Origin of the sequence: Paenibacillus sp. B01, assembly GCF_009649995.1 — a bacterium.
Lineage (GTDB): Bacteria > Bacillota > Bacilli > Paenibacillales > Paenibacillaceae > Paenibacillus_O > Paenibacillus_O pasadenensis.
This window is the reverse complement of record NZ_CP045802.1, coordinates 4,440,387-4,498,057: the sequence shown is the minus strand read 5'-3', so window position 1 is coordinate 4,498,057 and position 57,671 is coordinate 4,440,387. Positions and strand designations below refer to the sequence as shown.

The following is a 57,671-nucleotide window of genomic DNA, read 5'->3' as shown; positions in this document are numbered from 1 at the left end:
CGGATGCCGGCGTCTACCTCGTCGCCTCGCGGGACGGACGGCAGATCTTCGTCACCGGCCATTCCGAATATGATCCGGAGACGCTCAAGTACGAGTACGACCGCGACATCGCCAAAGGCATGGCCATCGCGCTGCCGGCCAACTACTACCCGGGCGACGATCCGTCCCGGCAGCCGTTGTCGACCTGGAGAGCCCATGCCAACCTGCTCTACAGCAACTGGCTCAACTATTACGTGTACCAGCAGACGCCGTTCGAGCTTGGCGCGCATATCTGATTCGCAAAGGAGACCTTGAAGCCCATGAAGATTGAAAGCCGCCTTGCCCAGATCGGATCCATCCAAGAGCCCGTCACCGGTGCCGTCAGCTTCCCGGTATACCAGGCGACGGCGTTCCGCCATCCCCGCCTCGGCGAAAGCACGGGCTTCGACTACGCCCGCACGAAAAGCCCGACCCGCGCCGTCCTCGAGGAAGCGGCGGCGGAGCTCGAATCGGGCGACGCCGCCTTCGCCTGCAGCTCCGGCATGGCCGCGCTGCAGACGATTTTCGCGCTGTTCAGCCAAGGCGACCATCTGATCGTCTCGCTCGATCTGTACGGGGGCACGTACCGGCTGCTCGAGCGCATCATGTCCCGTTTCGGCGTCACGACCTCCTACGTCGACACGAACGACATCGAGGCGATGGACAAGCTGCTGCAGCCGAATACAAAGGCGGTCCTCATCGAGACGCCGACGAATCCGCTCATGATGATTACGGACGTCGAGGCCGTCTGTACATGGGCCAAGGCCAAGGGCATCCTGACGATCGTGGACAACACGCTGCTGACGCCGTTTTTCCAGCGCCCGCTCGAGCTCGGCGCCGACATCGTCATCCATAGCGCGACCAAATATCTCGGCGGCCACAACGACGTGCTCGCCGGCCTCATCGTCACCAAGGGCAAGGAGCTGTCCGCCGAGATGGCGGTGCTGCACAACTCGATCGGCGCCGTCCTCGGTCCGCAGGACAGCTGGCTGCTCATGCGCGGGATGAAGACGCTCGCGCTGCGCATGGAGCGCCATCAGTACAATGCGACCCGCCTGGCCGAGTACCTCCAGGGGCATGACGCGATCGCGGAGGTGTTCTACCCGGCGCTCCCCGAGCATCCGGGCCATGACGTGCAGAACCGCCAGTCGTCCGGCAACACGGGCATTTTCTCCTTCAAAGTGAAGGACGCGCGCTACGTCGAGCCGATTCTGCGGCATATCCGGCTGATCGCCTTCGCCGAAAGCCTCGGCGGCGTCGAGTCGCTCATGACGTATCCGGCCGTGCAGACGCATGCCGACATTCCCGAGGAGATCCGCCGCGCCGTCGGCGTCGACGACCGGCTGCTGCGCTTCTCCGTCGGCATCGAGCATGCCGACGACCTGATCGCCGATCTCGGCCAGGCGCTGGAGGCGGCGCGCCGGGAGATCGCCGGCGAGGTGACGGCATGAGCGGCCGCGTACCGGGGCAGGACGACGCGCGCGGACCTCACAAGGCGCCCTCCGAGCGCCGCTTCGCCACGAAGCTGCTGCATTTCGGCGGAGAGATCGACGCGGTCACCGGCGCCTCCAGCGTGCCGATCAACCAGGCGTCGACGTTCCACCATCATGACATCTACGCCCCGCCGGCGTTCGACTACAGCCGCTCCGGCAACCCGACGCGCGCGGCGGTCGAGAGCGCGATCGCGCTGCTCGAGGGCGGCACGCGCGGCTTCGCCTTCGCCTCCGGCATGGCGGCGATCTCGAGCGCGCTGCTGCTGCTGTCGGCGGGCGACCACATCATCGTCACCGAGGACGTCTACGGCGGCACGTACCGGCTGCTGACGACGATCCTGACGCGCATGAACATCGAGACGACGTTCGTCGACATGACCGACCTGGGTGCGGTCCGGGCGGCGCTGAAGCCGAACACGGCCGCCGTCTTCATGGAGACGCCGTCCAATCCGACGCTCAAGATCACCGATGTCGCCGCCGTCGCCGCCTGGGCCAAGCAGCATGGCCTGCTGACGATGGTCGACAACACGTTCATGACGCCCTATCATCAGCGTCCGCTCGAGCTCGGCGTCGACATCGTGCTGCATAGCGCGACCAAGTTCCTCGGCGGCCACAGCGACGTGCTGGCGGGGCTGGCGGTGACGAAGGACGAGGCTCTCGGCAAAAGGCTGTACGCGCTGCAGAACGGCCTCGGCTCCGTGCTCGCCCCGCAGGAAGGCTGGCTGCTCATGCGCGGCATGAAGACGCTGCAGGCGCGCATGGACCAGAGCGAGCGCAGCGCGAGACGGCTCGCCGAGTGGCTCGCCGCGCGCCGCGACATCGTCCGCGTCTACTATCCGGGCTTGCCGGAGCATCCCGGCCGCGACGTGCATGAGCGCCAGTCGCTCGGCTACGGGGCCGTCGTCTCGTTCGACGTCGGCAGCGGCGAGCGGGCCAAGCGCGTGCTGAGCCGCGTCCAGCTGCCGCTCGTCGCGGTCAGCCTTGGCGCCGTCGAGAGCATCCTCTCCTACCCGGCGATGATGTCGCATGCCGCGATGCCGCCGGAGGTCCGCGCCGAGCGCGGCATCGGCGACGGACTGCTGCGCTATTCCGTCGGGCTGGAGCATATCGACGACCTGCTGGAGGATCTGGAGCAGGCGCTTGACGAGAACTGACGGTTTTCAGATGTGACTTTTTTCCTAGCAGTCCCGTCGGCTCGTCCGGCCGGGCTGCTTTTTGCATCGTGGACACAAGCCGAGCTCGGATGCAACACCGCGCGCGGCTTGAATGGAGCGGCTGCGGCGGGCGGAAGCTCCGCTTGCTCCTCCGTGCTCGCTCTACGTCACGGGATTGCAACGTGACGAGGGATGCCGTTCATGTTACGATAGGCTGTGAAAATAGGAACGTAGTGAATCATGACAGCGGCGGCGCCGCCGGGCGATCGGGCCCGGTCGCCGCCTCGCGATAGAAGGAGGCCGCAAGGATGCAACAAGTGGACCGCGTGCTGGACAAGGCGCTGCAGGGCGAGCGGATCAGCCTCGAGGACTGCATCGTCCTTCTGGAGTCGGACGAGATTGAAAAAATGGGACGGGCCGCGGACGAGATCATGAGGCGGCGCCATCCCGAGCCGATCGTCACCTTCAACATCGGCCGGAACATCAACTACACCAACGTATGCGACGTGTACTGCCGCTTCTGCGCGTTCTACCGTCCGCCGGGCTCCAAGGAAGGCTATGTGCTGCCGGACGAGACGATCCTGCAGAAGATCCAGGAGACGGTGGATGTCGGCGGCGACGAGATCCTGATGCAGGGCGGGGTCAACCCGGACCTGCCGTTCGAGTATTACCTCAATATCCTGCGCAAGATCAAGGACCGGTTCCCGGGCATCACGATGCACAGCTTCTCCCCGGCGGAGATCCAAAAGATGAAGGTGCTCTCCGGCCTGTCGCTCGACGAGACGCTGCGCGAGCTGCATGAGGCGGGTCTCGACTCGCTGCCGGGCGGCGGCGGCGAGATCCTCGACGACCGGACGCGCCGCAAGATCAGCCGGCTCAAGGGCTCCTGGACGGACTGGATGGACACGATGAAGGCCGCCTGGCGCAACGGCATGAACACGACCGCCACGATGGTGTACGGCTTCGGCGAGTCGATGGAGGAGCGGGCGCTGCATATGCTGCGCGTGCGCGAGGCGCAGGACGAGTGCAAGGAGCTCGGCTATCCTTCGCCCGGCTTCCTGGCGTTCATCACCTGGCCGTTCCAGCCGGACAACACGAACCTCAAGCGCGAGAAGTCCAAGCCGGAGGAATACCTCAAGATGGTCGCGATCAACCGGATCATGCTGGACAACATCCCGAACATGCAGGCGAGCTGGGTGACGATGGGGCCGGAGATCGGCAAGCAGTCGCTGTCTTACGGCGTCAACGACTTCGGCAGCACGATGCTGGAGGAGAATGTCGTCTCCGCCGCCGGCACGACGCATAAGGTCAACATCGAGCTGATCCTGCAGTATATCCGCGAGGCCGGCAAGATTCCCGCGCAGCGCAACACGCGGTATGACATTCTTCGCGTCTTCCACGAGGGCGAGCATGCCGAGCGCGATTTTGTGATGCAGAACTGAAGCTGGACGTAGTGGAGGAGCCTTTTCCCGATTCCGGGAAAGGGCTTTTTTGTCGTTGGACAAGAAGCCCGCTGCGCGAACCGAGCCACTCCCGGTGGACAAGCAGTCCGCTGCGCGATCCGAGCCACTCCCGGTGGACAAGCAGTCCGCTGCGCGAGCCGGGCCACTCCGTTGGACAAGAAGTCCGCTGCGCGACCCGAGCCACTCCCGGTGGACAAGAAGGCCGCTGCGCGACCCGAGCCACTCCCGGTGGACAAGAAGTCGGCTGCGAGAGCCGGGCCTTTCTCGGCAGGCAGCCGACAGCATACTAAGGACAAGAAGCCCGCTGCGCGATCCGAGCCACTCCGGTGGACAAGAAGCCCGCTGCGCGATCCGAGCCACTCCGGTGGACAAGAAGTCCGCTGCGCGAACCGAGCCTTTCTCCGATTCCACTGGAAGCCGGATGCCCGGATTGCCTGACCTCCCATGCGGAGGCCATCCGTCTTCCAAGAGGACCGCTGCCGCTTCTCCGAAAGGCATCGGCTCGCTTCGCTTGCCTTGTCCCAGCCCGCTGCTCCCCCTTTTTATTTGGGGGAGGGGTCGTCTCCCGCTTACCTGGGAGACGGCGGCGCTTATCGCAGCCGGCACGATTCGGCTGCCGCAGATCAGCCAGCAAGCCGCATGCGGCTTGCCGCCTCTCCCCCCTCGACTCGGGCGTATAAACCAAATCGCTGGCGCGAACCAAGGCGCTTGCGTGCCCCCCTCGTAGAGCCGGCACGCCAACTATCCTTTTGGAGATGCGCGGAAAAACCGAGTAACTCGGTCAAGTAGAGGGGCAAACGGAGGGAGTTACGCGGAAAAACCGAGTAACTCGGGCAAGCAGGGGCCAAACGGTCGGAGTTGCGCGGAAAAACCGAGTAACTCGGGCAAGCAGGGACCAAACGGTCGGAGATGCGCGGAAAAACCGAGTAACTCGTGCATTGGGAGGGCCAAACAGTCGGAGTTACGCGGAAGAACCGAGTAACTCGGGCAAGCGGAGGCCGACCCGGTGAGAGTTGCATGGAAAAACCGAATAACTCGGGCAAGTAGAGGGGCAGCAGAGGCGTTTCGAGAAAACACGGAACGAGTCCAAAGAAGCTGCAATGCAATTGGAACAAGGCAATGCAAACCGAATACCAAGCGCGAAGCATGAGTTTGAACTAGGCAGAGCTTGCGAGCAGCTGTAACCCGATTAATTCAGGTTGGAGGCCGAAAGACGAGCTTGCGAGCAGCTGTAACCCGATTAATTCGGGTTGGAGGCTGAAAGACGAGCTTGCGAGCAGCTGTAACCCGATTAATTCGGGTTGGAGGCTGAAAGACGAGCTTGCGAGCAGCTGTAACCCGATTAATTCGGGTTGGAGCCTAAGAGACGGGCTTGTGAGCCGCTGTAACCCGATTAATTCGGGTTGGAGCACGAAAGACGGCATTAGCACTTAACCGATCGGATCGTGATGGGGCTAGCGGTAATGAGCGAGGGCACCGAGCCTATCGTTGAAACCAAAGAGCGAAGCGGACGGGGGCTCGTGGAGAAGCGGCAGCGGTTCCCTTGGAGGCCGGATTCCTTCCGTTTCGGAAGAATAGAATCAAAGGAATCTGGGCTCCAGGGAGATCGGAACGAGTTCCCGCTCCGCGAAGCGGATGCAGGTTTCACTTGCTCCGCGAAGCGGGTCCAGGTTTCACTTGCTCCGCAAAGCGGGTCCAGGTTTCAGCCGCTCCGCATCGCCGATGCCGGTTCAACACGTCAGCCACCCGCTCCGCATCGCGGATGCCGGCTTCACCCGCCCCGCGAAGCGGACAAAAAAACAGCCCCTTCCCGCAGGAAAGGGCTGTCATAATACTCACTGCCACGCGAAGCGGGACTTCGACCCGGGGTCGGGCTCCGCTGCGGCGGTGACGATGCGATTTTTGCCCGTGGACTTGGCGGCGTAAAGCGCCTGATCCGTGCGCACGAAAAATCGCTCCTTGCCCTCGCCGAGGTAATCGGCGAAGCCGATGCTCACCGTGATCTTGCGCGAGCCGAGCTCCTCGTACGAGGCCGCCTCGATGTTATGGCGGATCGTCTCGAGGAGCTGCAGCGACTTGTCGGCGCTTTTGTCCGTGAAGATGAGCGCCAGCTCCTCGCCGCCGTAACGGGCGACGAAGTCGTTCATGCCGGCCTGGGAGCGGACGAGATCGGCGACCTGCTTGAGCACGGAGTCGCCGGCGCGATGGCCGAACTGGTCGTTGACGGACTTGAAGTTGTCGATATCGATGAGGGCAAGCTGCAGCGGCATCGAGGTCGTATCGTGATGCTCGATCAGCTTGTCCAGGTATTCGTGGAACGTAATATGGTTGTACAGCTCGGTCAGCGCATCGGTCTTGGCCAGCTTGTCCATCAGGATGTTCTTGACGAGCAGCTCCTGGTTGGACTTGGCGGCGTGGATGTAGTAGCTGCGCATCTCCTTGCCTCGGGAGATGACGCCCCAGGCGATGAGGCAGAACGCTCCCAGCATCGCGGTCAGCGACAGGATGCCGACGACGGAGATGTCCAGGCTCCGGTTGAAGAAGTACAGGCTGTACAGCGTCGTCAGCGACATGACGACGGCGGCGATGAGCTTGCGCGAAGAGAAGTAGAAGATCGAGACGAGCACGGGCAGGAACAGCGCCGGAATGATGTAGCCGATCTCGATATTGATGTCGACGATGATGAAGGTCAGCAGCGAGGAAGCCGCCAGCAGCGCATAGTCGCGCAGCCGCTCCTCGAGAAAGCGCAGGCAGAGCTCCGTCAGCACGAGCACGCTCAGATGGAGTGACGTCGGCAGCAGCATGTAGCGCCGCAGAAAAACATCCGGAGCAAGCGGAGTGATGAAGATCAGAAACAGGCCTTCCAATATGACCATCAAGACGAGCAGGCACCAGAAGCCGTTCATCAGCATCCGGTTCCAACGCGCCCGGGTGAAGTCGAGCAATTGATCATCCAAGGTTAGGTTCACTCCAGCTAGAAAGCTAATGATGCACGCACGTTAACCAATATACCATGAATATGGATTCAATCCAATCCTCCTCTAAATAGATATTTCATGATTAACCACCATTTTCCTACATCTATAGGGCTTGGAGCCGACGCCTTCCGAGCCGCATATCCGACCGCGCTCAGCCATATACTAGCGGAAGGAAGGGAGGCGGATGGCGATGGAACTGCTTGTCGTGGAGCTCATCGATAAAGGAGAGGACGGCGGAGCCGCGCTGCTGGACCGTCTGAACGCGCTCGCCGCCTCGGTCGCGAGCCAAAACGGAGCCGCCTCGGAGGAGCCTCTCTGGAGCTGGCGGCTGTCGGAGGAGGGCTGCCGGCTGAGCTGCATGGCGAATCTGCCCCGCTTCCGGCTCGGCGAGCATGGAGCGCTGCTGTACGACGGCGCGGCCAGCGTCCTGTCCGACTATATCGTCGATCGGCATGAGGGCGATCTGATCCGCCACATCATCCGCAAGAACTACCGCTATTCGCGGGAGGAGGAGCTTGCGGTCGAGCGCTGCTGCGGCCTCGTGCTGTCCGGCGAGCAGTGGAGCCCCGGAGAGGACGGTCCTTCGCCGACAGCCGGACGCAGCCAGCGGAGCGGCCGGATCGCCGCCGAGCTGAGGGCCTACATCGAGGAGAACTCGAGCCTGCATCTGCAGGGCTACGTGACGTTCCGCCTGCACGGCTATTGGCAGGAGCTGCGGGAGGCGGCGGAGTACGCGGTCGAAGAATACGTGATGGATAAGCAGTATCAAGAATTCATCTCGCTGCTCAAGTATTATGTAGCCTCGCAGCCGAGCCGCCGCGGCCTCGTGCATGTGCTGCATGAGCCCGAGCGCGGCATCCGGCTGCTCGACGAGCGCTGCGAGCCGCTCGACATGCGGTCGGAGGAAAAGGCGCTGTCCGAGCTCGTGGACGCGGAGCTGAACATGGAGGACATGGTGCTCAGCAGCCTGATCGCCGCCTCGCCGGCTTCGATCCGGATCCATACGTCTGATCCGGAGCATCAGGTCGTGCGCACGATCCGGTCGATCTTCGACAGCCGGATCGGCATCTGCGAGGGCTGTCCCGACTGCGCCGGACAGCGCAGGGAAGGATTGGGCGGCGGGGAGCCTTGACGGGCTCGCCTGATCGTCGCTATAATGGCATCACAAAGCCGTGACGAAGACACGCGGCATCCGACAGCCCTTTTTCAGAGACGGGAGCCTTGGCTGCAAGCCCCCGATGCGAGCGCGGATGGCGTACCCCTTCGAAGCTGCAGGATGGAACCCGGTCCCCCGGCAGTATATCCTGACGACTCGTCCCCGTTACCGGACATCAGGAGAACGCTCCTTTTTCGGCCGGCGCGGCCGAGGGACGTTGAATGAGGGTGGAACCACGGGTCTGAACCGACAGCACTCGTCCCTTTGCGGGACGCAGTGCTTTTTTGCGTCCTGACACACTTCTATTTCACGGAGGCGAATGGACATGGCAGTAGAAATCAAGCTCCCCGACGGAGCGGCGCGCTCGTACGAGGCGGGAGCGACCATCGAGGACGTAGCCGGCTCGATCAGCTCCGGCCTGCGCAAAAACGCGGTCGCCGGCAAGCTGGACGGCAAAGTCGTCGACCTGAACACGCCCGTGACCGAAGGCGCGGTCGTCGAGATCGTCACGCTCGACTCGGCCGACGGCCTCGAGGTGTACCGGCACAGCACGGCCCATCTGATGGCGCAGGCGATCAAGCGCATCTACGGCGACAAGACGGTGAAGCTCGGCATCGGGCCGGTCATCGAGGACGGCTTCTATTATGACATCGACATGGAACAGTCGCTCACGCCGGAGGATCTGGAGAAGATCGAGAAGGAAATGGAGCGCATCATCAAGGAGGACGTGCCGATCCGCCGCCGCGAGGTAAGCCGCGAGGAAGCGGTCCGCCTCTTCGCCGAGTTGGAGGACCCGCTCAAGCTGGAGCTGATCCGCGACCTGCCGGAGTCGGCCGTCATCTCGATCTACGACCAGGGCGAGTTCTTCGACCTGTGCCGCGGACCGCATCTGCCGAGCACGGGCCGCATCAAGGCGTTCAAGCTGCTCAGCGTGGCGGGCGCCTACTGGCGCGGCGACTCCAAGAACAAGATGCTGCAGCGCATCTACGGCACGGCATTCCCGAAAAAGGCTCAGCTCGACGAGCATCTGCATCTGCTCGAGGAAGCGAAAAAGCGCGACCACCGCAAGCTCGGCCGCGAGCTGAAAATGTTCACCTTCTCCAAGGAAGTCGGCCAGGGCCTGCCGATCTGGCTGCCGAACGGCGCGCGCGTGCGCCGCACGCTCGAGCGCTACATCGTCGACCTGGAGGAGCGTCTCGGCTACCAGCATGTGTACACGCCGGTGCTCGCCAACGTCGAGCTGTACAAGACGAGCGGACACTGGGAGCACTACAGCGAGGACATGTTCCCGAAAATGGTCATGGACAACGAGGAGCTCGTCCTGCGCCCGATGAACTGCCCGCACCATATGATGGTGTTCAAGAGCGACATGCGCAGCTACCGCGATCTGCCGATCCGAGTCGCCGAGCTCGGCACGATGCACCGCTACGAGATGTCCGGAGCGCTTACCGGCCTCCATCGCGTGCGGGCGATGACGCTCAACGACGCGCATATCTTCTGCCGTCCCGATCAGATCAAGGAGGAGTTCGCGCGCGTCGTGAACCTGATCCAGCAGGTGTACGAGGACTTCGGCATCAAGGAGTACCGCTTCCGCTTGTCGTACCGCGATCCGAAGGATACGGAGAAATACTTCCAGAACGACGAGATGTGGGAGATGAGCCAGCGCATGCTGCGCGAGGTCGCCCTGGAACTCGGACTGCCGTTCTTCGAGGCGGAGGGCGAGGCGGCGTTCTACGGGCCTAAGCTCGACGTGCAGATCAAGACGGCGCTCGGCAAGGAAGAGACGCTCTCCACCGCCCAGCTCGACTTCCTGCTGCCGGAGCGGTTCGAACTGGAGTACGTCGGCGAGGACGGCAAGAAGCATCGTCCGGTCGTCATCCACCGCGGCATCATCAGCACGATGGAGCGCATGACGGCGTTCCTGCTCGAGAACTTCGCCGGCGCGCTGCCGCTCTGGCTGAGCCCGCAGCAGGCGCGCGTCATCCCGGTGTCCCAGGCGTACGAGAGCTATGCCCGCAGCGTCGAGGAGCAGCTGCTCGCCGCCGGCGTGCGCGCCGAGAGCGACCTGCGCAACGAGAAGCTCGGCTACAAGATCCGCGAGGCGCAGCTGGAGAAAATTCCGTACATGCTCATCGTCGGCGAGAACGAAGCCGGAGCCGGCACCGTCTCCGTGCGCAAGCGCGGCGAGGGCGACCTCGGCGCCCGTCCGGTCGCCGAGCTGGCGGCTCAGCTGGCGGAGGAGATCCGCAGCAAAGCCGTGCAATAGGATCACGTCTACAGGTATCATCGACACCTTATGGATCGTGATCAACGACCCCAAATCAGCGCTCTCCAGCAAGTGGAGGGCGCTTTTTTTGGCCCAAATCTGAATAAGCCCCGGCGGCGGCGGGTAACCTCCGTCTAAAGGGGAGATTGCCACCATGCCGAAAGGCTATCGAAAGCAACCATCTGCGAATCCGCGGTTCGCCTGGACGTTCGTCCATCCGCTGCTGCTCGTGCTCGTCGCCGCGCTTTGCCTGGCCGCCGGACGAATCGTCGTCGTAGCGGACGAAGCGAAGCAAGCCGCTGAGCCGGCAGCCGCTGCCGGGGCGAAGCGCGAGGAGCCGCGCGAGACGAGCCGAATCCGGCTCGCGGCAGCTCCAGCCAAGCCGCTGCGCGAGACCGCCGGACTCGTCGCTCTGAACGCGCGAGCCGCCGTCCGTGACGGCGCGCAGGTCCAGCCCGCCATCGCCCGGCTGCAGCGCGTGATCCGGGCGCGCGAATCCGCGGCGGCGAGGCCGGCGATTCCGCAGCGGCGCCATGCGGCGGACAAGCTTGCCTCCGCCGCTCCGGCGAGCCGCGCGGTTCCGGCCGCCCTCAAGTCGATCTCGGTGCTCGCGACCGGCTATACGGCCGGCATCGAGTCGACAGGCAAAAAGCCGGGGCATCCGCTCTACGGCATCACCCGCTCCGGCGTCAAGGTCCGGCGCGGCGAGGTGTCGACGATCGCCGCCGACACGAAGGTGATGCCGATCGGCACGATCGTTTATGTGCCCGGCTACGGGTACGGCGTCGTCGCCGATACCGGCTCCAAGATCAAGGGACGGCGCATCGACCTTTATTTCGATACGACGAAGCAGGTATACAAGGAATGGGGAAAGAAGCAGGTCACCGTGCAGGTGCTGAAATACGGCAGCGGGAAGCTCGACCAGTCGACGCTGAACCGGTTGAACCAAGCGATGAAGGCCGGCAAGGGACTGCTGCTCGACGAACAAAAAAGCTGAAGCCTCCCTCGGGAGGCTTCAGCTTTTTTGCGCTTCTTATCGGAATGCTAGACGTCCAGCCCGCTGGCCGACTTGTATTTCTTGATCATGAGCTGGGTCTGCACATTGACGACGCCTGGGAGCACATAGAGCTTGTCGTAGAGAAACATCTCCAGCTCCTCCTCGTCCCGCAGCAGGGCGTGGACATGGAGCGTGCTGGAGCCGGTCATCTGGTAAATGCTGATGACCTGCACCTCCTCGGACAGCTGGAGGCCGACGGCGTCGACGTGGCGTGGCTCGACCTGCACTTCGAAAAAGGCCGAAACCGTCCGTCCGAGCTTGGCGACATTGACGCGGACGGTGAAATGCTCCAGCACGCCGCTCTCAAGCAAGGACTCGACGCGCTTTTGGATGGCGACGCGCGACAGGCTCAGTGTCTCCCCGATCTTGGCGTAAGGCATCCGTCCGTTCTCTAGAAGCAGCTGTACGATCCGTTGATCGATCTCGTCCAGGTGGGGGAGCTTCATGGCCGTTGAACTCCTTTCTAGAATCCACTTTAATGTTAATAAACATAACATATGGATAGGAAAATGAATAGAGGTTTTTGATTGCGAACAGCAACGCCGCCTCGTCCATTTAACGCTTTATGCAAGTAAAATGAGGAGGCTGGAGAGTGCGGCGGGAAAAAATGGATTCACTGGAGCGCTTGCGCCGCATGAGCTATGTGAGATGAATGTGAGGAAAGCGGCTTCGGGCGGCTTTCCCTTCCAGCTGCCGAAAGCAGGAGCCGCAACCTGTCCTCGGTCTGCAGACTGAGGCGGGCATCGACCGCCAGCCTCTGGAGGGATGCATTTCCATGCGCTATACTTCAACTATCACGAACGGTACTACATCCAAGGAGCGTGTCATAGATGAACCATGCCAAACTGAACCAGGTGCTGACGGGCCTCGCCATCGTCGGAATCGGGGCGCTGTTCCTGTTCCACACGGCCGGACTGTTCGGCTTCGAGCCGCTCGGCATCGGCGAGTTCATTTCCCGCTACTGGCCGATCGCGCCGCTTTATGTCGGCGTGTCGATGCTGCTCGGCGGAGGATGGCTGCCGGGAATCGCGGTGACGCTATTCGCGCTCGTCATGCTCAGCCGCAATACGGGCATCTACGATCTTGAATTCAGCGACGCGATGCGCTACCTGATTCCGGTGGGCATCATCGCTTATGGCCTCCAGCTGCTGCTGGGCCGCTCGGGCAAAAGCCATCGCAAGGAGCTCAAGGAGGATGAATGGACCTCCTACAATTCCTATCCGGACGACGTGCCGGAGCCGCCTCCGCTGCATCCCGATCCGCTCGGCAAGGATCTGGATCGGGAAGGCCGGCCGGAGGCCGGCTCCGCTCCTCCGCCGCCTTATGGCGACGAGGGCGGACGGCGCGGAGACGGCGGCGCGGGCCAAGGCGGCGGTGGCGGCGGTGGCGGCGGAATATTCGGAGGCGGCGGTGGCGGAGGATCTCAGGGGAAGGACGACTGGCGGGAGGAGCTGCGCCGCGCCAAGCGGGAGCTGAAGCAGGACCTCAAGGAGATGAAGGATGACATTCGGGACGGGGCCAAGCATCACCGGCATGCCCACCGCGCCCATCGCCGGGACCGTCACGACGGGGGCGGCGGGCGCACCGAATGGTGGAACACCGACGCGAACGTCCAGACTCGTTCCAACTTCATCGGGGACATCCATCTCGGCCATGATTATTGGGATCTCGTCCCGCTCAACATCTCGCATTTCATCGGCGACACGGTGATCGACTTGACGCGCGCGAACATCGCGCCCGGAGAGACGCGGATTACGGTCAGCTCGTTCATCGGCGACGTCAAGGTGTTCCTGCCGACGGACTGTGACATCGGCATCCAGGTCGTCTCGAGCGCGTTCATCGGCGACTCCAAGGTGCTGGGACGCAAGGAAGGCGGCATGTTCCGCCACATGGACACGCAATCGTCCGGCTACCGCGACAACGAGCGCCGGATCAAGCTGGTATGCAGCACATTCATCGGCGATGTGCGAGTGACGAAGGTCGGGTGAGAGATCAGTCATGATGGTCAAGCTGCTGAGAAGCGGGAAGATGGAGCTCGTGATGTTTTTTATCGTCAGCTCCGTGCTTCCGTGGAGCATCCTTTATGCAATCAAGCATGCGGTCATGCCGGAAGCCTCTACGGCGCAGCTGTGGGCGATCGGCACAATCGTGTTCACGCTGACAAGCGTAGGCTTCGGGTACGGAGTGGGCCGCAGGCAGCAGTCGCGCATCGACGCTCTGCACCTGGCGCTCAAGCAGGCGGCGCAGGGCAATCTCGCCGTTCGCCTGCCGGAGCGCGAAGGCTACTCGCTGGGCGCCGCCTACGCGGAGTTCAACGAGCTGGCGAGCAAGCTGGAGCGGCGGCTGCAGGTGATGCAGCGGCAGAACGAGATGCATGTGCTGCAGCAGGCGGCTTCTAATGAAGAAGCGGTGCTCGAGGAGCGCAAGCGGCTGGCGCGCGACCTGCATGACACGGTGAGCCAGCAGCTGTTCGCCATCCATATGTCGGCCTCCTCGCTGCCCAAGCTGCTCGCGGCGAGTCCGGAGCGCGCGGGCGAGGTGATGGAGCAGCTCATCACGATGAGCTCCCATGCGCAGAAGCAGATGCGCGGCCTGATCGCCCAGCTGCGCCCGCTGGAGCTGGAGGGGCGCTCGCTCGAGGATGCCCTGGAGCGATGGTTCCCGGACTATTGCCGGCAGAACGGCCTGCAGGGCGAGCTGGACTGGCGCGTGCAGGGCAGCATATCCGAGGCCAAGGAGCATCAGCTGTTCCTGATCGTGCAGGAGGCGATGGCCAACGTCGTCAAGCATGCGCAGGCGACGAGCGTCACGCTCAGCCTGTCGGACAACAGGACGGGGCTGACGATGCTGCTGCAGGACGACGGCCATGGGTTCCGCGCGGATCAGGTCCGGCCGGGATCGTACGGGCTGTCGACGATGCAGGAGCGGGCGCTGCAGCTCGGCGGAGACGCCGCCATCGTCAGCAAGCCGGGAGGAGGCACCCGCATTCGGGTGTCGCTCCCTAATTATGGAGCAGAGGAGCGGGCGGAAGGATGACGGAGACGCAAACATGCCGGATCATGATCGTAGACGACCACGATATGGTGAGGATGGGACTGAAGACGTATTTGATGCTGGAGCCGAAGTTCGAGGTCGTAGCGGAGGCGGGCAGCGGCGAGGAAGCGCTGCGGCTGCTGGAGAAAGGCTTGCCGGACGGTCCGCCGGACCTCGTGCTGATGGATCTGATGATGCCCGGCATGGACGGCGTCGAGACGACGCGCCGCGTCATCGAGGCGTTCCCGGAGATGCGCATCGTGCTGCTGACGAGCTTCCTCGAGGACGAGAAGGTCGTCGCCGCGGTGGAAGCCGGGGCGGTCAGCTACGTGCTCAAGACGGTCAGCTCCGAGGAGCTCGTCTATGCGCTGAACGGAGCGCTGCGCGGCATGCCGGTCATGACCTCCGACGTATCCCAGGCGCTTACGCGCGGCTTGCGCCAGCGCTCCGCGCAGGGCGTCGACGAAGGGCTGACCGAGCGCGAGAAGGAAGTGCTGCTGCTCATCGCCGAAGGACGGGCCAACAAAGAAATCGCCGAGGAGCTTCATATCAGCATCAAAACGGTTAAGACCCATGTAAGCAACCTGCTTATGAAATGCGAGATGGAGGACCGGACCCAGCTGGCCGTCTATGCGCACCGCAAGGGCTGGGCCAAAAGCTGACCGGCCGGGCGCGGCACGAGCGCCTGCGCGCCTCTGGCGCCGATCCGCTCCGATGAACATCGGGCGCTGCTTGCATGGCGCCTCTTCTCTCGCACATAAGCCGGCTCCCGTCAGGGAATGCTGATCCTACTTGAGCCGACAAGGAGAGGTGTCCATGATCGCGATTCAATCCCCGCTGGAGGGGACCGAGCATGATTTCGTTCAGATCAAGCGCGTGCTGGAAAAGCAGGGCTTCGTGCTGGGAGGCAACTGGGACTACGGCAGCGGCTCCTTCGATCTGAACCTCGACGAGCAGAACAAGGTGTGGCTGCGCCTCGGCTTCGACGTGCTGCGCGGCAACATCGACGACCAGACGGAGGACAACGACGCCTCCATCAAGCTGACGACGCCGTATGTGCTTCGCCATCTGTACCGGGAAGGCAACGATCCCGAGGCGAAGGCGCGCACGGTCGGCGCGCTGTTCGACCAGTTTCAGGCGCCGGTCGATCCGGACGCCGAGGTGGACGGCAAGTGGGTCGATCAGGCCGGCGAGCAGCTCCGCCGCGCGGAAGATCAGCTGCTGACGGCGCGCTGACGTGGATATCCGGCTCGCGGACAGCGAGAAGGAACGGGAAGTTCAAGAGCCCACGCCCCGAAATTGGGGCGCATGGGCTTTTTTATGTTGTCTTAAACGCTTTTTCAGTTTCTTTTAAGGAAGGTTGTGCATGATAGGAACATACCAGTCAGGCGCCGCTAGGCGCATCTCATAGAGGACTAAGAGGAGGAACATGGACATGGACGATCGCAAGCGCTATGACGAGTTTTGGAACGGCAAGGACTCCGAGCCGGGGCAGGAGCGGGAAGAGCGGCAGGAGCGCGAGGAGCGCTCGGATCGAGCTCAAGGCTCTTCCTCCTACTATTATTCGTACGGGCCGTTCAAGCAGGGCCAGCCGGACGGCGCGCAGCGAGAAAGCTCCCGTCTGCCGGAGGAGCGGGCTCAGGCCGATAGCGAAGAAGCCGCTCCCCGCAACGTCGTCGTCACGCCGCCGCGCCAGCTCCGGCCGTTCGTGCCCGCCTCCTCGGCCGGCAAGGGCGAATGGCAGGGCGGCGGCGGCGGAGGCGGCAAGAAGCGCGGCAGCGGGCTGCGCACGGCGACCGTCTCGTTCCTGGCCGGCGTCATCGCCGTCGGCGGCCTGATGTGGAAAGCCGACACGGACAATTGGTTCACCGGCGATTCCGCTCCGGCGGTCGCCCTCTCCGGCCAGAACTCCACGAACGTGCCGGCGAGCGGCAAAGCTTCCACGGCCGCCGATACGACCCGCCCGATGAACATCGCCCAGATTTCCGAGCAGGCGTCGCCGGCAGTCGTGCTCATCACGACGTTCGCGAGCGGACGCAGCAGCAGCTCCGGCAGCAGCCTGTACGACGATCCGTTCTTCCGTCAGTTCTTCGGCGACCAGTTCGGAGGCGGCCAAGGCGGCCAGGGCAACGGCGGTCAAGGCGGAAGCGGCGGCGAGCTCCAGGAAACGGGCCTCGGCTCCGGCTTCTTCTTCGAAAAGGACGGCTACATCCTCACCAACCAGCACGTCATCGACGGCGCTCAGGAGATCAAGGTCAAGGTGCAGGGCGAAAGCAAGGAGCTGACCGCCAAGCTGCTCGGCTCGGCCAAGGATCTCGACCTGGCCGTGCTGAAGGTCGAGCCGGTGGACGGCAAGGAATTCCCGACGCTGCCGCTCGGCGACTCCGAATCCGCGGCGATCGGCGACTGGCTCGTCGCCATCGGCAACCCGAACGGCTTTGACCATACGGTGACGGTCGGCGTGCTCAGCGCCCGCGAGCGCACGATCCAGGTCGCGGCGGACAGCACGGGCAGCACGGCGCGCACGTATCAGCATCTGCTGCAGACGGACGCCTCCATCAACCCCGGCAACTCCGGCGGACCGCTGCTCAACACGAGCGGCGAGGTCATCGGCATCAATACGGCCATCAGCGCGGACTCGCAGGGCATCGGCTTCGCGATCCCGACGTCGACGATCAAGGAAGTGCTCGAGCAGCTGAAAAGCAGCCAGAACGTCACGATGCCGACGCCGTTCATCGGCGCGACGCTCGCGGACATCAGCGAGCAGATGCAGCAGAACCTCGGCCTGCCGAGCACGGACGGCTCGATCGTGCGCGAGACGCTGTTCAACTCGCCTGCGTACAAGGCCGGACTGCAGCAGTATGACGTCATCACCGGCCTGGACGGCAAAGCCTATGCCAAGAAGGAAGAGCTGATCGCGGAAATTCAGAAGAAAAAAGTCGGCGACAAGGTCGTCCTGGACGTCATCCGCAAGGGCGACAAGATGCAGGTGACCGTGGAGATCGGCGACAAGAGCAAGTTCGACGTGCAGTAATCCCCGGGAGCCGGCGATTTATGGCGGCAGGCCGGAGCCGCTCCAGACGCGCAGGCGCTTTGAACAGGCGCCTGCGCTTTTGCATGCGGCACGAATACGGTACGATAGAGGCAGCATGGACGGAAGGGGAGCGGAACATGAGACCGCATATCGTCATCGTCGACGACGACGAGAAAATCATATCGATGCTGCGCCGCAGCCTGGCTTTCGAGGGCTATGAGGTGACGACGGCGAGCAACGGACTGGAAGGGCTCAAGGTGCTGCTCGGCATCGAGCCGCAGCTGCTCATCCTCGACGTGATGATGCCGCAGGTGGACGGCTGGGAGGTATGCCGCCGCGTGCGCGAGGGAGGCAGCTCCGTGCCGATCCTCATGCTCACGGCCAAGGACGACATCGGCGACCGGGTCAAAGGGCTCGATCTCGGCGCGGACGACTACCTCGTCAAGCCGTTCGCGCTGGAGGAGCTGCTGGCGCGGGTGCGCGCCCTGCTGCGGCGCAAGCCGGACAAGCTCGAGGAGCCGTCGAACCGGCTCGTCTTCGAGGACCTCGTGCTCGATCTCGATTCGCGCGAGGCGATCCGCGGCGGGCGGCGCATCGAGCTGACGGCCAAGGAGTTCGACCTGCTGCAGTATTTCATGAGCAACCCGAAGCGGGTGCTGACGCGCGACTCCATCATGGACAAGATCTGGGGCTACGACTACAGCGGCGAATCCAACGTGCTCGAGGTGTACATCGCCATGCTGCGCCAGAAGACCGAGGACGCGGGCAAGGAAGCCCGCCTCATCCAGACGGTGCGCGGCACCGGCTACGTGCTGCGCGGGGGAGGGGGCTGAAGATGCCGATCCGCCTCAAGCTGACGCTTTGGTACAGCGGCATCCTGGCGTTCGTGCTGCTCATCCTGAGCGGCTCGGTGTATGCTTTCCTCTACCACAACACGTATAACGAGATGAAGGGCAAGCTGCAGAATCAAGGCCAGAATCTGGGGCAGCAGATCGTGCAGAACAGCGTGTTCGATCCCGGCCGGCTGCAGTTGAACCGGTCTTCCTATCTGCAGGACGAGTACTTCATCCAGATCAACAATTACCGGAGCAGCGAGCTGCAGCAGTCGGCAGGCCTGGCGCAGCGGAACCTGGTCTTCCCTTACGAAAAAGACGCTTCCCAGGTTACTAAGGCGCGCTTCGTCAAGACGGTCGTCTCCGGCAATCCGTTCTACATCTACGAGGTGCCGATCCAGGCGACGAGCACCCAGCAGACGGTCGGCCTGCTGCAGGTCGGGCTGTTCGTCGGCGCGCAGGAGAACCTGCTCCAGCAGCTGCGCACGATTCTCGTGTTCTCGTCGATCATGGGGCTGCTGCTGGCGTTCTCGGTCGGGCTCATCATGGCGCGGCAGGCGCTGCGGCCGATCGAGATCGTCATTCAGGCGGCGGAGCAGATCGACAAAGGCTCCGACCTGCGCATGCGCATCGCCTGGGACGGGCCGAACGACGAGCTCGGGCGGCTGACCGATACGCTGAACGGCATGCTCGGCCGGATGGAGCGCGCCTACAACGAGCTCGACGAGGCGTACGACGCGCAGCGCCGGTTCGTCTCCGACGCCTCGCATGAGCTGCGCACGCCGCTGACGACGATCCGGGGCAACATCGACCTGCTCGAAAAGATGTGGACGCCCGCCCTCGAAGCCGAGGCCGGCCGCTCCGAGCCGATCTCGGAGCAGGAGGCGCTGCGCCAGGAGCTGTCGCGCGAGTCGATGCGCGACATCGGCGACGAGGCTCGGCGCATGAGCCGCCTCGTCAACGACCTGCTCGCGCTCGCCCGCGCCGACGCCGGCTTCGTCATGGAGAAGCAGCCGGTCGAGCTGCTGCCGCTGCTCGAAGACGTCGTGCGGCGCGCCGCGCTGCTGCCGCGCACGGCGCAGTGGCGTCCGGGCGACCTGTCGGCGCTGGAGGGCGTAGGCGTGGTCGGCAACGCGGATTACTTGCGCCAGCTCATGTTCATTTTCATCGAGAACGCGTTCAAGTACACGCCGGAGGGCTTCGTGCGGCTGGAGGCGACGCTGAGCGGCGGCCAGGCGGGCATCCTGATCCGCGATACCGGCCTCGGCATGAGCCCGGAGCAGATCCCGCACATCTTCGAGCGGTTCTACCGCGCGGACGAGTCGCGGGGCGTGACGAGCGGCACCGGCCTCGGCCTGTCGATCGCCAAGTGGATCATCGACGAGCACGGAGGCTCGGTCGAGGTGCATACAAGTCCCGGCGCGGGCACGACGTTCACCGTCTGGCTGCCCGTCGCCTTTTCCGTCCCGGCTAGATAGAGTATACTGGAGACAGCTAGCGCCGCGGGCTCGGGGGATGCCGGATCGGAATTCCGCGAGCGGCGGCAGGGAAGGCAGGTCATCCAAGTGGAAGTTGTCAAAATATCGCCCAGGGGCTACTGCTACGGGGTCGTCGACGCGATGGTGCTGGCGCTGCAGACCGCGCGCAATCTCGACCTCCCGCGCCCTATCTATATTCTCGGCATGATCGTGCACAACGCGCATGTCACGGACGCCTTCAAGGAAGAAGGCATCATCACGCTCGACGGCGAGAATCGCCTGGAAATCCTGGAGCAGGTCGAGTCGGGCACTGTCATCTTCACCGCGCACGGCGTCTCTCCGGAGGTGCGCCGACGCGCCAAGGAGAAGGGGCTGACCGTCGTCGACGCCACCTGTCCGGACGTCACCAAGACGCATGACCTCATCCGCGAGAAGACGGCGGAGGACTACCAGATCATCTATATCGGCAAAAAGAACCATCCCGAGCCGGAAGGCGCCGTCGGCGTCGCGCCGGACCGCGTGCATCTGATCGAGCGCGAGGAGGACATCGAGCGGCTGGACGTGACGGGCGACCGCATCCTCATCACGAACCAGACGACGATGTCGCAGTGGGACATCCGCCATCTCATCTCCCGCCTGCTCGAGAAGTTTCCGCATGCGGAGATCCATAATGAGATCTGCCTCGCGACGCAGGTGCGCCAGGAAGCGGTCGCCGACCAGGCGGGCGCGGCGGAGCTGACGATCGTCGTCGGCGATCCGCGCTCCAACAACTCCAACCGGCTCGCGCAGGTGTCGGAGGAGATTTCCGGCGTGCCGGCGTACCGGATCGCCGACCTGTCCGAGCTCAAGCTGGAGTGGCTGCAGGGCAAGCAGCGCGTCTCGGTCACGTCCGGCGCCTCGACGCCGACGCCGCTGACGCGCGAGGTCATCCAGTTCCTGGAGCAGTACGACGAGCAGGACCCGGCCACCTGGGAGCTGAAGCGGACGGTCGACATGGCCAAGCTGCTGCCCAAGGTCAAGGTCAAGTCGACCCCATGACCGCCCGGAGAGCAGCGGAAAGGCCGCGGCGGGCGGGACTTCGCGGCTGGCTGGCCGGCATCCGCCGCTGGGCGCGCTTCAAGCTGCTGCAGCTGCTGCGCGCCCCGGGCGGGCCGACCTTCGTCGCGACGGGCTTCGCCGTCGGCTTTTTCTGCGAGATGTTCACGCTGCCGACGTACGGTCTCGCGTTTTTCCTGATCTTCCCGCTCATCTATGTGCTGCGGGGGAGTTTGGCGGGCGCGCTCGTCGGCTTCGTGCTGGGCAAGGTCGTTTACCTGCCGCTCGCTTACCTGCACTCCGTCGTCGGAGGGTGGGTGCTGCCGACGCGGCTCAGCTTCCATCTGCCGCTCATCGGCGAGAAGATCAACCGCATGCTGCTGCTCAACCTCAAGCTGATCGTCGGCGGCATGGTCGACGGGCTGTGGATCGGCGCGGTGCTGTTCATCGCGATGCGCTCCTTGCTGCTTTATCTGGCGGCGCAGCGCAAGGAACGGCGCCGGCTTCGTCGGCGCCCCGGTGCTGCAGCCGGGCCGGACATCGCGCGGGGCTGAGCGGAGCGCTGTCCGCTTGGCGGCCCGCCGATGGCCGCCGCCGGCGCAGGCAGCGTCGCATTTGCAATTCGACTAAGCCGTCCGCGAGCTTCGTGCTCGCGGACGGCTTTGCGCGTCACGCCGGCCTTCGGAGTAGCGCGGAAAAACCGAGTAACTCGGGTAGGGGGAGGCCGAACCGGTGGGAGTAGCGCGGAAAAACCGAGTAACTCGGGCAGGCGGGGGCCGAACCGGTGGGAGCTGCGCGGAAAAACCGAGTAACTCGGGTAGGGGGAGGCCGAACCGGTGGGAGTAGCGCGGAAAAACCGAGTAACTCGGGCAGGCGGGGGCCGAACCGGTGGGAGCTGCGCGGAAAAACCGAGTAACTCGGGCAAGCGGGTGGCGAACCGGCGGGAGCTGCGCGGAAAAACCGAGTAACTCGGGCAAGCGGGTGGCGAATCGGAGGGAGTTACGCGGAAAAACCTAGTAACTCGGGCAGGCGGGTGGCGAACCGGTGGGAGAAGCGCGGAAAAACCGAGTAACTCGGACAGGCGGGTGGCGAACCGGAGGGAGTTACGCGGAAAAACCGAGTAACTCGGACAGGAGGAGGGCGATGCGCACCAAGTACCTTTCGCCAAGCATGAGTTGGAACTAAGTGGAGCGAAGTAAACGGGGCTCGTGTAGCGACAGCGATTCCTCTGAAGCTGGATTCCTTCCGCTACAGAGGGGCTTACGAATAGCTGTAACCCGATTTAATCGGGTTGGAGCTTGAAGGACGGGCTTGTGGGCCGCTGTAACCCGATTTAATCGGGTTGGAGCTTGAAGGACGGGCTTGAGAGCCGCTGTAACCCGATTTAATCGGGTTGGAGCTTGAAGGACGGGCTTGTGGGCCGCTGTAACCCGATTTAATCGGGTTGGAGCTTGAAGGACGGGCTTGAGAGCCGCTGTAACCCGATTTAATCGGGTTGGAGCTTGAAAGGCGAGCTTGTAAGCCGCTGTAACCCTAAGTTTTCGGCATTCAGCTCGATATAGGATTTTTTCTAGGGTTTCGGAGAAATGCGCTCAAAGAAATCTGGGGTGCATGGAGAGCATAATGAGTTTCCACTCCGCGGTTGGAGGCAGATTCGGCATTATTCTCTAAACGATCGTATCGGTGAGGTCACAAGAGTTAGTGCTGATGAGCGAGGGCACCGAGCCTATCGTCGAAACCAAAGAGCGAAGCGGACGGGGGCTCGTGGAGAAGCGTCAGCGGTTCCCTTGGAGGCCGGATTCCTTCCGTTTCGGAACAGGGAATCAAAGGAATCTGGGCTCCAGGGAGATCGGAACGAGTCTCCGCTCCGCGAAGCGGGTGCAGGTTTCGAATGCGCTAGCTCGCAGCGAAGCGGGTGCAGGTTTCGAATGGCCAGCTCCGCGCAAAGCGGCCCATTCAGATCCCGAATCCTGGTCGTCCGCCCCAGTGGTTCGTTTTGAGCGCGGCCTCGTTCATTTTTCGTTCATCTTGATCCCGTAAGATGGTGGAATCAGCCCGGATTGGACGAGGAGAGTGGGAAACGATGAACGGACAAGAGAAGGCGGCGCGGCTGCGCCGCGGCATCGCCGTGGACGGCTGGCTGCTGGCGGCGGTCGCCGCCGCGGTCTTCCTGAACGGATACGGCATCTGGCAGGAGGTCTACGCCAACACGTACTACACGACGGCGGTCGGAAGCATGCTGCAGAGCTGGCACAACTTCTTCTACGGCTCGCTGGACTCGGCCGGGTCGGTGACGGTCGACAAGCCGCCGCTGACCTTCTGGATCCAGTCGGCGTTCGCCTGGGTATTCGGCCTGCAAGGCTGGTCGGTCATCCTGCCGCAGGCGCTGGCGAGCGTCGCGACCGTACCGTTGCTGTACGCGTGCGTGAAGCCGACGTTCGGCGCAGTGGCGGCGCGTGCGGCCGCCTGGGCGATGGCGCTGACGCCGGTCGCGGTCGCGGTGTCGCGCACGAACAACATCGACGGGATGCTCGTGTTCACGCTCGCGCTCGCGGCCTGGTTCCTGCTGCGCGGCGTCCGCGAAGGACGCGCGGGCAACCTGCTGGCCGCCTTCGCGCTGATCGGGGCGGGCTTCAACATGAAGATGCTGCAGGCGTACATGGTGCTGCCGGCGTTTTACCTGCTCTATGTGCTGGGCGTGCGGATGAAGGCAAAGGCGAAGTACGGCCTGCTGGCCGGCTGCACGGCTCTGATGCTGCTGATCTCGGTCTCGTGGGCGGTCGTCGTCGACGCGGTGCCGGCGGACAAGCGGCCGTACGTCGGCAGCAGCGAGACGAACTCCGTGCTGGAGCTGGCGTTCGGCTACAACGGCATCTCCCGCCTGACCGGCGACCGCGGCGGCGCGGGCGGCCAGGCGGGACAGGGAGGCTTCCCCGGCGCGATCTCGCCGGACGGCACGATGCAGGACGCAACCGGGCAGGGCGGGTCAAGCGTCTTCGGCCAAGGCGCGGCGGATGGCGGTGGGGCTGGCGGGAATGCGGCCGGCAGGCCGGGCGCGGCTGGCGGCGCAGGCACAGACTCCGGAGCAGAGCGGCCGGAGGGCGGAGGCGCAGGAAGATTCGCTGCCGGAGGCTTCGGTTCTGCCGAAGGCAGGACGTTCGGCGATGGCGGAGGCCGGATGGGCGGCGGAGGCGGCATGTTCAACACGGGCGAGGCGGGGCCGCTGCGCCTGTTCCAGCAGTCGCTGTCCGGCCAGGCCAGCTGGCTGCTGCCGCTGGCGCTGCTGTCGGCGCTCGTCCTGCTCTTTCCGCTGCGTCTCCACAGCCTGACGGCGGCGCAGAAGGAGACGCTGTTCTGGCTGGCGTGGCTGCTGCCGGCAGCGGCATTTTTCAGCGTCGCAGGCTTTTTCCACTCGTATTATCTCATCATGCTGGCGCCGCCGATCGCCGCGCTGGCAGGCGCCGGAGCGTGGACCCTATGGGTCCGCTACCGCGAGGGGGCGGGCTGGCAGTCCTGGCTGCTGCCGGCCTCGATCGCCGCGACCGCGCTGTTCCAGTGGTACATCCTGCAAGCCTACGAATCCACGATCGGGCTCGGCTGGTCGATCGCCGTCGCCGGTCTCGGCCTGCTCGGCGCGCTTTTGCTCGGCGCGACCGCGACAGCGGGAAGAGACCGCCGCTCCGTCCGCTGGATCGCGGCAGCCGGGCTGGCCGTGCTGCTGATCGGCCCGGCCTACTGGTCGGCGACGCCGATCGTGTACGGGCAGAACTCGATGATTCCGGCCGCCGGACCGGACTCCGGCATGGGCGGCTTCGGCGGGGCGATGTCGGGCCGAGCTGCGGCCGGCATGGCCGGCGGTTTCCCCGGCGGTTTCCCCGGCGAAATGCCGGCCGCGGGGGGACCGGGCGGCGCCCAAGGCAATGGCGCGGATGACGGCGCAGGCGGCGGCTGGAGCGGGGGAGCCCCAGGCGGAGGGCAAAGCGGCGGGGCGAATCCGCAGGCGCAGGGCGGCATGGTCGGCATGATGCCCGGCTCGTTCTTCGGAGGAGGTCGCGGCGAGGCGGTTTCGGTCGATCCGGGCTTGCTCGCGTACTTGCGGGACAACCAGACGACGGACTACCTGCTTGCCGTATCCGACTACGGTACGGCGGCCCCTTACATTGTCGGCGAAGGCGAGAAGGTCGTCATCCTGCACGGCTTTCAAAACTCCGATCCGGTCTACGACGAACAGAAGCTTGAAGCGCTCGTCCGTTCGGGCAAGGTGAAGTATTTCCTCGTCGGAGGCGGAGGCTTCGGGGGCGGCGGACGCGGCGGCAGCAACGGCGGCAGCGGCAGCGATCTGAATGCCTGGATCGCCGAGCACGGCAAGGCGGTCGATCCGTCCGCCTACGGCTCCTCCGCGAGCGGAGCGGCGACGCTGTATGAAGTGACGCTCGATTAGCGGCAGGCGGCCGCTCCCTGGCTTCGGGGAGCGGCCGCTTTTCGTGCGAGGAGCGGGCCGCCTGCTCTGGAAGGGCGTCTTGACAGAGGGAGCGGAATCGCGTATATTTACTTTAGCAAATAAAAGCATAAAAGCTTAAAAGCGAACAAGTGCGAAAGTCTTGTCCGAATGCATAGCGCCACCTTATCCGAACCCCGAAGGAGAGAACCATCCATGATCGTCATCACTCAGCCATCCGTCACCGACGAGCGCATCGCCGAGATTGTCGCCCAGATCGAGCAGGCCGGCGTCACGGCCCATGTGTCGAGAGGAACGGACCGCACCGTCATCGGCATCATCGGCCAGGCCGCGCCGACGCTCGCCGAGCATCTGCGCCAGCTCAAGGGCGTCGAGAACGTCATCAAGATCTCCAAGTCCTACAAGCTTGCGAGCCGCGACTTCCATCCGGAGGATACGGTCATCGACATCAAGGGCGTCCGCATCGGCGGGGACAATCTGGTCATCATGGGCGGTCCGTGCGCCGTGGAGTCGGCGGCCCAGATCGACGAGATCGCCCGCCTCGTCAAGGCGGCCGGAGGCCAGGTGCTGCGCGGAGGCGCGTTCAAGCCGCGTACGGGGCCGTACAGCTTCCAGGGCGTCGGCGTCGAAGGACTGCAGATGATGCGCGAGGCGGGCGAGAAGCACGGCCTGCTCACGATCACCGAGGTGATGACGCCGGAGTACGTGGACATCTGCGCGGAGCATGCCGACATCCTGCAGGTCGGCACGCGCAACATGCAGAACTTCGACCTGCTGCGCAAGCTCGGCACGATCCAGACGCCGGTGCTGCTCAAGCGCGGCTTCAGCAGCACCTACGACGAATTCCTCAACGCGGCCGAGTACATCCTCGCCGGAGGCAATCCCAACGTCATGCTGTGCGAGCGCGGCATCCGCACGTTCGAGACGTACACACGCAATACGCTCGACCTGTCGGCGATTCCGGTGCTGCAAGGGCTGAGCCATCTGCCCGTCATCTCCGATCCGAGCCACGGCACGGGGCGGCGCGAGCTCGTCGAGCCGATGGCCAAGGCGTCGGTCGCCGCCGGCGCGAACGGGCTCATCATCGAGATGCATACCGATCCGGACAACTCGATGACCGGAGACGGCGTCCAGTCGCTCTTCCCCGACCAGTTCGCCGGCCTGCTCAAGGATCTCGAGCGCCTCGCCCCGATCGTCGGCAAGAAATTTGACACGAAAAAGGAGCAGCCCGAGGCGTTCGCCGTCTGGCAGCGCTGAACGGAGCTTTTCGAGGAGAGAGAAAGAAAGCGTTTTCGCATAAATATGTAGAGAGACGAATAACGACAGGCTCCGCATTCGCTCCTATTGTTCGTGAACATCCGTAAAACCTTGGATTCTCAGGGATTTACGGATGTTCGTGCGGAAAGGCGGTTCGCAATGTGAATATTGTATAAATGTTGTGAGTAATGCTTACACTTGTGCCAAAAATACCTTACATAGCTATTGACGGTGTTAATCGAGAGTTTTATAATTACTTCAAGGTTTAGGGTCAAAGTTGAACAATTTGGGCTCCAATCAATGCTAACGTTCGGAAATGGAGGAAATTTCAGATGTCAGTTCAAGGTGTTTTGGACAAAATCAAAGAAAACAGCATCCAGTTTGTCGATTTCCGTTTTGTGGATCTTGCCGGCCGCGCTCACCACATCACCCTTCCTGCGACGGAAGTGGATGGTGACACGTTCGTCAACGGCGTAGCGTTCGACGGTTCCTCGATTCCGGGCTTCCGCGGCATCGAAGAGTCCGACATGGTCATGATGCCGGATACGGAAGCCGTCTTCATCGATCCTTTCACGGACCATCCGACGCTCAACGTGATGTGCAACATCCACACGCCTGACGGCGAGCGCTACGATCGCGATCCGCGCAGCATCGCCCAAAAAGCGGAAGAATACCTCCAATCCTCCGGCGTTGGCACGGCGGCATTCTTTGCCCCAGAGTCCGAATTCTTCATCTTTGACGACGTGCGCTACGAGAGCTCCATGAACACCTCCTTCTACTCGGTCGACTCCGAGGAAGCGGCTTGGAACACGAACCGCAAGGAAGAGGGCGGAAACCTCGGCTTCAAGGTCGGCGTAAAAGGCGGCTACGTGCCGGTGGCGCCGGTCGACTCCCAGCAGGACATCCGCAGCGAGATGGTCCGCCTGATGCAAGAAGCGGGCCTGCGCGTCGAGCGCCATCACCACGAAGTGGCGACGGCCGGCCAAGCGGAAATCAACTTCCGCTTCGACACGCTGACCAAAACGGCTGACAACCTGCTGCTGTACAAATACCTCGTGCACAACACGGCTCGCCAGTACGGCAAGGTCGCGACGTTCATGCCGAAGCCGCTCTTCGGCGACAACGGCAGCGGCATGCACGTCCACCAGTCGATCTTCAACGGCGACAGCCCGCTGTTCTACGAAAAAGGCGCTTATGCCAACCTGAGCCAGATGGCGCTGCACTACATCGGCGGCATCCTGCACCACGCTCCGGCGCTGATCGCCCTGACGAACCCGAGCACGAACTCCTTCAAGCGCCTGGTTCCAGGCTACGAAGCTCCGGTCAACCTCGTGTTCTCCAAAGGCAACCGTTCCGCCGCGGTGCGCATTCCGGTCGCAGCGGTCACGCCGAAAGGCTGCCGCATCGAGTTCCGCACGCCGGACTCCACGGCCAACCCGTACCTCGCGTTCGCCGCGATGCTGCTTGCCGGCCTGGACGGCATCCAGCGCAAGATCGACCCGACGGCTCTCGGCTACGGTCCGTACGACAAAAACATCTACGAGCTGTCCGACGAAGAGAAAAAAGAGATCCGCAGCGTTCCTGGAACGCTGGACGAGGCTCTGGACGCTCTCGAGGCCGACTCCGCGTTCCTCACCGAAAGCGGCGTCTTCAGCCAGGACTTCATCGACAACTATGTGGCCTTCAAGCGTCAAGAAGCCAAAGCCGTCGCGATCCGTGTCCATCCGCACGAGTACGGCCTCTACTTCGACTGCTAGTCGGAACGCACTCATACCTTCAAGGCTCCCTGGTTCAGGGAGCCTTGTTTTCATGCGAGGAGCGGCGAGGCATAGTTCTAGCCTAAATCCGAATAATGTCGGGTCTTTTCCCGGTCAGCATTCGCGAATTTGCCCTTGAAGGATGAACTCAAACTTGTTAAGATACTCATAACTTTACTGGAGCGTTTCGTTCCAGCGACAGAGACAGGGGTGCGAGAGCGTGACGAAGAGAGCCTACAATTTCAATGCCGGTCCGGCGGCGCTGCCGCTTGAAGTGCTGCGGCAGGCACAGGAGCAGTTCGTCGACTACAACGGAGCGGGCATGTCCATCATGGAGATGTCCCACCGCAGCAAGGCGTTCGAGGGCGTCAACGACAACACGGAACGCCTCGTGCGCGAGCTGTTCGGCGTGCCGGACGGCTACAGCGTCATGCTGCTCCAGGGCGGAGCGAGCACCCAGTTCGCGATGGTGCCGATGAACCTGCTTGCGGACGGCAAGACGGCCGCCTACGTAAACAGCGGCAGCTGGGCCAAAAAAGCGATCAAGGAAGCGAAGCTGATCGGAGAGACGCGCGTCGTCGCCACGTCCGAGGGCGCGCGCTTCACCCGCATGCCGGACCTCGCCTCGGTGGAGCTGCCGGACAATGCGGCCTACCTGCATCTGACGTCCAACGAGACGATCGAGGGCACCCAGCTCGCTTCCTTCCCGAGCACGGGAGCGGTTCCTCTCATCGCGGACATGTCGAGCGACATCATGTCGCGTCCGCTCGACATCGCCTCGTTCGGCATGATCTATGCCGGCGCGCAGAAGAACCTCGGCCCGTCCGGCGTCACGCTCGTCATCGCCCGCGACGACCTGCTGGAGCCGAGCCGTCCCGGCGTGCCGACGATGCTCCGCTACGATACGCATGCCAAGTCCAAGTCGCTGTACAATACGCCGCCTTCCTTTGCGGTCTACATGGTCGGCCTCGTGCTGGAGTGGATCCGCGGCAAGGGCGGGCTGGCCGAGATCGACCGCCTCAACCGCGAGAAGACGGGCCTCATCTACAGCGCCATCGACGGCAGCGGCGGGTTCTATCGCGGCGTAGCGGAGTCCGGCAGCCGCTCGCTCATGAACGTCACGTTCCGCTTGACGAGCGAGGAGCTGGAGAAGAAGTTCATCCAGGAGTCCGAGCGGGCCGGCTTCGTCGGCCTCAAGGGCCATCGCGACGTCGGCGGCCTGCGGGCTTCGACCTACAACGCGGTGCCGCTCGAGAGCTGCCGGGCGCTTGCCGAGTTCATGGCCGAATTCCAGCGTAAAAACGGCTGAAGCGGAACGCGCCGCTTGGCCTGAAGCAGCAGCGCCCTTGCCGGAGATGCCGGCAAGGGCGCTGCTTTTTGGGGCGAGAAGGCGGGGAGCGATGCCCTTGAGCAGGTTGGCGAGCACGCTCTAGCACGCTCTAGGCCAGCGCGCTCCTCCGATCGTTCGGTCCGGGGCCGGTGAGCTTGTATCCGACGTTGCGCACGGTCATAATGAATTCCGGGGAACGGGCGCTGCGCTCGATCTTGTCCCGCAGATGGCTGATATGCACGTCGACGATGCGGGTATCGCCGAGGAAGTGGTAGTCCCACACGCCCTGGAGCAGCTGCTGGCGGCTCAGCACCTTGCCGCGGTGCCGGCAAAGGAAGGCGAGCAGCTCGAATTCCTTCGGGGTCAGCTCGATCGCGGCGCCGTTCAAGTGAACCTCGCGGCGGCCGAGATCGACGCGCAGCGGGCCAATCTCGTAATGGATCTCTTCCATCTGTCCGGGCTGCGCCTGCACGCGCCGCAGGACGGCCTGAATCCGCGAGATCAGCTCCTGCGGACTGAACGGCTTGGTCATGTAATCGTCCGCGCCGTTGTCGAGCCCGGCGATGCGGTCGGTGACGTCCTGCATCGCCGTCAGCATGACGATCGGAACGGCGTTGCCGCGCCGGCGCAGCTCGCGGCATACCTCGATGCCGTCCATCTTGGGCAGCATCAGGTCGAGCACGATCAGATCGGGGCGGAACGGCTTGAGCATATCGAACACGGCCAAGCCGTCGTGGACGGAGCGGACTTCAAAGCCGGCAAGGTTGAGATTGAATTCCAGAAGCATGGAGATGGAAGGCTCGTCATCAACAATGAGAACTTTTTTTTTCGTCACCTTGGTCGGTCTCCTTTTCCAGGTTCTTTAATTCAGAATAAAGCGTTACCTTCAGAAAGGAATTAATGGCGCGTAAAAGGAATGTAAAAGCGTAAACGAAAGGATGCATGAAAGCCATGGCTTTTCATATCGTACTCGTCGAGCCGGAGATTCCGGCCAATACCGGCAATATCGCCCGCACCTGCGCGGCGACAGGCGCTCATCTGCATCTCGTCCGCCCGCTGGGCTTCCAGACGGACGACCGGACGCTGAAGCGCGCCGGCCTCGACTACTGGCACGCGGTCCGCGTATCCTACTACGATTCGTTCCAGGAGGTGCAAGAGCGGTTCCCGGAAGGGCGCTTCTTCTTCGCCTCGACCAAGGCGAGCCATCGCTATGATAAGGTCGCATATCGCGACGGTGATCTGCTCGTATTCGGCAAGGAGACGAAGGGGTTGCCGCCGGAGCTGATCGAGGCCAACCGCGAGACGGCGATCCGCATGCCGATGACGGGCGACGTGAGATCGATGAATCTGTCCAATTCAGCGGCTGTCATTTTGTTCGAGGCGCTGCGCCAGAACGGGTTTCCGGGGATGGACTGAGCTTCGGAGCCGGAATCCGCTTTTCGGACCATCCAAACGAAGTCCATTTTGCCAAGAGTTGGACTATATTAAGAAATAAGGCGATTGCGGAAGGATTCTGATCGCGCAAAGCGAACAACAGGGGAATAGACATCCAATAGCCCTGAGACTGCAAGGTCCGCCGAGGGTTGGTTGTGACTAGATTTTCAGACATAAGGAGAGAATACAACCGATGAAACCGGCCGGAGTCGTGCGCAAAGTCGATCAGCTGGGACGAATCGTCCTGCCCAAATCGCTGCGCAAACGCTATCAAATGAATGAAGGCGATCCCGTGGAGATCCTCGTGCAAGGGGATCACATCATTCTCGAGCGCTATCGTCCCCGCTGCGTCTTTTGCGGATCGATGGAAGAGGTAAGGGAGTTCAAGGAACGGTTCCTGTGCGCGGAGTGCATGGGACAGATGCAGCAGCTGCGACGCTGAGCCGTTGCAGAGGCGGAGCACGCGCAAGAAAAAGGCCAGGCTGGCCGGAGAGATCCGGGCCGCCTGGCCTTTGTTGTTCGTCGTTTTGCAGTGCCGAGCCTAAGCCTTTTTAAAGGCCTTTGGTCTTGTCGTCGTTGTACGCCGCGGTAAGCATCGCCGTCAGGAAGAGCAGCGAGACCAGCACGACCACGATAAACGGTAAGGACATATGTAGCACCTCCGTACGAATTGTCTTCATTATACCCAACTGGGGAAAAAAAGAAAACGATTCAAGTTGTGAACAGAATGTGTCAGTCGCGATGGCGGTATTGGCCCGGCGAGCAGCCGGAATGCTTCTTGAACACTTTGCTGAAATATTTCTCGTCCGTATAGCCGACCTGGGCGGCGACGTCGCTGACGCGCAGCTCCGACGAGGACAGCAGCTTGCGGGCCTTGTCCATGCGCAGGCTCTCGACATGCTCGCTCAGCGTCTGGCCGGTCTCCTGCTTGAAGCGCCGGCTCACATGCTCGCGGCTGAGGAAAAAGCGCGAAGCCAGCGCCTGCAAGCTCAAGTCTTCCTCCAAATGCGAAGCGATATACGAGCTCATCTCGTCGATGATGCTGCGTTCCTGGCGGATGCTGCGCAGCAGCGCGTCGAGCCAGTCGAGCAGCAGGAGGCGCCATTCCTTCTCCGTCTCGTCGAGCAGCAGCCGGCCCTGGTCGCTGAACACCAGCGGCAGCTCCTGGTCGCGCAGCGTATCGATCTCGTACTCCTGCTCGATGCGGCTGCGGATGACGCCCATCTGCGTCTCCCACGCGCGGACGGAGGCCGGCGTGACGACGCCGTGGCTGCGGACGAGGCGGAACCAATTGCCGAGCGCGGAGGTCGCCTCGGCGGCGTTGCGCACTTGAATCGACAGGCGCAGCGCGTCGCCGAGCGCCGACAGGTTCGGGAGCGCCGCGCCTGCCGCCGCCGGAATGCCGCCGCGATGGATGCGCAGCTCCGGCGTCAGCAGATTGCGCTGGGAGAGCGCGATCCGAGCTTGCTTGACGGACTGCCAGGCGGCGGACGCCCGCTCTTCCTTGCCGCCGATGCCGGCATGCAGCTCCGCCTTGAGCGTCATCGACACCGCCTCGATCAGCAGGCGGACGCGCTCCTCCAGCAGGTCGAAGCGGTCCCAGAACAGGGCGATCAGCTCGTCGGGCGCCTCGGAGCTGCGGAACGCGTAGCCGCAGCGCCACTCCGAGCGCAGCAGGTCGTTCAGCACGTTGACGATTGCAAAATCGAGCAGCTCCCGGTCGCCGCGGAAGCGGCGCAGCAGCTTGTCCGGGATCGGGTACAGGCTGAGCAGCACCGCTTGCATCGGCGCCTGGTCGGGAAAGCCGGAAAACTCGGCCTTCAGCTGCACGGCGGCCGCCTCGGCCTCCTGGGAGCCGGCGAGCAGCCGGCCGAACAGATGGCTCCAGTACACGGGCTTGTACTGGTTCAGCGCGATGCCGCTCTCGACCTGGCGCTGCTTTTCCCTCGTCTCGCTCCGATGCTCCTCGAGCGCGCGCTGCACCGCCTCGTTCAGCTGGTCGGGGTCGATCGGCTTCAAAATATAGTCTCGGCCGCCGTACTTCATCGTCTTGCGGACGTACTCGAAGTCGTTGTAGCCGCTGATGGCGATCACCTTGGCTTCCGGATGATGCGTGCTGGTCCACTCCATGAAGCGGATGCCGTCCGTGATCGGCATATGGATGTCGGTCAGGATGAGCATCGGATTGTGTTCATCCATGAGCATTTTGGCGGCTTCGCCGTTGTCCGCCTCGAGCACGCGCTCGAAGCCGAGTCCTTGCCAGTCGACAAGCAGCTTCGCCGCATCGCGCGCGTGGCTCTCGTCGTCGACGATCAATACGTTCATGGGGACACCTCGCTGGTCTGGGATGGAAGCTGATCGGGCAGCAGGAGCGTGACGGAGAAGCCGCCGAGCGGCTCCAGTCCGGAATCGAGCCTCATCGAGGCTTCCTCGCCGCAGTGAAGGGCGAGCCGCGCCGCGACGTTGGCGAGTCCGATGTGCTCGCCGATCGAGGCGCTCTCGTCATCGACGCCGAGCAGGCTCGCGCGCAGCGCCTGCAGCCGCTCCGGCTTGACGCCGGGACCGTTGTCGGCGATCTCGATCCGGATCCGGCCGTCCTCGCGGAAGCAGCGGATCGATACATGGACTTCTCCGCCGGACGGATCGAAGGCATGCTTGAATACATTCTCTACGATCGGCTGGATGACCATGCGCGGCAGCGGCGCCTCGCCGACTCCTTCGTCCATCGCGATCTCGTAGGTGAGCTTGTCGTCGAAGCGATGGCGCTGCAGCTCCAGATAGGAGCGGGCATGGTCGATTTCCTGGGAAATAGCGACAAATTCCTCGGCCGTATTCATCGAGTACCGCATCATCTTGCCCAATTGCATGATGAGCTTGTACAGGTCGGGAACGCCGCGCTTGAGCGCGGTCGTGCCGATCGACTGCAGCGCGTTGTACAGGAAATGCGGATGCACCTGCGCCTGAAGCGCCTTGAGCTGGTTCGTCTTGTTGGCCAGCTCGAGCTTGTACTCGCGCAGGACGAGGTTGTTGATCGTCTCCATCATCATGCGGAACCGCCGGGCGAGCTGGCCGATCTCGTCGGCCTGGCCGAGATGGATGTCGGTCTGCAGCTGGCCGGACTGGATCTGGCTGACGTAGCCGGTCAGCCGCTTGATCGGGCCGGTGATCCAGAACGAGATGAACAGCGCGGCGGCTGCGACGATGAGCAGCGAGCCGATCAGCACGCCGGTATTGACCTGCGTCACTTGATTCGTCGCCCTTCTCAGCACGGAGTCGGGAATGCGCTTGACGAGCGTCCAGTTGCTGTCCCCCGCCTCGATCTGCTCGTAGATGAACACCGCTTCGTGATCGCCGCCGCCGAGCCGCGTCGAGCGGGCTCCGCCCGGAGCGTCGTGGCCATCCGGCAGCGACGACTGCTCGAGCAGCTCCTGCGCCCACTCGGCATCGAGCTTGAGGCCGAACCGGTCGGAATCGGGACCGTAGATGATGACGCCGGACGGATCGAGCAGGTACACCTCCTCGCCTTGGTCGCGCTGATACAGCTGATCGCAGATCGAGATGATCATCTCGGGCGTGATGTCGAGCGAGAGCGTGCCGATCTGTTTGTCGCTCGGAATTTGCAGGATCGGACGGATGACGGTGATGACGCGCTTCGAGAGGAACGGCGGCGCGGCGCTGATGTTGTAGTTGGTGCTCATATGCAGCGGCCGGATCGAATAGGCGACCCCTTCCGGCAGCGACGTGCCGGGAGCGTTGACGATCTGCTCCATCCGCTTGTACTGGCCCTTGGAGTACAGGTAGCCGCGTTCGGCAAGCGGAGAGTGGAGGTACACCTGGTAGATTTCCTTGACCGACGACGACATGAGCTGCAGGCTGACGAAGATCTGGTTGTCCGTCAGATAGTCGCTCCGTCCGGTCTCGAGCGTGCGGTACAAGGTCGTGTCGGAATAAGGCGCGAGCGAGGTCTGGAAAAAGGAACGGAAATAGTTGTCCAGATTCGTCTTCCCCTGGTAGAGCAGATTGGAATTTTGCCGGATCGTGTCTTCCTCGACGAAGCGGGCCGTCCGCGTATTCGTAATCGTGATGGAGACGAGCATCGGAATGCCGATCGCCAGCAGCAGGAAGACGGCCAGCTTGGTCCGGATGCTGCGCCTCACCCAGTAAAATTTCACGGCAGAGCGCTCCTTTGCCTGCCTTCCGGTCGGGAAGGGCTATCGTTCGATTATAGCGGCAAGCGGCTGCAGCATCAATATTTTACACCTTTCCCGTCATCATCCTCGGTGGGAGGAGGGTCCTTCCGCCTTTATACTTAAGGATAATCAGGCAAGCGGTGGGCATATTTCGACATTCTGCAGGCCAAACTGACTACGATTCAAGCGAAAGGGGAGATACGGGATGAAAAGCAGCGGATGGTCCAAATCATGGATCCAGCAGATCGTCTTCACGGGCCCGGTCACGCTCGCGTTCGCGATCATTGTTGCGCTTCCCTTCTTTATGGGCATGTACTACTCGTTCTTCGAGTGGAACGGCGTGTCCGACAACGCCGAATTCATCGGCCTGAGCAACTTCATCAACATTTTCAGCGATCAGACCTTTTTGAGCTCGTTCGCCTTCACGGCGCGGTTCACGGTCGCCGCGGTCATCCTCTCCAACCTCGTCGGCTTCCTGCTGGCGCTGCTGCTCGTGCAGCCTCTCAAGTCGCGGAACGTGCTGCGCACGATCTTCTTCATGCCGAACGTCATCGGCGGCTTGCTGCTCGGCTTCATCTGGCAGTTCATCTTCGTCAAAGGCTTCGCGGCCGTCGGCGAAAAGACAGGCTGGGCGCTGTTCAACCTGCCTTGGCTCGGCGACGAGACGACCGCCTTCTGGGGCATCGTCATCGTGACGATCTGGAGCACCGCCGGCTATCTGATGGTCATCTACATCTCCGCGCTCATCAACGTGCCGCGCGAGCTGATCGAGGCGGCGTCGATCGACGGAGCGACCCCTTGGCAGCGGCTGCGCCACATTACGGTGCCGCTCATCATGCCGGCCGTCACGATCTCGCTGTTCCTCGCGCTCAGCTGGTCGTTCAAGTCGTTCGACATCATCCTGTCGCTGACCAAGGGCGGACCGTACAACTCGACGCAGTCCGTCGCGCTCAATATCTACAATGAAGCGTTCCAAAACAACAACTACGGTCTCGGCACGGCGAAGGCGCTGGTCTTCTTCATCGTCGTCGCGCTGATCTCGTCGGCGCAGGTATGGCTGACGAAACGCAAGGAGGTGCAGGTCTGATGGAAAACAGCCGCTATCGCTGGTCGACGATTATCCTGGAAATCGTCGCGGTGCTCATCGCGCTCGTGTTCCTCGTCCCGTTCTACTTCCTCGTCAGCAACTCGCTGAAAAAGTACGCGGACATCCTGCTCGACTCCGCCGCTCTGCCGAATCCGTGGACGTTCGACAACTTCACCCGCGCCTGGGAAATCATGAAGTTTCCGGCGTCGTTCATGAACTCGTTCCTCATCACGGTGACGAGCATCATCGGCCTGGCGATCATCTGCTCGATGTGCGCCTACCGGATGGTCCGCCATCCGTCCAAGTACAACAACATCCTGTTCATGGTGTTCGTCGCGGCGATGGTCATCCCGTTCCAGTCGATCATGATTCCGCTGATGAAGGTAGCGGCTACGTTCGGCCTGACGAACAGCATCTGGGGGCTGTGGGTGTGCTATATGGGCTTCGGCTCGTCGCTCACGATCTTCCTGTATCACGGCTTCGTCAAGTCGATTCCGGTCGAGATCGAGGAGTCGGCGACGGTCGACGGCTGCTCGCCTTACGGCGTGTTCTGGCGCATCGTCTTCCCGCTGCTCAAGCCGATGACGGCGACGATCATCATCCTGAACAGCCTTTGGATCTGGAACGACTTCCTGCTGCCGAACCTGATGCTCGGCGAGGCGAACCGGACGATCCCGCTCTCGACGTATTCCTTCTTCGGGCAGTACACGAAGCAGTGGGACTTGGCGCTCGCCGGCCTCGTCATGGGCGTGCTGCCGATCCTCGTGTTCTTCCTGACGCTGCAGCGTCATATCATCGAGGGCATTACGGCCGGCTCGGTGAAGGGCTGATCGGATCAAAGGAGCATAGCCGGACATTCCCCGAGGGGGAGGATGTTGACCCGCGCGAAAGCGAGGTCAATATCCTCCCCCTTTTGCCGCAATATCGTATGTGCCAACGTTTGCACAGAACGGGTATACTAAGGCCATAAACCAGAGACGCTTCCGCATCCGATGCCGAAACATTGGCATACTAAAGGGAGCAAGGATAGGAAAGGGGCTTGAAAAAGATGAAAAAGAGCTTGATGACCGCGGTATCCGCGGGCGTAGCCATCGCCATGCTGGCCGGCTGCAGCACGACGAACAACGGCGGTGCCGGCAACGAGGCGGCGGGCAATTCCGGAGGCGCCGGAAGCGGCGAGAAGGTGACGCTGAACATCTTCCAATTCAAGGTGGAGATCGCCGACGCGATGAACCGCCTCAAGGCCGATTACGAGAAGGAGCATCCGAACGTCACGCTGAACATCGAGACGATGGGCGGCGGCGCGGACTACGGCGCGGGCCTGAAGGCGAAATTCGCCTCCGGCCAGGAGCCTGATATTTTCAACAACGGCGGCAACGCCGATCTGACGACCTGGGTCGACAAGCTGGAGGATCTCAGCGGCGAGCCTTGGCAATCCGACGTTATCGATACGGCGAAGGAAGGCATCACCTCGGGCGGCAAAAACTACGGCCTGCCGATGGGCATCGAAGGCTACGGCCTGCTGTACAACAAGGATCTGTTCGCCAAAGCGGGCATCGATACGCCTCCGAAGACGCTCACCGAGCTGAAGGCGGCCGTCGAGAAGCTGAAGGCAGCCGACATTACTCCGTTCGCGAACGGCTATCAGGAGTGGTGGGTCCTCGGCAACCACACGTTCAACGTCGCGCTGGCGGATCAAGAGGACCCGGCCGCGTTCATCCAGTCAATGAACGAGAAGAAGGGCGATCTGGCGGGCAATAAAGTCGTCGGCGACTGGTTCAACCTGTTCGACCTGATGATCCAGAACAGCAACAAGAACCCGCTGACGACGGACTACAATACGCAGGTAACGCTGTTCGCGAGCGGCAAGGCGGCGATGATGCAGCAGGGCAACTGGACTCAGGTGCAGATCGACGGCATCACCCCGGACATGAACATCGGCGTGCTGCCGATGCCGATCGACGACAGCGAGAAAAGCGGCAACATCTTCGTCGGCGTGCCGAACTATTGGGTCGTGAACAAAAACGCCAAGAACAAGCAAGCCGCCAAGGACTTCCTCAACTGGCTGGCGACGAGCGAGACGGGCAAGCGCTACACGGTCGAGGAGTTCAAGTTCATTCCGGCGCTCAAGTCGATCGAGGTGACCGACGAGAAGGTGCTCGGCGCGATCGCGAACGACATCATGGCCTATTCCAAGGACGGCAAGACGTCCGGCTGGTACTTCAACCAGATGCCGGAAGGGCTGCCGCAGGAAGTCGGCGCGGAAATGCAGGCGTACGTCGCCGGCAAGTCGAGCAAGGAGCAGATGCTTAAAAACATTCAGACCAAGTGGGGCACGTTCGCGAAATAAGACGGCAAGCCCGCAGGGGGAAGATATTGATCCGGAGATCCGGCATCAATATTTTCCCCCTTTTTGTTCAACATCCTCGGTGGTAGCGTTTGCATGACCGAAGGTATACTTGGATTGTTCCCAGGAGAATCTAAGGGAACATCAGCCAATATAGAACTCAGGGCGCTTGCAGGACGAACGAGGGTCATTATCCAAGGAGGAAAAGCGAATGAAAAAAACGATGGTAACCGTCTTGTCCGCCGGTCTGGCGCTCAGCCTGGCGGCAGGCTGCAGCACTTCCGGCAACTCGGGCTCGAACGGCAACGAAGCCCCGGCCAATACGGCGACGAACGCCGGCTCCGGAACGAACGCGGGCAGCGGCGAGAAGGTCACGCTCAATATCTTCCAATATAAAGTCGAGATCGCCGATGCGATGAACCGTCTGAAAGCCGACTACGAGAAGGAGCATCCGAACGTCACGCTGAACATCGAGACGATGGGCGGCGGCGCGGACTACGGCGCGGGCCTGAAAGCGAAATTCGCTTCCGGCCAGGAGCCGGACATCTTCAACAACGGCGGCAACGCCGAGCTGACGACCTGGATCGACAAGATGGAGGATCTGTCCGACCAGCCGTGGGTAAGCGACGTGCTCGACACGGCGAAGGAGCCGATCAGCCGCGACGGCAAGATGTACGGCATGCCGATCGGCATCGAGGGCTACGGCTACATTTACAATAAGGACCTGTTCGAAAAAGCGGGCATCACCGAGCTGCCGAAGACGCTCACGGAGCTCGACGCGGCCGCCAAGAAGCTGCAGGACGCCGGCATCACGCCGTTCTCCAACGGCTACCAGGAGTGGTGGGTGCTCGGCAACCATCTGTTCAACGTCGCGCTCGCCGATCAGGATGATCCTGCGGCGCTGATCCAGGGCCTCAACGAGGGCAAGGGCGGCCTGGCCGGCAACCCGGTCGTGGAAAAATGGTTCAACCTGTTCGACCTGACGATGAAGTACAGCAACAAGAACCCGCTGACGACCGACTACAACACGCAGGTGACGCTGTTCGCCAGCGGCAAGACGGCGATGATGCAGCAGGGCAACTGGACGCAGGTGCAGATCGACGGCATTACGCCGGACATGAACATCGGCGTGCTGCCGATGCCGATCGACGACAGCGAGAAGAGCGGCAACATCATGGTCGGCGTGCCGAACAACTGGGCGGTCAACAAGAACTCCAAAAACAAGGAAGCGGCCAAGGAGTTCCTCAACTGGCTGGCGACGAGCGAGACGGGCAAGCGCTACATCGTCGAGGAGTTCAAGTTCATCCCGGCGCTCAAGTCGATCGAAGTGACCGACGAGAAGGTGCTCGGCGCGATCGCGACGGACATCATGGCCTACTCCAAGGACAACAAGACGTCCGGCTGGTACTTCAACCAAATGCCGGAAGGCTTGCCGCAGGAAGTCGGCGCGGAGATGCAGGCGTATGTCGCGGGCAAGGTGGATAAAGCCGGCCTGCTGAAGAACATCGAAGCGAAATGGACCAGCATGGCGAAAAAATAAGCGGTTCTAAGGCGCGTCCCTGAAGCATATATGCTTCAGGGGCGTTTTTTTGCGCGGAGGGATCGAGGCAGGCGCCGGGCAAGGGGCGGATGGAGCGGGCTGGGCGAAGGCGGCCGTGCGACGGCGGCGTGGAATGGAGGGCCTGATGCTGGGCCGAAAAAAGGAGGGCGCCGGGCATGGCGATGGAGAGAAGCTTCGGCTGCATAGCGCTGGACCGTCCGGGAGAAGCGCTGCGGCTGTACGCCGACAGCGAGGTGCTCGAGGCGGTTCGGCGGGCGCTGGCGAAAGGGAAGTCGTCCATAGGCGAGGATGCCGGCCAGCGGCTGGCCGCGCTGCTGCAGCGCGCGCTCGGCGCGGAGGAGACGGCGCGGCCGGGCGAGGGCATCGTCGTCGCGGCGAGCGCGGAGGCGGCGCTGGAGCTGGTCCGGCGCGCGCTCGCTGCGACAGGAGGCAGGCTCGGCCCGGTGCCGCAGCGGCAAGGCGCAGGACATCTGCGCGAGCAGCCGGAGCGGAGCGATGGGAAGCGAGCGCGCGGGCAAGCGGGCGAGGAGCGGCAAAGTCCGGGACGAAGCGGCGCCTCGCTGGACGACGCGGATGAGGAGCCGAATGCTTGGCAGGTCGAGCTGAGGCCGGACAGTGCCTGGTCGTGGCGTCCGGTATCGGGAGCAGGAGCGGGCGAAGGCGCAGGAGCGGATGCAGGGGGGCGTGCAGCAGCGGGCGGAGGCGCAGGAGCGGATGCAGGGGGGCGTGCAGCAGCGGGCGAAGGCGCAGGAGCAACGCCGCCGGCGAAGCGAGGCGCGCCTGGCGGGCATGCGGCCAGGCGGCTGCTCGCCGTCGGCTCGCTCGCGAGCGGCGTGCCTGGCCTGGGCGCAGCCTGGGCGAGCGGGCCGCCGGAGCTGCTGCGGCGGGTGCGCGAGGAGCAGCGGCGCTCCGGCGCGGCGAGCGGCTGGGAGCTGCTCGTCATGGAGGAGCTGCTCGGCCTGGGCGAGCTGGAGCCGCGCCGCGCCGCGGCGGCAGCGGCATGCGAAGCGGCGCTGCAGGAGCTGGAGGAGGCGCTGGACGCCGCCTCCATGCCGGCCGGGCTGCGCTGGCGGCGCGATCCGCGCGGCGCAGCGATGGAGCTGCTGCTGCCCGAGGGGCTGGACGCGCGCGCTCTGCAGCGCGCGGCCCGGCTGCGCGGGCTGTGCATCGGGGTTGCCGGCGCCGGCCTCGGCGCAGCGCCGGGTTCAGGCGCCGCGAGGCTGGCCGCCGGAGCCGCGAGCGGAGCGCAGCTGGCGATGGCGCTGAGCGGACTCGCGGAGGCGATGCGCGAGTTCACCGCGCGCAGCTGAAGAAGCCGGGGAGCGCGGCCGTATCCGCCGCCGAGCGGGGAAGGCGCTCCGCCTCTCGAGGCGGGCGGTCCGGGCCGAGGCAGATTCGAGCCTCGTCGGAGGGAGAGCCGCTCCCGGCTCTCAGTCCCGCTCCGCCTCTCGCGCGGCCGCGCCCTGCTGCAGCAGCCAGCCGTCGATGACGGCGGCATGCTCCGCGAGAGCGGCTTCGCCGGCCGGCAGCAGCCGGTAGACGCCGCGCTCGACCTTGGCGAACCAGCCGTAGTAGTTGGCGCGCAGGAACTCGCCCGACTTGGCGACGCCGGTCAGCTCGCGCGCGCTCGCCGGCGACAGCGCTCCGTGCGCCTGGAGAGCCCAGGCGAGGCGGAGCGCTTTTTCGCGGTAGGCGGTCATGAGCCGGCTGCCCCGGACGCGCCCGCTGCCGCCGACGTTGTAGTCGCCGCTGCGCTCGCGGAACTCCTGCAGCAGCCGCCGCTCGCGGGACGGGCGCCGTCCGCGCAGCGGCGCGTCGCCGGGCTCGCAGAGCAGCTCCAGGACGGGAGATTTGGTCTTGTAGAACGTAACCGTCATCAGGCCGAGCCCGAGCATGCGGCACAGCTCCGCCAGCTCGCCGAAGCGCTGGTTGACCGCCCCTTTGCGGGAGCGGTTGCGCTCGACCGCGAGCATCACCTTGTCCGCGATCCGCAGCCGCTGGACGCCCTGCAGCAGCAGCGTGAGCGTGAACGTCTTTTTCATCTCGACGATCAGCGTATCGCCGTCCGGCCGGACCGCCACCAGATCGCAGCTCAGCACCTCGCCCTTCACCTCATAGCCCCGCGCCTCCAGATAGGCCTTCACCGGCCCGTACAGCTCCGCTTCCTCCTTCACCGCCATGCCCTCTCGGCCTCCCCGCCGCCCGCCGCGCCACCGGCACAGGCGTTCTCATTCCGTTCATTATAGGAGATCGCCGAAGGTCTGGCAAATCTTGTCCGACTCCAAATTTCCGGTCAAGTTATCGCTCCCCTCCGCATAGGCTTTAATACTTCGAATACGATGCTATTCAGGAGTGGGAAGCAGAGATACAGCCTGGGCGGAGCGGACGGCGAGGGTCTTGACGCGGAAGGAATGGGAGGAGGCGCAGCATGGATATTTTCAAACGGATCGCGGAATACAAGTCGGAGGGCGAGCGGCTCGCCTGGACGGGGACGTTCAAGGAGTACATCGAGCTGCTGCGGAACGATCCGGCGCCGGCGATGACGGCGCATGCGCGGGTGTACGAGATGATCAAGTCGCATGGCATCAACGAGAAGAACGGACAGAAGAGCTACAAGTTCTTCGAGCAGGAGATTTTCGGCCTCGACCGGGCGGTCGAGAAGCTGATGGAGGAATATTTCCACTCGGCGGCGCGGCGGCTGGACGTGCGCAAGCGGATCCTTCTGCTCATGGGTCCGGTCAGCGGCGGCAAGTCGACGATCGTCACGATGCTCAAGAAAGGGCTGGAGAAATTCTCGCGCACGGACCAAGGGGCGGTGTATGCGATCAAGGGCTGCCCGATGCACGAGGATCCGCTCCACCTCATCCCGCATGAGCTGCGGCCGGAGCTCGAGCGGGAGCTCGGCGTACGGATCGAGGGCAACCTGTGCCCGCACTGCCAGCTGCGGCTGAAAAACGAGTTCGAGAACGACATCGAGAACGTGCAGATCGAGCGGGTCTTCCTGTCGGAGGACAACCGCGTCGGCATCGGCACGTTCAGCCCGTCGGATCCGAAGTCGCAGGACATCGCCGACCTGACCGGCAGCATCGACTTCTCGACGATCACGGAGTACGGCTCGGAATCCGATCCGCGCGCCTATCGGTTCGACGGCGAGCTCAACAAGGCCAACCGCGGCCTGATGGAGTTCCAGGAAATGCTCAAATGCGACGAGAAGTTCCTCTGGAATCTGCTGTCGCTGACGCAGGAAGGGCAGTTCAAGGCCGGCCGCTTCGCGCTCATCAGCGCGGATGAGCTGATCGTCGCCCATACGAACGAATCCGAGTACAAGGCGTTCATCTCCAACAAGAAGAACGAAGCGCTGCAGTCGCGGATGATCGTCATGCCGATCCCGTACAACCTGCGGGTGTCGGAGGAAGAGAAGATCTACAGCAAGCTGATCGCCCAGAGCGACCTGCGCCATGTGCACATCGCGCCGCATGCGCTGCGCACGGCGGCCATCTTCTCGATCCTGACGCGGCTCAAGGAGTCCAAGAAGCAGGGCATGGACCTCGTCAAGAAGATGCGCATGTACGACGGCGAGGAAGTCGAAGGCTACAAGGACGCCGACCTCAAGGAAATGCAGAACGAATTCCTGGAAGAAGGCATGTCGGGCATCGATCCCCGCTATGTCATCAACCGCATCTCCAGCGCCCTCATCAAGGGCGAGATGGACCATATCAATGCGCTCGACGTGCTGCGGGCGCTCAAGGACGGGCTCGACCAGCATCCTTCGATCACGAAGGAGGAGCGCGAGCGTTACTTAAACTTCATTTCGGCGGCGCGCAAGGAATACGACCAGCTGGCCAAGAACGAGGTCCAGAAGGCGTTCGTCTACTCGTTCGAGGAGTCGGCGCGCACGCTGTTCGAGAACTATCTCGACAACATCGAAGCGTACTGCAACTGGTCCAAGATCAAGGACCCGCTTACCGGCGAGGCGCTCGATCCCGACGAGCGGCTCATGCGCTCCATCGAGGAGCAGATCGGCGTCTCGGAAAACGCGAAGAAGGCTTTCCGCGAGGAGATCCTTATCCGCATCTCGTCCTACTCCCGCAAGGGGCGCAAGTTCGACTACACGAGCCACGAGCGGCTGCGCGAGGCGGTGGAGAAAAAGCTGTTCGCCGACCTCAAGGACATCGTCAAGATCACGACGTCGACCAAAACGCCGGACGAGAACCAGCTCAAGCGCATGAACGAGGTGACCAAGCGCCTCGTCGACGAGCACGGCTACACGCCTGCCAGCGCCAACGAGCTGCTGCGGTATGTCGGCAGCCTGCTGAACCGGTAAGGGCGAAAAACTTGGAGGAAACCTCCGGATTGTAAAACGTGGAATCCGAAAATAACCCGTTCCTCGATGGCTACTTGGACGGGTTATTTTCGTTTCAAGTAAGCGAGCAATGCTAGCAGGAACATCCCGAGCATCATCACTTCCTGTAGCGAAAATGACATAGGCGTCACCTCCGTTCTGGAGGCGAGCTTTTCCATCCAAGCGTCGTGCATGGACAAATAGACGAATTCAGTAAGCCCCTGTATAGGGGGCTTTTTTGCGCCCCAATAATGTCAACTATATTGACATAAATTGATAGATCCTTGTATGATTGGGTAAAAATACCCAAGCGCTTCGATCCATCATGGAGGGCACCTCGAGCGTTTCCCGCTGCAGGTTGACCCGGAGGGAGGCCGTCAGCCATGTCTACCGCAGAACCGACCCGTGTTCCAGCCTATGATTCCCGTTCCTTCTACGACGAGATGTATGACGAGCGAGGCCGCGTGCGGCTCCACTACGAGCAGGTGCATCGGAGCTTCGCCGCGATGGGGCCGTCCGAGCTGGCGAGGCGCCGGCAGGCTTTCGGCAGCCGCATGCTGGAGGAAGGCATCACCTTCACGCTCCATGCGCCGGGAGCTCCGGACCCGCTGGAGCGCACGATTCCTTTCGACTGCGTCCCGCGGATCATACCTGCCGCCGAATGGAGCCTGCTCGAGGCCGGGCTGCGCCAGCGGACCGTCGCGCTGAACCGCTTCATCCGCGACCTTTATCACGGCCAGCGCTGCGTGCGCGACGGAGTCATCCCGCGCCGCATGATCGTCGGCAACACCTACTACCGGCCGGAAATGGCCGGACTGGACGTTCCGGGAGACGTCTACGTCACGGCGGCCGGCATCGACCTGATCCGCGACGAGACGGGCTATTACGTGCTGGAGGACAATCTGCGCAGTCCGTCGGGCTTCTCCTATTTGTTCAAGGGGCGCAGCCTCATGAGCGAGCTGTTTCCCGACCTGTACCTGCCGAGCGCGATCGAGGATACCGAGCGCAGCCTGAACGTGTTTTTGACCAGCCTCCGCTCGCTCGCCCCCTCGGGCAAAAAAGACCCTTTCATCGTGCTGCTCACTCCCGGCCCGTACAATTCGGCCTATTACGAGCATGCCTTCCTCGCGCAGCAGCTCGGCATCCATCTCGTCGAGGGAAGGGACCTCGTCTGCAAGGACCACAAGATCTACTTGCGTGATCTGCGAGGATTGCGTCAGGTCGATGTCATCTATCGTCGCATCGACGACGAATTTCTCGATCCGCTTTCCTTCCAGCCCGACTCGATGCTCGGCGTCGCCGGCCTGATGAACGCCTATCGGGCCGGCAACGTGGCGATCGCCAACGCTCCCGGCACCGGCGTCGCCGACGACAAGGCGGTCTATGCCTATGTGCCGGACCTGATCCGCTATTATCTGGGCGAGGAGCCGATCCTGTCGAACGTGCCGACCTACATCCTGTCCCGCAAGGAGGAGCGCGAATATGTGCTGGATCGCCTGGAGGAGCTGGTCGTCAAGGAGACGTCGCTGTCGGGCGGCTACGGCATGCTGATCGGACCGCAGGCGTCGGCGCAGGAGCTGGCGGCGTTCCGCGAGCGGATCCGGGAGCAGCCGGGCCGCTATATCGCTCAGCGCACGATGAAGCTGTCGACCGCGCCGGTCATGGGGGCGGGCGGCATGATGCCTCGCCACATCGACCTGCGGGGCTTCGTGCTCAGCGGCAGCGGCGGAGAGCCGCATGTCGTCCCCGGCGGGCTGACCCGGGTCGCCTTGCAGGAAGGCTCGCTCGTGGTGAATTCCTCGCAGGGCGGCGGCGTGAAGGACACATGGGTGCCGAGGCGCGGACGTCCAGGCCCGCGCGGCGATCAGAGCCGGTGCGAGGCGCAGAGTCAAGACCAGGATCGGGACGAGGAGGAATGCGGATGCTGAACCGGAACGCAGAGGCACTATGCTGGATCGGACGGTATATGGAGCGGACGGAAAACCATGCGCGCTTCGTGGACGTGCTCTATCATCTGCAGCAGCTGCAGCCGCGCGAGGCGGTCGACGACCGCCTGAGATCGGAGGTGGACAACGCGGGCAAGTGGGCGCTCGTCGTCGGCGCCATCGGCGACCGCAAGGAGTTCGAGAGCGCGTACGACGGCTATTACGAGGATGACGTGCTCCAGTACGTCACGATGGACCGCGCCAACCCGAACTCGATGCTCAGCTGCGTAAGCGCCGCGCGCGCGAATTTGCGGACGCTGCGGGAAAAGCTGCCGGGGGAGCTGTGGGATGCGCTCAACGGCATGTACCTGTGGCTGAGGGAGCGGCAGGAGGACGGCTGGCGCAAGGAGGCGCCGCATGCTTTCTTCCGCCAAATGAAGGACTGGGCGAGCCTGTTCCAAGGCTATAGCCAATCCGTCATGCCGCGCGAGAACGAATGGCGCTTCCTGGAATGCGGCCGCTATCTGGAGCGGATGGAGAACACGCTGCGCATCCTGCAGGCGGTGCGCGGATGGGTGCCGGGCGGAGGCTGGCACGAGCCGGAGGCATATCCGTACCTGCAGGCGGTGCTGCGCTCGATCAGCGGCTACGACTCGTTCCGCCGCTATCATGCGGACGGGCTCGGCGTGGATGCGATCATGGAGTTCGTGCTGCTCAACGCGGCCTTCCCGCGCAGCGTGCAGTATTCCCTCCGCAAGATGGACACGCATCTGAGCCTGCTGGAGGCGCAGGAGCCGGCGATGCGCGCCCGCCGCGACAAGCTGCTGCGCAGCTCGGCGCGGGTGCTGGCCGATCTGGCCTGCCTCGAGCGCGACGACCTGCTGCTCGATCGAGACGGCCGGATCGTCGCGCATCTGCTGGAGCAGTCGAGGCAGCTGGGGGCGGCGATGGAGGCGGCGTTCTTTCGCCTCGGGGAGGCTACCGCATGAAGCTGCGCATCTCGCATGTCACCACGTACCGGTACTCCGACCCGGTCCGGGACAGCGTCAACGAAATCCGGCTCACGCCGGTGACCAATAAGCATCAGTCCTGCTATCAGCACAGCATCTCCGTCGAGCCGAACGCGCCGCTGCTCGCTTACGAGGATGCGTTCGGCAACAAGGTGCATGCCTTCACGGTCAACGCCGCCCATCGCTCGCTGACGGTGCGGACGCACTCCATCGTGACGACAAAAGAGCCGGGCGGGGCCGCAGGACGGGCGGAGGCCGAAGCAGATGCGGCATGGAGCTGGCTCGGCGGGGACGAGGCGCTCGACCGCTTCGCGGAATATTTGCTGCCGACCGGCTATACGGAGCAGACTGCGGGCATCCGCTCCTACACGGACGGCCATCCGCCGGACGAGCGGGGCGTCGGCTCGTGGCTGGAGCGGCTCTGCGGCCGGATCCGCGACGAATTCATCTACGATCCGCTGGCGACGACGGTGCAGACCAAGGCGTCCGATCTGCTGCAGACGCGGCGCGGCGTCTGCCAGGATTTCGCCCATCTGATGATCGCCTGCTGCCGCTGCCAAGGCGTTCCGGCCCGGTATGTGAGCGGGTACCATTTCGTCGGCGACCTGAGCGGCGGCAACGCCGACTTCGAGCAGGCGTCCCACGCTTGGGTGGAGGCCTACGTGCCCGGCGCGGGCTGGAGAGGCTACGATCCGACCAATGCGTCGCTCGTCGGCGAGCGCTATGTCAAGCTCGGGCATGGACTCGACTATCGCGACATCGTCCCGTTCAAAGGCGTCTATCTCGGCAGCGGCGTCCAGACGCTCGAGGTCCATGTCGACGTCAGTCCGGCGGAGGAATGACATCGGGCAAAAAAAAGCAGCCGGCTCCGTCATGAGGACGGGGCCGGCTGCTTTTTGGCGCGCGCGCGGATGAGGTGGACGGCGTAGAGGAGCAGCGGCGCGAACACGAGGAAGATCGAAGCGAACGGCGTCCAGTTCTTGGAGAGGAAGTCCTGGACGAACACCGTATTGGGGTAGCACAGCTGGGCGACGACAACCATGCCGACGCCGAGCGGCAGCGTCAGCGCCAGCGTGGAGCGCAGGCCGAACAGCTGGCCGAGTCCGATGAGGGTGGCGTCGAACGTGATGACGATCTTGATCAGGATGGACAGCACCCAGATGAAGATGATCATGCCTTCGATCCGCTCCAGGAAATGCCCGATGCTGATGTTCTTGGCGAGCGCATAGGCCGGGAACAGCTGATTGGCCGTCACGCCGGCGCACAGCACGCCGATGCTGGCGGCAGTCGTGACGACGAGCACGATCCCGCCGAGCACCGTGCCTCCGATCATCGCGCCGGACCTGCCGGCCGCTCGGCGCACGTACGGATAGAGCATGAGCAGCACGATCATCTCCTGCAGCGCGAACAGATTGATGCCGCCCTTGACGATCGGCCGCAAGCCGAACTCCAGCAGCGGCTCGAAATTCCGGGGATCGATCCGCGGAAGCGTCGTCAGCACGAGCAGCGTGAACAGCAGCAGCAGAAACGGAAAGAACAGCTCCGCCGCCCGCGAATAGGCCGACTTGCCGAGACGGACGGCGTAGACGGCGAGCAGGACGAACAGCAGCTGCAGCACCTCGATCGGAGTCTCCGGCAAGTTCTGCGTCGTCAGGAAATAGCCGAGATCTCCGATCATGAGCGAGGCGAGCAGATAGAAGAAGGCGACGAAGGCGAGCCCGAGCAGCCCTCCTGCCCAGCGGCCGAGCGCGCTGACGCACATCTGCACGAGCGACTCGTGCTGGCGCAGCTTGCCGAGGGCGGCATAGAGCGCGACGAGCGCGATATTCAGGCCGACCCCGAACAGGGCGGCCATCCATGCATCCTGCTTGGCCGCGAGGGCAAGCCCGGCAGGGGCGATCAGGATGGAGGTGCCGATCATGAAATAAACCGTCAGCACGGCGAACCCGCGCGCGGAGATCGAGGTGTTCCGTTCCTCATTCATGATGCCAGCCTCCTTCGTTAGGAAAAGAGCGAATTAAAGACGTCGACGTACCCGTGCAGCGCCACGGCGATCCATTGCAGCGGATTGGGCGGCTCGGGGAGAGTCCCGTACAGCGTCGCTCCGATCGCCGCCGCCGCCCAAGCCGCAGCGGCGGCGAGACGTTCCTTCGCCGCTCCTTTGCGGCGCAGGCGGGGCCAATCGAGGAGCAGCGCGCCGAGCAAGCCGGCGCACAGTCCGATCCAGAGCCACATGGCTTTTCCTCCTAAGGTCGCGATTCGTCCTTCATGGACTTGAAGGTCGTGCCGATCCGGCGAATCGTCGTTTTTGAGCGGATGTCGATCTTGGCCCGGTCGTAGATGGAATCCCAGTCCTCGATGCGCCGCCACAGGCCGGGATGCTGGCGATGAAGCGCGCTTCCGAAGCCGAACACGTCGACCTTCAGCTCCTTCTGCGATTTGCGGATGCTCCGCTGAAGCAGATCGACGAGCTTGGCGTCGACCAGTTGCTCCAGCTTCTCCTGATTGGCCGGATCGATCACGTCCATCTTGCAGCCGATGTCGGCGATGTCCTGCTGCGAGCGCAGCTCGACCTCGAACGCATCCGGACGATGCGCGGTGATGCGCGCATGCGCCTGATTCAGCTCCAGCGTCACGAGCCCTTCCTCGTTCGGGCACTCGACGGTGAGGAAGGTATGATGCGTCTCGTTCTGCAGCAGGTTGAGCGCGCGGACGTCATTCTCGTTGAGCCAGCCGACCATGCGATCGTTGCGGAACGCCGCCATGCCGTCGTATCGGAGCAGCGTCTGCGGCTCGATGTTCTGGGCGCTTTTCATCTCCTCGCCGCTGTGGCGGTTGCCGAGCAACTCGATGGACGTGAGCGCGGGTCCCTTGCCTTCGGTCGCTAGATCCCGGATGAGGCGGTCGAGTGTCACCTTACCGGTCGCCGACCAGATATCGTCCGACGTGTCCAGCTTCGTGTACAGGCTGTTCGCCGGGATCGGATCGATCGGGCTGTACATGTCGAGAATATCCGAGGCGGACGCCTTTTTGGCGACGACGAGATAAAAGTCCGTCCGCAGCTCGTGGTTGCGGGCGATGAAGTCGAGCGGCTTGCTCAGGCCGCTGCGCGCGATCTCCTCGCCGATGACGAGGATGCGCAAATGGGCGAGATAGAGCTCGCGGGCCGCCTTGAGCGTCAGGCGCGCCAGAGCGTCGGGCAGCGTCTTCCCGTAGGAGCGGAAGGTGACGACGGGACTGAAGGAGCTGGTGGACGTTTTTTTCGTCGTCACCTGGCTCGGATTGACGATCTGGACCGACACGATGTACCCGTCATCCTTTGCCTTGTCCACGCCCATGCCGACGACGATGTTGATGCCGTTGAGCTCGTTGCGGCTCCAGCAGCCGGAGAGCGGGGCGGCCAGCGCGGCGATCAGCAGCAGCGCGAGCAGCCTGGACGCCAGCCCGAAGCGGTTCATGGCTGCCTCCGCAGCTTCTGCGGCTTGAGGCTGATCGGCCGGTTCTTCATCCAGGGAATCGGCAGGCGGAACAGCGTATCCTTCTGATCGTCCCGCTGGTACGGAGCGAGCGGCGCCATATACGGAACGCTGAAGGAATGGAGGCTGCACAGATGCAGCACGAGCGCGATGATCCCGATGAACACGCCGTACAAGCCGAACGAGGCGGCGAGCGTCATGAGGCCGAAGCGGATGATCCTCGCGGCGATGCCCATGTTGAACGCGGGCAGGACGAAGTTGGCGATGGCCGTGATGGAGACGACGATGACCATGGCCGCGCTCACGAGCCCGGCGTCCACCGCCGCCTGGCCGACGACGAGCGTGCCGACGATCGAGATCGACTGGCCGATCGTCTTGGGCATGCGGACGCTCGCCTCGCGCAGAATCTCGAACGTCACTTCCATGAGCAGCGCCTCGATGAACGCGGGAAACGGCACGCCCTCGCGCTGGCTCGCCAGGTTGTAGAGCAGCGTCGTCGGCAGCATCTCCTGATGGAACGTCGTGATGGCGATGTAGAACGACGGAGTGAGCGTCGCGAGCAGGAAGGAGAGGAACCGCAGCAGCCGGATCAGCGTGCTGAAGTCGGCTCGCTGGTAGTAGTCTTCGCTCGACTGGAAAAACTGGGTGAACAGGGCCGGGACGAGCAGCGCGAACGGCGTGCCGTCGACCATGATGGCGACCCTGCCTTCGAGCAGGCCGGCGGCGACGACATCCGGCCGCTCCGAGTTGAACACGGTCGGAAACGGCGTGTAGATCCGATCCTGGATGTACTCCTCGATGTAGTTGCTCTCGAGGATGCTGTCCATGTCGATCGTCGCCATCCGGTCCTTGACCTCTTGAAGCACCTCCGGCGAGACGATGTCGCGGATGTATACGATCGCGACCGCGGTATTCGTCACCGTCCCGAGCGTCGTCGGCTCGAACCGGAGGTCGGGACTGGCGATCTTCCTCCTCAGCATGGCGATGTTCCAGGCGAGCACCTCGGTGAAGCCCTCGCGGGGGCCGCGCACGACCGATTGGACGTTCGGCTCCTCGATCGAGCGGGCCTTCACATCCTTGGTCGCGACGGCAAGCGCGTGCGGGCTGCCGTCCGCGAACAGGACGGTATGGCCGTCGAGCAGCATCGAGCAAACCTCCGCCAGCGTGCCCAGGACATGGATCTCTCCCTCCGGCAGGATGCGGGCGCGGCATAGGTCGAGCCATTCCTCGGCGCTGCCGCAGATGAGGCTTCTTCGTACATCCGGGGCGAACAGAGCCTGCAGCAGCGGAGCGGAGTTCGAGATGCCGTCGATCGCCCACGCCGTTCCGCGCAAGATCTCCCCGCCGTCCAGCTCCGCCTGGAACTCGCGCGCGAGCAAGTCGGGGCTGATGCCGAAGCGGTCGCGGAGCCGGCTGTCATTGACCTCCAGCGAGCGGCTGAGCGAGTCCGCGGACTCGGCGGTCGACTGTTTCGTCATCCTCTCACCTGATTTCCTTTCCAGAATAGATGCCTTAAACTAGGATGTTCCAGTTGAGGGGCGGCTATCCATTATTGGCGAAGCGGGAGCGGCGGCATCGCAAAAAGCGGCTTTCCGCGCGGCGCGAGGCCGCGGGAAAGCCGCTTTGGGGACAGTGCGGGAGGAGACGTCCGCGCTTGCCCGAGGGATGGGGGGCGAGGAAAGGGAGCGGCAGAGCCTCGGCTCAGCGCCGGTCCTTCACTGATCCGCTCTCGACGAGCGAGACGTAGATCCGCTCATGCTCGACCTCCTCGCCGGCGATCATCCGCAGCAGCTGCTCGGACGCCATCGCGCCCCAGCGGTACTTGGAATACTCGATCGTCGCCAGGCGAGGCTGGATGTAGCGGGTGAGGGCGATGTTGTCGAAGCCGACGAGCGACAGCTCCTCGCCGACGCGGATGCCGGAGTCCGACGCGGAGACCGCGTTGAACAGGCCGATCGCCATCTCGTCGTTGAGGCAGAAGACGCCGGCCGGTCCTTGCCACTGCTCCAGGATGAGCCGGCCGGCCGCTTCGCCGGAGCCCTGATTGAAGTCGCCCTCGAGCACGGTCGCTTCGAGCTCCGGATGCCGGTCCAGCGTCTGCCGCACGGCGCCCATCCGCTGGCGCGCGTCGAAGCTGTCGGACGGGCCGGCGACGATGTAGAGGCGGCGATGGCCGGTCTCGATCAGATAGTCCATCGCCAGATTGGCGCCGGCCTTGTTGTCGAGCAGCACCTGATTGACGGCGGGATGGTTCAGCTCGCGGTCGAGCACGACGAGCCGGTGGCCCCGGTCGGCGTAGTCGAGCAGCTCCTCGTCCGAAAAGGCCGAGTCAAGGATGATCGCGCCATCGATCATCCGCTCGGGCAGCAGCCGATGCGACTGCAGTCCGCTGCAGACGATCAGGTCGTAGCCTTTGCGGTTGAGCACTTCCTTCATTCCTTGCAGCAGATCGCCGTAGAAAGCGCCGGTGAAATCGGTCAGGAACGCGCCGATGATCCGGGACTCCCGCTTCTTGAGCTGGCGGGCCGCCCCATTGGGAATGTAGTTCATTTCCTTGGCGATCGCCCGTATTCGAGCGCTCGTTTCAGGGGTTACCTTGGGATTGCCGTTCAGCGCATAGGAGACGGTCGAGATCGACACGCCGGCCTTGCGGGCAATATCCTTGATGCTGACCACCGCGATACCTCCCGTGGACGGCTTTTTGTTCACTATACCACAACTTTCCATCGCTGTTCTCGTGCGGCTGCGGCAGCGGAAGCTCAAGCCTCGACGAGAATGTCCTGCAGCGCCCCGGATTCATCGTTCCAGAGCGGCTCCAGCTCGTCCAGAGACAGCTCCGCGCCTCCGCTCCGGTACGGATGGGGCAGGCGGGCGAAGGCGGCCTCGCGGCCGTTGACGGAAATGCGCGACACCGGCGATCCGCTCAGGCGGTACACGATGCGGACCGGCCTGCCGGCGAGCTCGAAGCGGACGGAGAGGCCGTCGAGCGATGCGGGCAGCGCCGGGTCGAGCACGATCCGGCCGGCGGCCGCGCGGATGCCGAGCACGCTGGACACGAGCTGGTTGAGATAGATGCCTGGACCGCTCGAGTAGATGCGCCAGCCGCCCTTGACGGGCGCCGCGCCGCTGCGCAGCTCCTCGAACCGCGCCGCCGCCTCGCGGCGATTGGCGAAGGCGCCGTCCGAGCTGCTGAAATAAGCGTTGCTCTGGCGCGGAGCGGCGTTCGGGACCGCCTCCTCGATGCCGACCGGACTGATGACCTGCAGCGCATGCCACGCTTCCTCGCTTTGGCCGAGCTTGGCCATCGCCTCGATGTAGCGGATATGCGCATGCACGTACTGCAGCCCAATCTCGCGGCCGAAGTTGGCCGCCTGCTCGGCTCGCTTGAAGCGCACGCTCACTCCGCCCTCGTAAGCGGCCGGACGGTTCATGAGGCGGACGCCGTCCGGGAAGCGGAGCTCGCGCCGGATGAGCTCCCGATGCGCCTCCGCCTGCTCGGGCGTGAGCAGCTCCGCGATCATGCTGCGCGTCATCGGCAGCAGGCGGTAGCGGATGCCGGTGCGGACGTCGTCCGGATGGAGCAGCTTGGCCGGACGGGCCGGGTCGGCGAGATCGAGGAAGCCGGGAATGACGCCGTCCGGATCCATATAGGCGGCGAAGTCGCGGCGGATGCCGTCCGCCAGGGCGAGCAGCTCCTCCGACCAGGAGGCGTGCCCGGGCGCGGAGGCGAGCGCCCGGCCGAGCGTCCGCATCGCCTGATAGGTCAGCGCCACCGTCCAGCTGCTCGCCATCGAGGCGCGCAGCTCTGGACGCGCCGGCTGCAGCGTGTCGTCCCAGTCGCCGTCGCCGTAGGCGGACAGCATCGTGCCGGGCAGGAAGCGGTCGCGGATATGGGCGAGCTGCCGCTCGACATGCTCCCGCAGCGGATGCCGCCCCGCCGTAAAGTCGAACGTCGTCTCATCCGTGTACGGAAGCTTCTCGTCCAGCAGGCCGTAATCGCCGGTGGCGGAAAGATAATCGCCGAGCAGCTTGAGCGGCCACACGACGATGTCGCCGTGGCTCTCGTGCTGCTGGATGCGGCTGTAGCGGTCGAACATGAACCATTGCGGCCAGCCGCCGCTCTGCTCATATTGATGCTCGTACACGGTCCGCAGGATGCCGCGGACCGCGTCCCAGCGCTGCATCGCGAGGAAGAACTCGGCCGGACCCTGGCAGACGTCGCGCGTGCCCCAGGCGGCGCCTCCGTACTGCTCGAGGCCGTGCGGAGAGAGGAAATGCACGCGCATGTTGTGGACATACCACCATGACAGCAGATCAAGCCGCCGCACCGACGGATCGCCGCCGGGATGCTCGAGGCGGAAGCCGCGCATGAGCTCCGCCATGCCGGCGCGGTACGCCGCCGCCGACTGCGGGAGCTCCGGCGCCGGCGCGGCCGCGGCCGGCAGCCCGTCCAGCCGGCCCTCGATCCGCACGCTCCAGCTCGCCGACGCTTCCGTCTGCAGGACGAGCAGCGGCGAGACGCCGGGCTCCAGATCCGGCACGAGCCTGCGATCGTCGAAGCGCTCGAAGCCCGTGCCGGCGACCGTCAGCCGGTACGCGAGCTCGGGGTAGGCGCCGGCGATCGGCGAGCCGGCGGCCGCGCGGAAGCGCAGCGAGCCGTCCGCCGGCGCCTCGAGCCGATACGGGCCTTCCAGCTCCCGCTCGCCCATCGTAATCTGCGCCGTGAGCAGGTAGCGCCGCGAAATGCCGGCGGCGGACGCGATGTCCAGCGTCGCCTCGGGCGCGTCCGCGGACGTCCAGCTCGTCACCGTGACGGTGTCGCCGTCCAGCGCATACACCCAGCGGGCGTAGTTGAAGCCCATCTCGAACAGGCTCGGCATCGCCAGCAGGCGGAACCGGCCGTCCTGCTCGGCGTACAGGCGCAGGCCCGACGCATGCGCCGCGTTCAGCGCGCTGCGGGCATGGCCGATGAGCTTGTTGAAGCTGGTGTTGCCGACGACGAGCTGCGAATGGAAGATGCCGTACATATAAGCGGTCGTGGCCAGCACTTCCGCTCCGGGCATATCCGGCGCTCCGCTGAGCAGAATATGGCCATGCGGCCGCTCGAGGAGCAGCTCCTTGGCCTTGAGCGCGACGTGGGCGTACTCCGGCGTGAAGAAGGCATGCAGCTCCCCGTCCCGCCGCTCCTCCTCGATCCGCAGGGGGTAGAGCGCCGCGATTTCCTGCTCGCTCAGCGAGCGCGCCTGCAGCGGCTCGCCGAGATCGTCCGCGCGGCGCGGCGTCGGCTGCGTCGGGACGGCTTCATTTTCCTCTCGGCAAAGCTCCGTCCACGCCCGCTCGATCTCCTCGCCGAACTCGGCCCGTTCGACCGCCTCGGGATGATCGTCGCGGAACAGTCCGTAAAATACGATCTCCGCGCCGTCCGCCGGATCGACCTCGCGCGATTGGAGCGCCGTATAGGCGAACTCGTACTGCAGCACCTCGCCCGGCAGCCGGTCCAGCTTCAGCGCCTCCGGCTGATGCGTCTCCTTGAACGAGCGGCCGAAAAAGGCGAAGCCGTCGGTCGCGAACGAGACCGCCCCGGTCAGGCAGCCTTGCTGCGCATACGGGAAGCGCCCGTCCTGCGGCTGGTTCTGGCGGGTGCAGACGATCCAGCCGCGATGCTCGTCCTCGTAGGCGGAATGGTCCAGGTAATGGGCGTTGTACGCTTCGTTGCCGCGCACGGCGCCCGGAGCGCCCAGGCCGATATCCTGGCCGTAGACGATGTCGGCGGAGCGTCCGCGCTCGTCCGCCTCGAGCCGGACGCTCCAGAACCAGGCGCCGCCCGAGCCGAGCCGAAAAGCGGCCTCGTAGCGGACGCCGGCGGCCTCGCCGCTCCAAACGATGCGGTCGCGCCCGCGGCCGACGCGGCTGTCCGAGCGGATGCCGATCAGCGGATAGGCGCGCATGCCCTCGGGGCCGCGCACGCGCAGGTACAGCTGGTTGAGCGAGCCGTCCAGCGGATGGCTGCGCAGCTGGTTCAGCATCATGCCGCTGCCGGACGCCTCGTACAGGTCGCCGGTCGGGTGGAAGGTGAAGGCAAGTCCGTCGCGCTCGAGCCGCCAGCTGGCGGATGGCAACGGCTTGGATTGGGATCGCATGGTGCTTCCTCCTTTTCTTGCAGAGCCGCTTGATAAAAGTCGTAGAAACGTTTCGAAAACAACCAAGACGAGTATATACAATAGCGCTGAAGGAAGTCAAACGGCGCTCCGGGCCATGGCGTCGAACGGGTGTATCGACTTCCCCGCTATTAATGAAGCGAAAAATGATTGGCAAAGAGGACTTGAATGCGATTTCAATTTGATTTATACTTTGTTCGAAACGTTTCACTTATAACGGGAAGCAACCGGAATCCAGGGGAGGATATGGCGAATGGATACGAAAAGAACGATCGCGGCGCTGGCTGCCGCCGCGCTGGCAGGCAGCCTGATCGCAGGCTGCTCGTCTGGCGGAAGCGGC

44 protein-coding genes (2 of these 44 cut by a window edge) are annotated in these 57,671 nt (G+C 63.6%); 32 read left to right on the top strand and 12 right to left on the bottom strand.

Annotated elements, in window-relative coordinates:
• The 4 genes from metA to mqnC all read left to right on the top strand — a co-directional run.
• A protein-coding gene (gene metA, locus GE073_RS19230; RefSeq protein WP_028599252.1) for a homoserine O-acetyltransferase MetA crosses the window boundary here: on the top strand, positions 1-275 show its end. The gene continues 643 nt to the left of window position 1, outside the view; the window shows 275 of its 918 coding nt (coding positions 644-918); the start codon falls outside the window, past its left edge; its stop codon occupies positions 273-275.
• 24 nt (positions 276-299) lie between these two features.
• Complete coding sequence (locus GE073_RS19225) at positions 300-1,469, top strand: aminotransferase class I/II-fold pyridoxal phosphate-dependent enzyme (RefSeq protein ID WP_028599251.1); 1,170 nt, start codon at positions 300-302, stop codon at positions 1,467-1,469.
• Positions 1,466-2,665: a trans-sulfuration enzyme family protein gene (locus GE073_RS19220; RefSeq protein WP_043111415.1), complete on the top strand. Its 1,200-nt coding sequence runs from the start codon at positions 1,466-1,468 to the stop codon at positions 2,663-2,665. Before GE073_RS19225 ends, GE073_RS19220 begins: the two co-directional genes overlap by 4 nt.
• A gap of 308 nt (positions 2,666-2,973) precedes the next feature.
• Positions 2,974-4,107 (top strand): cyclic dehypoxanthinyl futalosine synthase, encoded by a 1,134-nt coding sequence (gene mqnC / locus GE073_RS19215; RefSeq protein WP_028599250.1) that lies wholly within the window; start codon positions 2,974-2,976, stop codon positions 4,105-4,107.
• 1,856 nt (positions 4,108-5,963) lie between these two features.
• Here mqnC and GE073_RS19210 read toward each other — a convergent pair.
• Complete coding sequence (locus tag GE073_RS19210; RefSeq protein ID WP_043111414.1) at positions 5,964-7,085, bottom strand: GGDEF domain-containing protein; 1,122 nt, start codon at positions 7,083-7,085, stop codon at positions 5,964-5,966.
• Between the two features lie 205 nt (positions 7,086-7,290).
• On the opposite strand from GE073_RS19210, the gene ytxC reads away from it, so the two are divergent.
• The 3 genes from ytxC to GE073_RS19195 all read left to right on the top strand — a co-directional run bounded on the left by ytxC (position 7,291) and on the right by GE073_RS19195 (position 11,525).
• Positions 7,291-8,238, top strand: a complete 948-nt coding sequence (gene ytxC, locus GE073_RS19205; protein ID WP_052333319.1) for a putative sporulation protein YtxC — start codon at positions 7,291-7,293, stop codon at positions 8,236-8,238.
• Between the two features lie 349 nt (positions 8,239-8,587).
• Positions 8,588-10,528 (top strand): threonine--tRNA ligase, encoded by a 1,941-nt coding sequence (gene thrS / locus GE073_RS19200; protein WP_153784120.1) that lies wholly within the window; start codon positions 8,588-8,590, stop codon positions 10,526-10,528.
• Between the two features lie 154 nt (positions 10,529-10,682).
• Positions 10,683-11,525 carry a 3D domain-containing protein gene (locus tag GE073_RS19195; RefSeq protein ID WP_052333318.1) on the top strand — a complete coding sequence of 281 codons (843 nt, stop codon included), beginning with the start codon at positions 10,683-10,685 and terminating at the stop codon, positions 11,523-11,525.
• A 47-nt stretch (positions 11,526-11,572) separates the two neighbouring features.
• Here GE073_RS19195 and GE073_RS19190 read toward each other — a convergent pair whose 3' ends face one another.
• Positions 11,573-12,031: an Lrp/AsnC family transcriptional regulator gene (locus tag GE073_RS19190; RefSeq protein WP_028599248.1), complete on the bottom strand. Its 459-nt coding sequence runs from the start codon at positions 12,029-12,031 to the stop codon at positions 11,573-11,575.
• Positions 12,032-12,415: 384 nt separating this feature from the next.
• Between GE073_RS19190 and liaF the strand changes: the two genes are divergently transcribed.
• The 13 genes from liaF to serC all read left to right on the top strand — a co-directional run bounded on the left by liaF (position 12,416) and on the right by serC (position 29,780).
• Complete coding sequence (gene liaF / locus GE073_RS25130) at positions 12,416-13,573, top strand: cell wall-active antibiotics response protein LiaF (protein WP_228551647.1); 1,158 nt, start codon at positions 12,416-12,418, stop codon at positions 13,571-13,573.
• 10 nt (positions 13,574-13,583) lie between these two features.
• The gene (locus GE073_RS19180) at positions 13,584-14,621 is read left to right on the top strand and encodes a sensor histidine kinase (RefSeq protein WP_101808030.1); all 1,038 of its coding nucleotides are present in this window, start codon (positions 13,584-13,586) and stop codon (positions 14,619-14,621) included.
• Positions 14,618-15,280: a response regulator gene (locus GE073_RS19175; RefSeq protein WP_101808029.1), complete on the top strand. Its 663-nt coding sequence runs from the start codon at positions 14,618-14,620 to the stop codon at positions 15,278-15,280. The genes GE073_RS19180 and GE073_RS19175 overlap by 4 nt, the downstream gene beginning before the upstream one ends.
• 154 nt (positions 15,281-15,434) lie before the next feature.
• Positions 15,435-15,854 carry a YugN family protein gene (locus GE073_RS19170; RefSeq protein ID WP_028599244.1) on the top strand — a complete coding sequence of 140 codons (420 nt, stop codon included), beginning with the start codon at positions 15,435-15,437 and terminating at the stop codon, positions 15,852-15,854.
• Positions 15,855-16,053: 199 nt separating this feature from the next.
• Complete coding sequence (locus tag GE073_RS19165; RefSeq protein WP_153784119.1) at positions 16,054-17,652, top strand: S1C family serine protease; 1,599 nt, start codon at positions 16,054-16,056, stop codon at positions 17,650-17,652.
• Between the two features lie 137 nt (positions 17,653-17,789).
• Positions 17,790-18,485, top strand: coding sequence for a response regulator transcription factor (locus GE073_RS19160; RefSeq protein WP_028599242.1), 696 nt, complete (start codon positions 17,790-17,792; stop codon positions 18,483-18,485).
• Positions 18,486-18,487: 2 nt separating this feature from the next.
• Positions 18,488-19,963: a sensor histidine kinase gene (locus tag GE073_RS19155; RefSeq protein ID WP_028599241.1), complete on the top strand. Its 1,476-nt coding sequence runs from the start codon at positions 18,488-18,490 to the stop codon at positions 19,961-19,963.
• An 87-nt stretch (positions 19,964-20,050) separates the two neighbouring features.
• Positions 20,051-21,001, top strand: a complete 951-nt coding sequence (locus tag GE073_RS19150; RefSeq protein ID WP_028599240.1) for a 4-hydroxy-3-methylbut-2-enyl diphosphate reductase — start codon at positions 20,051-20,053, stop codon at positions 20,999-21,001.
• A complete protein-coding gene (locus GE073_RS19145; protein WP_084137353.1) occupies positions 20,998-21,552 on the top strand; it encodes a DUF2062 domain-containing protein in 555 nt (184 codons plus the stop codon). The genes GE073_RS19150 and GE073_RS19145 overlap by 4 nt, the downstream gene beginning before the upstream one ends.
• 1,529 nt (positions 21,553-23,081) lie before the next feature.
• Positions 23,082-25,439, top strand: coding sequence for a glycosyltransferase family 39 protein (locus GE073_RS25840; RefSeq protein ID WP_052333317.1), 2,358 nt, complete (start codon positions 23,082-23,084; stop codon positions 25,437-25,439).
• Between the two features lie 213 nt (positions 25,440-25,652).
• Positions 25,653-26,714 (top strand): 3-deoxy-7-phosphoheptulonate synthase, encoded by a 1,062-nt coding sequence (aroF, locus tag GE073_RS19135; RefSeq protein WP_028599237.1) that lies wholly within the window; start codon positions 25,653-25,655, stop codon positions 26,712-26,714.
• A gap of 332 nt (positions 26,715-27,046) precedes the next feature.
• Complete coding sequence (glnA, locus tag GE073_RS19130; RefSeq protein ID WP_028599236.1) at positions 27,047-28,471, top strand: type I glutamate--ammonia ligase; 1,425 nt, start codon at positions 27,047-27,049, stop codon at positions 28,469-28,471.
• Between the two features lie 220 nt (positions 28,472-28,691).
• Positions 28,692-29,780, top strand: coding sequence for a 3-phosphoserine/phosphohydroxythreonine transaminase (gene serC, locus GE073_RS19125; RefSeq protein WP_153784118.1), 1,089 nt, complete (start codon positions 28,692-28,694; stop codon positions 29,778-29,780).
• 130 nt (positions 29,781-29,910) lie between these two features.
• Here the strand turns inward: serC and GE073_RS19120 are convergent, their stop codons facing one another.
• Positions 29,911-30,636 carry a response regulator transcription factor gene (locus tag GE073_RS19120; protein ID WP_028599234.1) on the bottom strand — a complete coding sequence of 242 codons (726 nt, stop codon included), beginning with the start codon at positions 30,634-30,636 and terminating at the stop codon, positions 29,911-29,913.
• Between the two features lie 116 nt (positions 30,637-30,752).
• Here GE073_RS19120 and trmL point away from each other — a divergent pair, with 116 nt between their 5' ends.
• Together trmL and GE073_RS19110 are read left to right on the top strand one after the other, a co-directional pair.
• Complete coding sequence (gene trmL, locus GE073_RS19115; RefSeq protein ID WP_028599233.1) at positions 30,753-31,217, top strand: tRNA (uridine(34)/cytosine(34)/5-carboxymethylaminomethyluridine(34)-2'-O)-methyltransferase TrmL; 465 nt, start codon at positions 30,753-30,755, stop codon at positions 31,215-31,217.
• Between the two features lie 211 nt (positions 31,218-31,428).
• Positions 31,429-31,677 (top strand): AbrB/MazE/SpoVT family DNA-binding domain-containing protein, encoded by a 249-nt coding sequence (locus GE073_RS19110; RefSeq protein ID WP_028599232.1) that lies wholly within the window; start codon positions 31,429-31,431, stop codon positions 31,675-31,677.
• A 290-nt stretch (positions 31,678-31,967) separates the two neighbouring features.
• On the opposite strand, the gene GE073_RS19105 is transcribed toward GE073_RS19110, so the two are convergent.
• The gene (locus GE073_RS19105) at positions 31,968-33,560 is read right to left on the bottom strand and encodes a helix-turn-helix domain-containing protein (RefSeq protein WP_028599231.1); all 1,593 of its coding nucleotides are present in this window, start codon (positions 33,558-33,560) and stop codon (positions 31,968-31,970) included.
• Positions 33,557-35,407 carry a sensor histidine kinase gene (locus GE073_RS19100; protein ID WP_052333316.1) on the bottom strand — a complete coding sequence of 617 codons (1,851 nt, stop codon included), beginning with the start codon at positions 35,405-35,407 and terminating at the stop codon, positions 33,557-33,559. Before GE073_RS19100 ends, GE073_RS19105 begins: the two co-directional genes overlap by 4 nt.
• Before the next feature lie 223 nt (positions 35,408-35,630).
• Between GE073_RS19100 and GE073_RS19095 the strand changes: the two genes are divergently transcribed.
• From GE073_RS19095 to GE073_RS25125, 5 genes are all read left to right on the top strand, one after another.
• On the top strand, positions 35,631-36,512 hold the full coding sequence (locus GE073_RS19095) for a carbohydrate ABC transporter permease (protein WP_028599230.1): 882 nt from the start codon (positions 35,631-35,633) through the stop codon (positions 36,510-36,512).
• The gene (locus tag GE073_RS19090; protein ID WP_373864125.1) at positions 36,509-37,342 is read left to right on the top strand and encodes a carbohydrate ABC transporter permease; all 834 of its coding nucleotides are present in this window, start codon (positions 36,509-36,511) and stop codon (positions 37,340-37,342) included. The genes GE073_RS19095 and GE073_RS19090 overlap by 4 nt, the downstream gene beginning before the upstream one ends.
• Positions 37,343-37,560: 218 nt before the next feature.
• Entirely contained in the window at positions 37,561-38,862 is a 1,302-nt protein-coding gene (locus GE073_RS19085; protein WP_043111412.1) for an ABC transporter substrate-binding protein, read from the top strand.
• Positions 38,863-39,070: 208 nt separating this feature from the next.
• The gene (locus GE073_RS19080; RefSeq protein WP_028599227.1) at positions 39,071-40,399 is read left to right on the top strand and encodes an ABC transporter substrate-binding protein; all 1,329 of its coding nucleotides are present in this window, start codon (positions 39,071-39,073) and stop codon (positions 40,397-40,399) included.
• Positions 40,400-40,575: 176 nt separating this feature from the next.
• Positions 40,576-41,730 (top strand): hypothetical protein, encoded by a 1,155-nt coding sequence (locus tag GE073_RS25125; RefSeq protein WP_194843409.1) that lies wholly within the window; start codon positions 40,576-40,578, stop codon positions 41,728-41,730.
• A 120-nt stretch (positions 41,731-41,850) separates the two neighbouring features.
• On the opposite strand, the gene GE073_RS19070 is transcribed toward GE073_RS25125, so the two are convergent.
• Positions 41,851-42,600: a DUF2161 family putative PD-(D/E)XK-type phosphodiesterase gene (locus GE073_RS19070; protein ID WP_153784117.1), complete on the bottom strand. Its 750-nt coding sequence runs from the start codon at positions 42,598-42,600 to the stop codon at positions 41,851-41,853.
• 248 nt (positions 42,601-42,848) lie between these two features.
• Between GE073_RS19070 and GE073_RS19065 the strand changes: the two genes are divergently transcribed.
• The 4 genes from GE073_RS19065 (at position 42,849) to GE073_RS19050 (ending at position 48,539) form a co-directional block, all read left to right on the top strand.
• Positions 42,849-44,744, top strand: a complete 1,896-nt coding sequence (locus tag GE073_RS19065; protein WP_101808020.1) for a PrkA family serine protein kinase — start codon at positions 42,849-42,851, stop codon at positions 44,742-44,744.
• A 401-nt stretch (positions 44,745-45,145) separates the two neighbouring features.
• Positions 45,146-46,690 (top strand): circularly permuted type 2 ATP-grasp protein, encoded by a 1,545-nt coding sequence (locus GE073_RS19060; RefSeq protein WP_153784116.1) that lies wholly within the window; start codon positions 45,146-45,148, stop codon positions 46,688-46,690.
• Positions 46,684-47,676, top strand: a complete 993-nt coding sequence (locus tag GE073_RS19055) for an alpha-E domain-containing protein (protein WP_153784115.1) — start codon at positions 46,684-46,686, stop codon at positions 47,674-47,676. The genes GE073_RS19060 and GE073_RS19055 overlap by 7 nt, the downstream gene beginning before the upstream one ends.
• Entirely contained in the window at positions 47,673-48,539 is an 867-nt protein-coding gene (locus tag GE073_RS19050; protein WP_028599222.1) for a transglutaminase family protein, read from the top strand. Before GE073_RS19055 ends, GE073_RS19050 begins: the two co-directional genes overlap by 4 nt.
• 29 nt (positions 48,540-48,568) lie before the next feature.
• Here GE073_RS19050 and GE073_RS19045 read toward each other — a convergent pair whose 3' ends face one another.
• The 6 genes from GE073_RS19045 to GE073_RS19020 all read right to left on the bottom strand — a co-directional run bounded on the left by GE073_RS19045 (position 48,569) and on the right by GE073_RS19020 (position 57,313).
• A complete protein-coding gene (locus GE073_RS19045) occupies positions 48,569-49,681 on the bottom strand; it encodes a GerAB/ArcD/ProY family transporter (protein WP_153784114.1) in 1,113 nt (370 codons plus the stop codon).
• Positions 49,682-49,698: 17 nt separating this feature from the next.
• Positions 49,699-49,932, bottom strand: coding sequence for a hypothetical protein (locus GE073_RS19040; protein WP_028599221.1), 234 nt, complete (start codon positions 49,930-49,932; stop codon positions 49,699-49,701).
• Between the two features lie 11 nt (positions 49,933-49,943).
• A complete protein-coding gene (locus GE073_RS19035) occupies positions 49,944-51,155 on the bottom strand; it encodes a Ger(x)C family spore germination protein (protein ID WP_153784113.1) in 1,212 nt (403 codons plus the stop codon).
• Positions 51,152-52,651, bottom strand: a complete 1,500-nt coding sequence (locus GE073_RS19030; protein ID WP_153784112.1) for a spore germination protein — start codon at positions 52,649-52,651, stop codon at positions 51,152-51,154. Before GE073_RS19030 ends, GE073_RS19035 begins: the two co-directional genes overlap by 4 nt.
• A 223-nt stretch (positions 52,652-52,874) precedes the next feature.
• Positions 52,875-53,849, bottom strand: coding sequence for a LacI family DNA-binding transcriptional regulator (locus tag GE073_RS19025; protein ID WP_028599218.1), 975 nt, complete (start codon positions 53,847-53,849; stop codon positions 52,875-52,877).
• Positions 53,850-53,932: 83 nt separating this feature from the next.
• Positions 53,933-57,313 (bottom strand): GH36-type glycosyl hydrolase domain-containing protein, encoded by a 3,381-nt coding sequence (locus GE073_RS19020; RefSeq protein WP_153784111.1) that lies wholly within the window; start codon positions 57,311-57,313, stop codon positions 53,933-53,935.
• Between the two features lie 271 nt (positions 57,314-57,584).
• Between GE073_RS19020 and GE073_RS19015 the strand changes: the two genes are divergently transcribed.
• A protein-coding gene (locus tag GE073_RS19015) for a sugar ABC transporter substrate-binding protein (RefSeq protein ID WP_028599216.1) crosses the window boundary here: on the top strand, positions 57,585-57,671 show its start. It continues 1,155 nt past the right edge of the window; 87 of the gene's 1,242 nt are visible here — the first part of the coding sequence; its start codon is at positions 57,585-57,587; the stop codon falls past the right edge of the window.

Bases quoted from the DNA above. Each gene is read 5' to 3' on its own strand.
- GE073_RS19020 (WP_153784111.1), bottom strand. From the start codon at position 57,313: ATGCGATCCCAATCCAAGCCGTTGCCATCCGCCAGCTGGCGGCTCGAG.
- GE073_RS19040 (WP_028599221.1), bottom strand. From the start codon at position 49,932: ATGTGGCTCTGGATCGGACTGTGCGCCGGCTTGCTCGGCGCGCTGCTC.
- GE073_RS19060 (WP_153784116.1), top strand. From the start codon at position 45,146: ATGTCTACCGCAGAACCGACCCGTGTTCCAGCCTATGATTCCCGTTCC.
- GE073_RS19155 (WP_028599241.1), top strand. From the start codon at position 18,488: ATGCCGATCCGCCTCAAGCTGACGCTTTGGTACAGCGGCATCCTGGCG.
- GE073_RS19070 (WP_153784117.1), bottom strand. From the start codon at position 42,600: ATGGCGGTGAAGGAGGAAGCGGAGCTGTACGGGCCGGTGAAGGCCTAT.
- GE073_RS19080 (WP_028599227.1), top strand. From the start codon at position 39,071: ATGAAAAAAACGATGGTAACCGTCTTGTCCGCCGGTCTGGCGCTCAGC.
- GE073_RS19190 (WP_028599248.1), bottom strand. From the start codon at position 12,031: ATGAAGCTCCCCCACCTGGACGAGATCGATCAACGGATCGTACAGCTG.
- GE073_RS19085 (WP_043111412.1), top strand. From the start codon at position 37,561: ATGAAAAAGAGCTTGATGACCGCGGTATCCGCGGGCGTAGCCATCGCC.
- aroF (WP_028599237.1), top strand. From the start codon at position 25,653: ATGATCGTCATCACTCAGCCATCCGTCACCGACGAGCGCATCGCCGAG.
- GE073_RS19195 (WP_052333318.1), top strand. From the start codon at position 10,683: ATGCCGAAAGGCTATCGAAAGCAACCATCTGCGAATCCGCGGTTCGCC.
- thrS (WP_153784120.1), top strand. From the start codon at position 8,588: ATGGCAGTAGAAATCAAGCTCCCCGACGGAGCGGCGCGCTCGTACGAG.
- GE073_RS19160 (WP_028599242.1), top strand. From the start codon at position 17,790: ATGAGACCGCATATCGTCATCGTCGACGACGACGAGAAAATCATATCG.
- GE073_RS19030 (WP_153784112.1), bottom strand. From the start codon at position 52,651: ATGACGAAACAGTCGACCGCCGAGTCCGCGGACTCGCTCAGCCGCTCG.
- GE073_RS19110 (WP_028599232.1), top strand. From the start codon at position 31,429: ATGAAACCGGCCGGAGTCGTGCGCAAAGTCGATCAGCTGGGACGAATC.
- GE073_RS19095 (WP_028599230.1), top strand. From the start codon at position 35,631: ATGAAAAGCAGCGGATGGTCCAAATCATGGATCCAGCAGATCGTCTTC.
- GE073_RS19055 (WP_153784115.1), top strand. From the start codon at position 46,684: ATGCTGAACCGGAACGCAGAGGCACTATGCTGGATCGGACGGTATATG.
- GE073_RS19065 (WP_101808020.1), top strand. From the start codon at position 42,849: ATGGATATTTTCAAACGGATCGCGGAATACAAGTCGGAGGGCGAGCGG.
- GE073_RS19145 (WP_084137353.1), top strand. From the start codon at position 20,998: ATGACCGCCCGGAGAGCAGCGGAAAGGCCGCGGCGGGCGGGACTTCGC.
- GE073_RS25840 (WP_052333317.1), top strand. From the start codon at position 23,082: ATGAACGGACAAGAGAAGGCGGCGCGGCTGCGCCGCGGCATCGCCGTG.
- GE073_RS19180 (WP_101808030.1), top strand. From the start codon at position 13,584: ATGATGGTCAAGCTGCTGAGAAGCGGGAAGATGGAGCTCGTGATGTTT.
- GE073_RS19175 (WP_101808029.1), top strand. From the start codon at position 14,618: ATGACGGAGACGCAAACATGCCGGATCATGATCGTAGACGACCACGAT.
- GE073_RS19170 (WP_028599244.1), top strand. From the start codon at position 15,435: ATGATCGCGATTCAATCCCCGCTGGAGGGGACCGAGCATGATTTCGTT.
- glnA (WP_028599236.1), top strand. From the start codon at position 27,047: ATGTCAGTTCAAGGTGTTTTGGACAAAATCAAAGAAAACAGCATCCAG.
- trmL (WP_028599233.1), top strand. From the start codon at position 30,753: ATGGCTTTTCATATCGTACTCGTCGAGCCGGAGATTCCGGCCAATACC.
- GE073_RS19045 (WP_153784114.1), bottom strand. From the start codon at position 49,681: ATGAATGAGGAACGGAACACCTCGATCTCCGCGCGCGGGTTCGCCGTG.
- GE073_RS19220 (WP_043111415.1), top strand. From the start codon at position 1,466: ATGAGCGGCCGCGTACCGGGGCAGGACGACGCGCGCGGACCTCACAAG.
- GE073_RS19225 (WP_028599251.1), top strand. From the start codon at position 300: ATGAAGATTGAAAGCCGCCTTGCCCAGATCGGATCCATCCAAGAGCCC.
- GE073_RS25125 (WP_194843409.1), top strand. From the start codon at position 40,576: ATGGCGATGGAGAGAAGCTTCGGCTGCATAGCGCTGGACCGTCCGGGA.
- GE073_RS19105 (WP_028599231.1), bottom strand. From the start codon at position 33,560: ATGAACGTATTGATCGTCGACGACGAGAGCCACGCGCGCGATGCGGCG.
- GE073_RS19050 (WP_028599222.1), top strand. From the start codon at position 47,673: ATGAAGCTGCGCATCTCGCATGTCACCACGTACCGGTACTCCGACCCG.
- GE073_RS19035 (WP_153784113.1), bottom strand. From the start codon at position 51,155: ATGAACCGCTTCGGGCTGGCGTCCAGGCTGCTCGCGCTGCTGCTGATC.
- GE073_RS19165 (WP_153784119.1), top strand. From the start codon at position 16,054: ATGGACGATCGCAAGCGCTATGACGAGTTTTGGAACGGCAAGGACTCC.
- liaF (WP_228551647.1), top strand. From the start codon at position 12,416: ATGAACCATGCCAAACTGAACCAGGTGCTGACGGGCCTCGCCATCGTC.
- ytxC (WP_052333319.1), top strand. From the start codon at position 7,291: ATGGCGATGGAACTGCTTGTCGTGGAGCTCATCGATAAAGGAGAGGAC.
- mqnC (WP_028599250.1), top strand. From the start codon at position 2,974: ATGCAACAAGTGGACCGCGTGCTGGACAAGGCGCTGCAGGGCGAGCGG.